Raw genomic sequence first — 57,341 nt, forward strand, 5'->3', positions numbered from 1 at the left:
GTACGGCCGCCTTCACGGATTGCGAAACGCAGACCGTCGTCCATCGCGATCGGGTGGATCAGGGTAACAACCATTTTGATGTTGTCGCCCGGCATTACCATCTCTACGCCTTCCGGCAGTTCGATGGTGCCAGTCACGTCAGTTGTACGGAAGTAGAACTGCGGACGGTAGCCTTTGAAGAACGGAGTATGACGGCCGCCTTCGTCTTTGGACAGGATATAAACTTCAGATTCGAACTTGGTGTGCGGCTTGATGGAACCCGGCTTAGCCAGTACCTGACCACGTTCGATTTCTTCACGTTTGATACCACGCAGCAGAACACCTACGTTCTCACCAGCACGGCCTTCGTCCAGCAGTTTGCGGAACATTTCAACGCCAGTACAGGTAGACTTCGCAGTCTCTTTGATACCAACGATTTCAACTTCTTCGCCCACTTTGATGATACCGCGCTCTACACGACCGGTAACAACGGTACCACGACCGGAGATGGAGAATACGTCTTCGATCGGCAGCAGGAACGGCTTGTCAATCGCACGCTCTGGTTCCGGGATGTAAGAATCCAGGTAGCCAGCCAGTTCGATGATTTTCGCTTCCCACTCTGCGTCGCCTTCCAGCGCTTTCAGAGCAGAACCACGAACGATCGGCGTGTCGTCGCCCGGGAAATCGTACTGAGACAGCAGTTCACGCACTTCCATCTCAACCAGTTCCAGCAGCTCTTCGTCATCAACCATGTCGCATTTGTTCAGGAACACGATGATGTACGGAACGCCTACCTGACGACCCAGCAGGATGTGCTCACGGGTCTGCGGCATCGGGCCGTCAGTCGCAGCAACAACCAGGATCGCGCCGTCCATCTGCGCAGCACCGGTGATCATGTTTTTAACATAGTCGGCGTGGCCCGGGCAGTCTACGTGCGCGTAGTGGCGAGTCGGGGTGTCGTATTCAACGTGAGAAGTGTTGATGGTGATACCACGAGCTTTTTCTTCCGGCGCGTTATCGATCTGGTCGAATGCACGAGCAGCACCGCCGTAGGTTTTAGCCAGTACGGTAGTGATTGCAGCAGTCAGAGTAGTTTTACCATGGTCAACGTGGCCGATGGTGCCGACGTTAACGTGCGGTTTTGTACGTTCAAATTTTTCTTTAGACACGGCTATATTCCTTACTATAGTGCTCTCCCCTTCAGGAGAGAGCACGGGACTTAGGTTTTAATCCTGTGGATTATTTACCACGGGCTTCAATAACGGCCTGAGCAACGTTGCTCGGTGCATCATCATACTTCAGGAATTCCATAGTGTATGATGCGCGACCTTTGGTCAGAGAACGCAGCTGAGTTGCATATCCGAACATTTCAGACAGCGGTACTTCAGCGTGGATCTTAACGCCAGTAACTTCGGATTCCTGACCGCGCAGCATACCGCGACGACGGCTCAAGTCACCAATTACGTCACCGGTGTTCTCTTCCGGCGTTTCTACCTCAACCTTCATGATCGGCTCAAGCAGAACAGGTTTCGCTTTCTTAAAGCCTTCTTTAAAGGCAATAGACGCAGCCAGTTTAAACGCCAGTTCAGAGGAGTCAACGTCATGGTAAGAACCGAAGTGCAGACGGATACCGATGTCAACAACCGGATAGCCAGCCAGCGGGCCTGCTTTCAGCTGCTCCTGGATACCTTTATCAACGGCCGGGATGTATTCGCCAGGGATTACACCACCCTTGATGTCGTTGATGAATTCGTAGCCTTTCGGGTTGGAACCCGGCTCCAGCGGGTACATGTCGATAACAACATGACCGTACTGACCGCGACCACCAGACTGCTTGGCGTGTTTACCTTCGATATCGGTAACTTTCGAGCGAATCGCTTCGCGGTAAGCAACCTGAGGTTTACCGACGTTCGCTTCAACGTTGAATTCACGCTTCATACGGTCAACGATGATGTCGAGGTGCAGCTCACCCATACCGGCGATAATGGTCTGGTTAGATTCTTCGTCAGTCCATACGCGGAAAGACGGGTCTTCTTTAGCCAGACGGCCCAGAGCCAGACCCATTTTTTCCTGGTCAGCTTTGGTTTTCGGTTCTACTGCGATGGAAATTACCGGCTCAGGGAATTCCATACGTTCCAGAATGATCGGCGCGTCCGGGTCACACAGGGTGTCACCCGTAGTTACGTCTTTCAGACCGATAGCAGCAGCGATGTCGCCCGCGCGAACTTCTTTGATCTCTTCACGTTTGTTAGCGTGCATCTGAACGATACGACCGAAACGCTCACGTGCAGATTTCACGGAGTTCAGTACGGTATCACCAGAGTTAACCACACCAGAGTACACACGGAAGAAGGTCAGGTTACCCACGAACGGGTCGGTAGCAATTTTGAATGCCAGTGCAGAGAAAGGCTCATCATCGCTAGCATGACGCTCAGCCGGAGTATCTTTACCGTCGTCCAGGATACCGTTGATCGCAGGTACGTCAACCGGGGATGGCAGGTAATCAATTACCGCATCCAGCATCGCCTGAACACCTTTGTTCTTAAATGCAGAACCACAGGTTACCAGGATGATTTCGTTGCTCAGAACACGCTGACGCAGAGCTTTTTTGATCTCTTCTTCAGTCAGTTCTTCGCCACCCAGGTATTTTTCCATCAGCTCTTCAGAAGCTTCCGCAGCGGACTCGATCAGGTTCTGGTGCCATTCTTCAGCCAGTTCCTGCATGTCAGCCGGGATATCTTCGTAAGTGAAGGTAACGCCTGCATCTGCTTCGTTCCAGTTGATGGCTTTCATTTTCACCAGGTCAACAACACCGGTGAACGCTTCTTCAGCGCCAATCGCCAGTTGCAGCGGAACAGGGTTCGCGCCCAGACGGCTTTTGATCTGACCAACAACTTTCAGGAAGTTCGCACCCATACGGTCCATTTTGTTAACGAACGCAATGCGCGGAACTTTATATTTGTTTGCCTGACGCCATACGGTTTCAGACTGCGGCTGAACACCACCAACTGCGCAGTAAACCATTACTGCACCATCAAGAACACGCATGGAACGTTCTACTTCGATAGTGAAGTCAACGTGCCCCGGGGTGTCGATGATGTTTACGCGATGCGGTTCATACTGCTTAGCCATACCAGACCAGAATGCAGTAGTCGCTGCGGAGGTGATGGTAATACCACGCTCCTGCTCCTGCTCCATCCAGTCCATGGTAGCTGCGCCGTCATGAACTTCACCGATTTTATGGTTTACACCGGTGTAGAACAGAATACGTTCGGTAGTAGTGGTTTTACCGGCGTCGATGTGCGCACTGATACCGATGTTACGGTAGCGTGCGATGGGTGTTGTACGAGCCATTTGATTCCTCGTTTTATCTTCTAGGCGTTCAATTTAAGTAGCCCAAAGCGGGCTGCTTGCTGGAAGCGCCCGCCTGGTGACTAAAATTCCGAAGGGATTACCAACGGTAGTGTGCGAACGCCTTGTTGGCTTCTGCCATACGGTGAACGTCTTCACGTTTCTTAACTGCAGTACCTTTGTTGTCTGCAGCATCAGTGAGTTCGTTCGCCAGGCGCAGAGCCATGGATTTATCACCGCGTTTACGAGCAGCTTCAACGATCCAACGCATTGCCAGAGCATTACGACGAACCGGACGGACTTCAACTGGTACCTGATAAGTAGAACCACCAACGCGGCGAGACTTAACTTCGACAGTCGGGCGCACGTTTTCGAGAGCTACTTCGAAAGCTTCCAGTTCAGATTTACCAGAACGCTGAGCCAGGGTCTCCAGCGCGCTGTATACGATAGTTTCGGCAGTAGATTTTTTACCATCTACCATCAGGATATTTACAAATTTAGCCAGCAGTTCTGATCCGAACTTCGGATCCGGAAGAATTTTACGCTGACCAATGACGCGACGACGTGGCATGGAAATACTCCGTTGTTAATTCAGGATTGTCCAAAACTCTACGAGTTTAGTTTGACATTTAAGTTAAAACGTTTGGCCTTACTTAACGGAGAACCATTAAGCCTTAGGACGCTTCACGCCATACTTGGAGCGAGCTTGCTTACGGTCTTTAACGCCGGAGCAGTCAAGCGCACCACGTACGGTGTGGTAACGAACACCCGGGAGGTCTTTTACACGACCGCCACGGATCAGGATCACGGAGTGCTCCTGCAGGTTGTGACCTTCACCACCGATGTAGGAAGTCACTTCAAAACCGTTAGTCAGACGAACACGGCATACTTTACGCAGCGCGGAGTTCGGTTTTTTAGGGGTGGTAGTATATACACGAGTACATACGCCACGTTTTTGCGGGCATGCTTCCAGCGCAGGCACGTTGCTTTTCGCAACTTTGCGAGCACGTGGTTTGCGTACCAGCTGGTTAACTGTTGCCATTAAATAGCTCCTGGTTTTAGCTTTTGCTTCGTAAACACGTAATAAAACGGCCTCACACAATATGAGGACGCCGAATTTTAGGGCGGTGTCGAAAAGGTGTCAAGAAATATACAACGATCCCACAATCACCAGGCCATCTGGCTGGGATGCTTAACCGCAAGTCTGACGAAGTCAGTATAGTCAACCCTGACGACACTGTCTGAAATTTGACCGCTCAAACCGCGAGCATCGATATCTTCTTTCAGTGCGTAAACCGTTATGGGGGCGTTACGCAAACTTTCAAGGAAACGGCTACCTTCGATGGCCGCCGTAACGCCATCCTGTAGCAATAAAAGCGCATCGCCTTCTTTGCACACGCGAAGAAGCGCGGAAACGTCACTGAGCCATGCGGAACGATGTAATGTATGCAGGATAGTCACGTCAGAACCTCAGGATAACATCATAATTGTCCAGTTCACCGCGCAACGCTTCAGGTTCAAGCGGCGTCGCATCCACAATGAAACTCGCCCCCGTCTCCAGACCGCGCTCACGCAACGAGGCGGCGCACAGCCAGCATTGCTCGATATCGTACAGCCCCAGCAGTTTGAAGGTGGCGATGTAATCCCGCGCCAGCACGACGTCAGGCGTTTGTCCCGAAAGAATCTGAAAAACGCCGTCGCCGATAAAAAAGACGCCAGTCTCTTCCGTCAGCGCCGACGTCGCCAGTAACGCATCCAGTCCTTCGCGGCCCGACGCGCTGCCGTGCGGCGTGGTGGAAAATACAAAAGCAATACGTTTCATCAAAACTGCACCACGCGATCGCAGGTCAGGGAGGCTTCCGCCAGTGCGCCAAGCCCGCTCAACGAAAACCCTGGCTGTAAGTTGGCTGATGCCAGCGCCAGCCTTTTTGCTTCGGTCTCATCCACAATTCCGCGACGCAGCGCCGCCGCAACGCAGATATTCAACGCGACGTCATGCTGCGCGCCCAACTGCTGCCATGCGCGCACCAGGTCGAATTCATCGCTGGCCGGAGAGGTCAACTGGTTGGCGTTATACACGCCTTCTTGGTAGAAAAAGACGCTGCTCAGCTCATGCCCTTCGTTAACTAAGGCATGTGCAAACTGCAACGCGCTGCTCGCTTGCTGCGTTCCGTACGCTGGCCCCGTCACCATAATGGCAAAACGCATTACTTATCTTGCCCCTGGAAGTCGCCGCTTTTGAACTGACGAATATAGAGGTAGACCGTATGTTTGGAGATGTTCAGGCGGTCAGCCACCTGGTTAATCGCATCTTTAATATCGAAGATCCCCTTCTCATACAGATTCAGCACAATCTGACGATTCTTCGCGTTATTAGAGACATTGCGATCGGCATTCACCTCTTCAATGGTGAATTCCAGCGTCTGGGTGACCAGATCCTCCACCGAGGAGGCAAAGTTCACGGCGGAACCCACTTCCGGCGTTTCCGGCGGAATAAAGGTATTCATAATCTGCGAGAACGGCACATCAAGGTTCATGTTGATGCACAGCAGACCAATTACGCGATGCTCGCGGTTGCGAATGGCAATCGTCACTGACTTCATCAGGACACCGCTTTTCGCGCGTGTGAAGTAACACTTCGATACGCTGCTATCCGCACCCGTCATATCATGCAGCATGCGCAATGCAAGGTCAGTGATCGGCGAGCCAATTTTGCGCCCCGTGTGTTCACCGTTGGCAATGCGAATGGCTGAGCATTTCAAATCCTGCAAAGAGTGCAATACGATTTCACAATGGGAACCAATGAGCATCGCTAACCCGTCCACCACCGCTTCGTAGGATTTCAGAATATCAAAGTCGGTTTGATCGAAAGGACGTTGATCCAGTAAGTCAAGCTCACTGGTTTCGTTGGTTAAAAGCGACCTGGTCATGAAAAAAAACACTCCTTTTCAGGAGCCTGTCGTTATGTTTTCAGGGCAGGCTCATTATTTACGCGGATGATTAAATTAATACAGCGGGGGTTCCGCTTTCCAGTATTAATTATATCCGGCCTGCAATAAAAAAACCGCCGCCATGACAGGCGGCGGTTCTCAGTTTTTATTTTTTAGCAGCATCTGTCGATTTGGCGTCGGCCGCTGCGTCTGGTTTCGCATCGGCTTTCGGCGCCGGTTTGATGTCCAGCAGCTCTACATCGAATACCAGCGTGGAGTTAGCCGGAATACCCGGAACGCCCGTTTTACCGTAGGCCAGATCCGGTGGGATAACCATCTGGATCTTACCGCCTTTCTTAATGTTCTTCAGGCCTTCAGTCCAGCCCGGAATCACGCCGTCCAGACGGAAAGAGAGCGGTTCGCCACGGGTGTAGGAGTTATCGAACTCTTTACCGTCGATCAGCGTACCTTTGTAGTTAACCACAACGGTGTCGCTGTCTTTTGGCGCTTCGCCAGTACCGGCTTTCTCTACTTTATAAACCAGACCTGTTGAAGAGGTTTTCGCCCCTTTCTCTTTAGCAAATTTCTCGCGGAACGCTTTACCTTTCGCTTCGTTGTCAGCGGCGTCTTTTTCCATCTTCGCCTGAGCGGAGGTCTTCACGCGCGCTTCAAATGCCTGCAAAGTCTGCTCGATTTCCTGGTCAGACAGTTTGCTCTTGTCTGCAAATGCATCCTGGACACCCGCGATCAGCTGATCTTTATCCAGTTTGATCCCCAGTTTTTCTTGTTCCTTCAGGGAGTTTTCCATGTAACGACCCAGCGAAGCGCCCAGCGCATAAGCAGATTTCTGGTCGTCATTCTTGAACGCGGCTTTGCTGTCAGCAGTTACAGCTGGTTTCGCGGCGTCCGCAGCGAAAGTGAGCGGTGCATGCAGAGCAACGGCCATCGTGGTCGCCAGCAGCGTTACTTTAAACAGTGATTTCATCCATATCTCCAGGGCCGGGGCATCTCACCCCAGGGTTAACTTACATGAGAAGCGTACTATAAAACGTTGTAGAACAAATCAACATACGGACACGCCCTATTATCACCCCTTTTCAGACTCTTTTTGTTTAAATTAGTTTCGTAGAGGGCGAATGAGTGCTGTGTAATCCGATAAAGTTCAGTAGAATCCGCCGCGACCCAAGAAGTGCCGGAGACAACAAGAGAGGTGAATCATGCAAGATATAACGATGGAAGCTCGCCTGGCTGAACTGGAGAGCCGTCTGGCGTTTCAGGAGATCACCATTGAAGAACTCAACGTAACGGTGACCGCGCACGAGATGGAGATGGCGAAACTACGCGATCATCTGCGCCTGCTGACGGAGAAGCTTAAAGCCAGCCAACCGTCGAATATCGCCTCGCAGGCCGAAGAGACGCCGCCACCGCATTATTGAGACGTAAAAAAAGCGGGATATTCCCGCTTTTTTGTGCCAGATGACGGCGTAAACGCCTTATCCGGCCTACTGTAGCCCTGATAAGCGCAACGCCATCAGGCATTACAGACGATTAATGGCAACCGCAGCCGCCGTTACCGCCACAACCACCTTTGCCATGCTCATGACCGTGGTCATGATCGTGGCCGTGGCCGCCGCAGCAACCGTCGTGACCGTGGTCGTGGTCGTGACCGTGCGCGCCGTGAACGTGGCCATGAGCCAGTTCTTCTTCGGTCGCTTCGCGGATCGCCACAACTTCCACGTTAAATTTCAGGTTCTGGCCAGCCAGCATGTGGTTACCGTCAACCACAACGTGGTCGTCTTCCACTTCGGTAATTTCTACCGGTACCGGGCCCTGGTCAGTTTCCGCCAGGAAACGCATGCCAACCTGCAACTCGTCAACGCCCATGAAGACGTCTTTAGGCACGCGCTGCACCAGGTTTTCGTCGTACTGACCGTAAGCGTCGTTCGCGCCAACAGCCACATCGAATTTGTCGCCAACGTCGTGACCTTCCAGCGCTGTTTCCAGGCCAGAGATCAGGGAACCGTGACCATGCAGGTAGTCCAGCGGCGCACTCACCGGAGACTCATCAACCAACACACCGTCTTCTGTACGTACCTGATAGGCCAGGCTGACCACCAGGTCTTTTGCTACTTTCATGATATCTCCTGAGCATGGGAAGAATAGTGGCGCAGATTGTAGCGGAATTCTGCACCCGTGTACCCACTAGCTTAAAAAAACCTGCGGCATATCGCTAGTCTGGATGAAAAATCCCGATCACTTGCTCTTCTTTGCGAACGTGCTCGCGGGCCGCTTTATCGGCTTCACGCATCTGATGACCGCACTTAACACACTCAACAATATCGACATTATTTTCGCGCCACATCGCCATTGAATCCTGCGCCTGGCAGGCCGGACACGTCGCCCCTGCAATAAAACGTTTACGAATCGCCATACCTACCCTCTACTCAAACTCATCCCAGCCATCCAGCTGGCGCCGCTCTTGCTGCATCTCTCGCTGGAAAATCTCCTCCAGTTCGCGTCTGGCTTCTCTGGCACGAGAAATTTGCACCATATCGGTATGCATCGGAATAAGCTCCCTTAGCATACGCATATCCAGCCGACGGAAATGCAATTGCGCACGCTGCGCCTGGTGTGGGTGCATCCCTAACGACACCAGCGTCTTACGCCCCAGTTCCAGCGCGCTGGAAAACGTCTCGCGGGAAAACTGCGTGACACCCGCCTGTAATAACTCATGCGCTTCCACACGTCCGCGCGCTCGCGCAAGAATATGCAAATGCGGGAAATGCTGCCGGCATATCTCCACCAGCTTCATGGTGTCTTCCGGCTCATTACAGGTAATGACGATAGACTCCGCCGCTTCCGCTCCCGCCGAACGCAGTAGCTCCACCTGAGTCGCATCGCCGTAATATACTTTGTAGCCGTATTTTCGCATCAGGTTAACGGCGCTGATATCGCGCTCCAGTACGGTGATGCGCATTTTATTCGCCATCAACAAACGGCCAATTACCTGACCAAAACGCCCGAATCCCACGACAATCACCTGCGGTTTATCATCATCCACCCAGGGCTTTTCATCTTCCTCTTCCGGGCCGTTAAGCTGCCTGGAGAGCCATTTATCGACGAGTTTCATCAGCAGCGGCGTGGTCATCATCGACAACGTTACAGTGACCAGCAGCAGCGACATCTGGTCGCCCTGAAACAGCCGCTGGGATGAGGCGGTGGAAAAGAGCACAAACGCGAACTCGCCCCCCTGACTCAGCACGCCCGCAAACTGCATCCGCTCCGAACTTCGAATCCCGTACAGACGCGCCAGCAGATAAAGCACCAGCGTTTTCACCGCCACCAGCACGATGACGCTCACCGCCACCCACAGCAGGTGGGTATAGAGCACGCCAAGGTTTAACGACATCCCCACGGAGATAAAGAACAACCCCAGCAGCAGCCCTTTGAACGGATCGATGGCCGTTTCCAGCTCATGACGGTATTCGCTTTCCGCCAGCAGCACGCCTGCGATAAACGTGCCGAGCGCCATCGACAGCCCCAGCGCATCCATAAATAAAGCAGACCCCAGCACCAGCAACAGCGTGGCGGCGGTAAACACCTCGCGCACGCCGGAATCGGCGATAAAACGGAACACCGGGCGCAGCAAATAGCGACCGCCAATCAGCATCCCGGCAAAGGCCAGCACCTTCATGCCGACTTTAATCCAGTCAAAATGTTCATCTGCCGAGCCAGCCAGCAGCGGCACCAGCGCCAGCGCGGGGATCACCGCCAGATCCTGGAACAGCAGCACCGAAAAACCCAACTGGCCGGATTCGCTGCGGTTCATCCCCTTTTCCCGCATCAGTTGCAGCGCCATCGCGGTCGATGACATCGCCAGACCAATCCCGCCGATCACCGCCGCCTGCCACGAGAAATCGGTAAGCATCAGCAGCCCGGCCAGCACGACAGCGCTCAGCATCACCTGGGCCGCCCCGACGCCAAAGATAGAGCGACGCAGTTGCCAGAGTTTGGATGGGTTGAGTTCCAGGCCGATGATAAACATCAGAAAGACAACGCCCAGCTCAGAAAAGTGGAGGATTTCATCAACGTCGCTGATAAATCCCAGCCCCCAGGGGCCAATCGCAATCCCTGCCAGCAAATATCCCAGTACCGCGCCAATACCCAGCCGCGATGCCAGTGGCACCGCAGCGACCGCCGCGAAGAGGAACATCACCCCCGCCGTCAATAAATCAGAACCTTCCATTAGCGACCTCCCGCCAGAACAGGGTTTGCCAGCCATTCGCCGTAGGCTTTCGCGTGGCTGGCCAGTTCCTGCTCACTTTGTCGCCTGGCCCAGTAGATAATAATCGGACTCATCCAGTGCATCCGGCACATCGCCGCCGTCAGCTCAAACGGCCGCAGCACATCGGTCATCGGATAGCGGTTCAGCGCATCGTAACGATACGCGCTTTCCGGCTCGCCGGTGGTAATCACGCTCCGCCAGTACTTTCCCGCCAGTTGGTTCCCTCCTGGGCCACTGGCGAAACCACGGCTGAGCACGCGGTCTAACCACTCTTTAAGCAGCGCCGGACAGCTATAGGTATACAGCGGATGCTGGAAAACAATCACGTCATGTTCACGCAATAGCGCCTGCTCATGCGCGATATCGATAAAAAAATCAGGGTAGTGCGCGTAGAGATCGTGCACCGTCACATTACTGAGTTGCATGGCCGGTTTAAGCAGCACCCGGTTCGCGACCGAGTCCTGAGATTCTGGATGGGCATACAGCAGCAGTACCTTTGCTGGCTGGGACATCATCCCCCTCCCGGTTATTTTGTGTATCGTTATTGTTTTGGGCTACCATTGCGCTCCGGCGCGGCAGAATGCCCGCATATTACATTATCATAATGATAAATTAACATAGTCTGAACATACGGCGCCTTATGATTGTTTTCTCCTCGTTACAAATTCGTCGCGGCGTGCGCGTCTTGCTGGACAATGCCACCGCCACCATCAACCCGGGACAGAAGGTCGGCCTGGTGGGTAAGAATGGCTGCGGTAAATCTACCCTGCTGGCATTGCTGAAAAATGAAATCAGCGCCGATGCAGGCGGCGTGACCTTTCCCGGTAACTGGCAGCTGGCGTGGGTGAATCAGGAAACACCCGCGCTTGCGCAGCCCGCGCTGGAGTACGTGATTGATGGCGATCGCGAATACCGCCAACTGGAAGCGCAGTTGCACGACGCCAACGAACGTAACGACGGGCACGCCATCGCCACCGTACACGGCAAGCTCGACGCCATCGACGCCTGGACCGTGCGCTCACGCGCCGCCAGCCTGCTCCACGGCCTCGGTTTTAGCAACGAACAGCTTGAACGTCCGGTCAGCGACTTCTCCGGTGGCTGGCGCATGCGCCTTAACCTGGCCCAGGCGCTGATTTGCCGTTCTGACCTGCTGCTGCTCGATGAACCGACCAACCACCTCGATCTTGATGCCGTTATCTGGCTGGAAAAATGGCTGAAGAGCTATCAGGGCACTCTGATTCTGATTTCGCACGACCGCGACTTCCTCGATCCGGTGGTAGACAAAATCATTCATATCGAACAGCAAACCCTGTTCGAATACACCGGCAACTACAGCGCATTTGAAGTGCAGCGCGCGACCCGGCTGGCTCAGCAGCAGGCGATGTACGAGAGCCAGCAGGAGCGCGTGGCGCATCTGCAAAGTTATATTGACCGTTTCCGCGCCAAAGCGACAAAAGCGAAGCAGGCGCAGAGCCGTATCAAAATGCTGGAGCGTATGGAGCTTATCGCCCCCGCGCATGTCGATAACCCGTTCCACTTCAGCTTCCGCGCGCCGGAAAGCCTGCCTAACCCGCTGCTGAAAATGGAGAAAGTGAGCGCCGGGTATGGCGATCGCATCATTCTGGACTCCATTAAGCTGAATCTGGTGCCCGGTTCACGCATCGGGTTGCTGGGGCGCAACGGCGCCGGTAAATCAACGCTCATCAAGCTGCTGGCGGGCGAGCTTGCGCCTGCCAGCGGTGAAATCGGTCTGGCGAAGGGCATTAAACTCGGTTACTTCGCTCAGCATCAGCTGGAGTATTTGCGAGCGGATGAATCGCCGCTGCAACATCTGGCGCGGCTGGCGCCGCAGGAACTGGAGCAGAAACTGCGCGATTACCTCGGCGGGTTTGGCTTCCAGGGCGATAAGGTCAGCGAAGAGACCCGTCGCTTCTCCGGTGGTGAAAAAGCGCGCCTGGTGCTGGCATTGATCGTCTGGCAGCGCCCTAATCTGCTGCTGCTTGATGAACCAACCAACCACCTTGACCTCGATATGCGTCAGGCGCTGACCGAAGCGCTCATCGAATTTGAAGGCGCGCTGGTGGTCGTCTCGCACGACCGTCACCTGCTACGCTCCACCACCGACGATCTCTATCTGGTTCACGACCATAAAGTCGAGCCGTTCGATGGCGATCTGGAAGACTATCAGCAGTGGCTGAGCGACGTGCAGAAACAGGAAAACCAGCCTGATGACGCCCCGAAAGAGAACGCCAACAGCGCCCAGGCGCGTAAGGATCAGAAGCGTCGCGAAGCCGAACTGCGTGCCCAGACCCAGCCGCTGCGTAAAGAGATCGCCCGTCTGGAAAAAGAGATGGAAAAGCTGAACGCGAAACTGGCGCAAGCGGAAGAAAAACTGGGCGACAGCGAACTGTACGACCAGAGCCGCAAAGCGGAACTGACAGAATGCCTGCAACAGCAGGCCAGCGCCAAATCCGGGCTGGAAGAGTGCGAGATGGCCTGGCTGGAAGCGCAGGAACAGCTTGAGCAGATGCTGGCCGACTAACTTCGGGAATATGACGATGAATCCGCTGATAACCAACGATATCACCTTTCGCAAGTTAAGCATCTTCATGACGTTTATGGAGAAAGGCAATATTGCCCGGACGGCGGAGGCGCTGGATATCAGCGGGGTCAGCGTTCATCGCGCACTGCATACGCTGGAAGAGAATGTTCGCTGTCCGCTGTTCGTGCATAAAGGACGTAATCTGCTCCCGCAACCGGCGGCGTGGACGCTGCTGGAGTATTGCCAGGAGGTCAGCCAGTTGATGGCGCGCGGGCTGGAAGAGGCGCGCAAAACGGCAGGGATCGGCCAGGGGCGTCTGCGCGTGGGTACGCTCTACTCTCTGACGCTGGAAACCGTCCCACATCTGATCATGGGGATGAAACTGCGCCGACCGGATCTCGAACTGGATCTGACAATGGGCTCCAACGAAGCGCTGCTGAGAATGCTGGAAGACGGAATGCTGGATGCGATCCTGATCTCCATTTCGGAAAGCGCTATCGATCGCAACAGTCTGGAAGTGCTGCCGCTGTTTCATGACGATATTTATCTCGCCGCACCGGCGACGGCAACGCTTGACACCTCCTCGCCCGCCGATCTACGTGATTACCGGGATCAGAAGTTTGTCTCACTGGCGGAAGGCTTTGCCACCTATGCGGGCTTCCAGGAAGCCTTTCATATTGCCGGGTTTGAACCAGAGATTGTCACCCGTGTGAACGACATCTTTTCGATGCTCAGTCTGGTGCAGGCGGGCGTCGGTTTCACTCTGATGCCGGGACGCATGAAGAAGATGTACGAGAATTCCGTACAGTTGCTGAAGCTGTCGCAGCCGTACCAGATGCAGCAGCTCATCGCCATTGTCTTCGCCCGCAACCGCGAGCGCGACCCTAATCTGCTGGCGCTGGCCGCCGAAGGGCGCATGTACGCGCGTAGCCTTAATCCGGGCGCCTGATCGCCGGATGGCGACGCTGCGCGTCTTATCCGGCCTACGGGGTTGCGTGTTGACCGGGATCGCCGGATGGCGGTGCTGCGCGCCTTATCCGGCCTACGGGGTTGCGTGTTGCCCGGGATTGCCGGATGGCGGCGCTGCGCGCCTTATCCGGCCTACAACGGGTGCGAGCCGTAGGCCCGATAAGCGCAGCGCCATCGGGCAACCGCACTAGCCTCTAAGCCGTTTTGCCAGATGCACCGCGACATCCACCCCGCTGCGCTCCAGCGAAACAGACTCACCTTCCCACTCCGCCTGTCGCGTTAAGCAGGTCAACACACCGCCGGGCGGCATTTCAATCGCCAGCCGCGCCTCGCGCTCGTTGGCGGAGATCGCCGCGTCCTGCCAGCGCACCGTCCGCGCCATGTTCATCGCCAGGTCGTCAGCAATACGTTCCGGCTGCCACAGCACACGCCCGGTGCTACCGCTGAGGTATGCACAGCGCGGACGGGAGAGCGTCACATGACGGAACGCCTCCACCAGCCGCTGCGCTGGTTCCGCCAGCAGAGCGCAGTGCGACGGCACGCTCACCGCCAGACGGTGGGCTTTACTCGCGCCTTTATCCAGCGCCCGCTTCGCAACATCCGCCATCGCCTCATCGCTACCGGCAATCACAATCTGGGTTTCCGCATTCAGGTTAGCGATAAAGGTTCCACTGCCTGCAACCAGCGATTCCACCTGCGGCAAGGTCAGCCCCATAATCGCCGTCAGGCCGTAACCGTGCGGATACGCCTGCTCCATCAAATCACCGCGCAGGGCCACCAGCGTCAGCGCGTCGGTAAACTCCAGCGCTCCGGCGATCACCGCCGCTGGATACGCGCCGATGGACAGGCCGCTGACAATATCCGGCGCAACGCCGCGACGTTCCAGCTCGCGCGCCCACGCCACCCCGGCAATCAGCAAAGCAAGCTGTACCGCCCGGGTGTGTTGCAGCGCGTCCGGGGTATCAAGCGTATCCGCCTCCGCCCCCAGCACCTCGCGCGCCAGCGCTAACTCCGTTCCCGGAAGGTTTTGCAGCATACCTGTATGCTGCGTCCCCTGCCCCGGAAAGGTAAACAGGATTTTCATTTACTCCTCCCTGCGCCACGGGTCGCTGACCAGCCGCGGCCCCTGCGACGTTTTTAACAGCGCTTTGCCATCGCGCAGCCATTCGTTCAGCGCAAACGCGCCGTGCGGCGTTTCCACCTGGGTATCCGCACGGCAAAGCCCACCCGTCAGTTGCTGCCGCCATTTCTCCAGCAGTTCGCGAGAGAGCGGCTGCCGGGCGCGAATCAGCAAATCCAGATCGCTTGCGGCGTGGATCACCGGGAGCCCGGTCGCCAGCGCGTAGCCGGTACTGCCGGTAATCCCCCACGTCCACGGCCATGCCTGTTGCGTCAGTAATAACGCCACCTGAACCGGTGGCTGCGAGATAAAGGGCGAGCGCAGCAGCATCTGTGGGTCAACCAGCGATTCCGGCGTACAGACGCGGGTAATGGCATCTGGTTGAGCCCAGCCCGCCGCGCGCTGGTCGCGCTTTATGCCGCGAACGCCGACGGGAATACGCCCCTGCGCATCAACATCACGCCGTACCACCACCGGCTGGCGGGTATGCCAGACGTCATCCACCCAGGATTCCGTGACACCTTCCAGCGCGTTCCGCGCGTTAAGCCAGATAAGATCGTGGGGGCGTAATGTTGTGTTCATGCTTTAGAGTCCTGAAGTCAACGAGATAAACAACGGCAGCGACAGGATACACAGGACCGAGCTTAACAGCAGCACGGCTTCTGCATCCGGCGACTGCACGCCAAAGCGATTACCGAACACCACGCCGAAGAAACCGGCAGACAGCGCAATCATCAGGATAGCGGTGATCGCCACCGAGCCATGCAGACCGAAAATCAGCACGATCCCCCAGGCAATCGCCGGTTGAATCAGCAGCTTGGCAATGGTGGAGGTAATAACCATCGTGTTGATCTGCAACTTACGCGCAGAAAGAATCACCCCGGTCAGGAACAGCGCCGCCGCAGTGGCGGACAGGCCCAGCGGTTTGATCGCCGCCAGCACCAACTCCGGCATCTTGATACCGATAGCGGAGAGAATAACCCCCAGCAGCGGCCCCATCACGATCGGTTTCTTGATTGAACGCCACATCAGCACCGGCAGCATCGACAGAGTAGAACCCGAGTTGCCGCCTTCCGCACGCGCTTTCTCACGCTCCAGAATCAGCAGGCAGAACGGCGTCATCAGCACGGAACCGCAGGCGATGGAAACCGCGACGGAGAGCGACGTTGACGGCCCTTCGCCCAGCACGCTACCGAGAATCGGCAGGCCAAGCGCGGCGTAGTTTGGCAGAGCGACGGTCAGGGTCAGCACGGCCGCATCCTGCGGTGATTTTTTAAATACCTTCGTTGCCAGAAAATAGATAGCGGCGTAGGTGATCCACATCGCCAGCGTCAGCACCAGAATCAGCGGCGACTGCGCGACAATACCCGTCCAGGGCGTTTGTACCGTGGCGCTAAACAGCGCAGCGGGGAGTGCAAAATCCATGACGAAAATGTTGAGCAGGGAAACATTCTTGTTATCAACCATTTTGGCCTTCCCGGCCCAAAACCCCAGCAACATGATGACAAAAATCGGTGCAAGAGCATGAACAATCACGTAAGTCATAAATCACCTGTAATGAATAAAAGAGTTAGCACGGACGCGATGATTATTATTTTCAGGATGCAGGTCGCCTCACGGACGCAACGGGCGCGCCCGTGGGGTTATGCATCTGGCAGGTCTCTTTTACTTACCAGCTCGCCCGCATGCGTTCGCGTACAAGAGCAGAACTACGACGATTGTCGGCACCCAGACGGTTTTTCAGCGTCGGCTCCTGACGAGCATCGCTGATGGCCTGTTGCAGAGTGGCCGTCACCAACGTCAGATCGTTTGCCGAAGGAGCATCTGGATTACTGATATCCAGCAGACTGGAGAGCAGTCCCAGCGTGGCGTAGTTACTGATGTCGTACGCCATCGGCGGAATGGTGGCCGCCAGTTTTTCCAGCGACTCGACGGTACGCAGGGTGATACGTGCCGCAGACTCTTTGCCCATCGCGTGGATCAGCACGCCTTTGTCGTTGAAGGCAATCAGACGGTTGGCCTGATAACCGTGCGCCAGAAACGCGCCGGACATCGCCTTGCCGACGATAAGGCCAATCACCGGATGCCCTGCCAGACGCGCATTGGCATACGCCGCTGCCGCACCGGCCAGCGCCTGGTGAATACCAAATCCCTCTTCACGGCGACCGTAGGCCTGGCTGGGCACATCAATCACCGCCACGATCGGGCGCTTAACAGCGTTATCAGCATCGGCAGCCACGGTTTCGCTAACCACTTTTGCAAGCGTCCAGCCTTCCAGCAGACCAACCTCGCCTTTTGCGGCGCGTGGGTAATGGTTGTTAGCATCCGGCACTACCGCGATAAAGCGCGCCGTTTCACCGTTCAGCTCACCGTCTGCGGCCTGCACGGAGGGGCACAGCCCTTCGAGCCGTCTGGCGTTCGGTACGAGGGCTTGCAGCCATAACTCGCCACGGCTTATTGCGTTACTCATCATTTCACCTCCCGGGCAAAGAGCGCGTTAATCTGTTCTGAATCGGCCTGTTTGCGGGTGTCGAACTGGCTCAGACGGTTCAGATAATCGTCGTAGTTATCGGTGCGGTGTTTTGCCGGAACGCCTTTCGCCAGCGCATCGTTCATCGCCGCTTTCACCACGTTGACGCCATCGCCAACCAGCGCATCCACCAGCCCGCTTTGATAGCGCACTTCGCCACCGGTCATGCTCCAGATAAACGGGCGGTCACGGGAGTCATACTCTTCAATCCCGGCTTCCTGTTCGATAACCTGCGGGCCGTTCAGGCCCAGACGCGCTTCGCGGGTGACAATCAGATAGCTACACAGCGCAGCGGCGATAGACATCCCGCCGAAGCAGCCGACAGTCCCGGCCACAATGCCGACCACCGGGGTATAACGACGCAGGTCAACAATCGCCGCGTGGATGTCGGCAATCGCCGCCAGGCCGAGGTTGGCTTCCTGCAAACGCACGCCGCCGGTTTCCAGGCTCAACACCGCCTGCGTCGGAATGCCGTTACGGTTATCTTCCGCCGCCAGCTCCAGCGCCGCCGCCATTTTAGCGCCGGACACTTCGCCCATACTGCCGCCCTGGAATGCGCCCTCAATCGCCACAACCACCGCCGGTTTGCCGTTAATAGTGCCTTTCGCCACGACCATGCCGTCATCGGCCTGCGGCACGATGCCCTGCGCGCCCAGCCACGGCGACATCACGCCTTCAAACGGGTCGAGCAGTTCGCGGTAGCTGCCTTCATCCAGCAGCGCATGGGCGCGCTGACGCGCTTTTAATTCGATAAAACTGCGGTCATCACGCATAGCTCACCTCTTCAAATACCTGTTCGATACGAATGCGCGCTACGCCCGGCGTCGCGCCGAAGTCGTGGATGGTCAGTTTGCCTGCCGGCAGGCTGCTGACCGTTTGCAGACGGGTAAACAGCGCTTCCCAGCGGCTACGGCTGTTATCGACGGAAGTGGTGATATCAATGGTTAACGTCTGGCCCTGGTCGGCGGTGAATAACACCTCCATATCCCCGGAGCCGACAACCCCTGCCAGCGCCCTGCCGCGTAATGCGCGGTTGGCTGGCACGGTCAATGTGATTTTTTCCATAACATCCTCTTAATGCTTTGAATAAGACGTTTCGACGCGATCGAGAAACAGGGTGGCGGCGAGCAAGTCCGCCGCGCCGCCCGGCGAGGCGTTCAGCGCCAGCATCTGGCGGTCTAAACGAGCCAGCGCCTGCTCCCCTGCCGGGTGCGCGCTGCCGCCCGCATGGAGAACGGCGCGCGCGCCATGCTGCATGGCATCCAGCCCCTCCATCCCGGCGCGAGAAAGTACGCAGGTGTCGGTCAGCGAGGTCATGATGGCCATCAGCGCATCCAGCCGGGCGTGCATTTCGCTGCTGCCGTTCTGTCGGCTTAGCCGAAGCTGCGGCAACGCATGCTGCATAATGTGTGGAAACGCCTGCTGCGCTTCTTCTCTGGCGCCCGGTACGCGATAACGGTGGGTGGCGCGCAGCCCTTTACTGAAGACTTTCGGCGCGGCGTCATCCGGCAGTTTTGCCAGTTCAGCGGCGGTTGCCGTCACCTGCTGCGCCCTGCCCGCGCCGCCGTGCATCGCCACGGCGCTCACCAACAGCCCCAGCGCCCAAATCGCGCCACGGTGGGTGTTCACGCCGCCCGTTGCCGCCATCATCTGCTGCTCGCCTTCGCGACCGAGTCGCCCTATGGTTTGTCTGAGCGCAATATCAGCCGGACGCCGCCAGCTTTGTTGCGCCAGCGCCTGAAACGTGGAGGTCAGGCTGTGCGCCGAGCGCTCCATCAGCGCAAGCGATAAATCGTGGTGCGCGCCGTTCCCCCGACTGTCCACCAGACCGGGCTTCGGGCTTAATCGTGCTTCGTCGATCAGACACTGCGTGGCGGTTCGCGCCAGCCATTCGGCACCGCCTTCAACCTGAATCCGGGGCAGAAGTTTCATTACCAGCTCCGAAATTTCGCAGGTGGGTTGTAGAGACCCCCGGACCATTCCACCAGGTCGGCAACACTGCCGGCCGCCAGCAGAGAACGGGTGGCGTCGGTACGACGAATGCCCATATCTTCCGGGTAAACCACCTTGCCGCTCTGACGCAGTTCGGCGACGCGCCGGGCGTCTACGCCCAGACCGATGTCGGTAATACCAGCCACCGCCGCAACCATCGCGCGACGCTCTTCCAGACTTTCCGCCCGGTAGAGATAAGCGATACCTTCTTCGGTCAGAACGTGGGTCACGTCGTCGCCGTAGATCATCACCGGCGCCAGCGGCATACCGGAGGCTTTCGCCACGTCAACCGCATCCAGTTTTTCCACGAAGGTCGGTTTCACGCCCGCCTGGAAGGTTTCCACCATCTGCACCACCAGCTTTTTACCGCGCTGCATGGGGTCAGGTTCGGTGATCATGTTCAGCCAGGCCGGGGTAGCGTGACGGCGACCGTGCGGGTCGTGGCCCATGTTTGGCGCGCCGCCGAAGCCGGACAGACGACCGCGAGTCACCGTTGAGGAGTTAGCCAGGCCATCAACCTGCAACGTGGAGCCGATAAACATATCGACCGCGTACTGACCCGCCAGCTGACAGAAGGCGCGGTTAGAACGCATGGAGCCGTCGGCGCCGGTAAAGAACACGTCAGGACGGGCGCGGATGTACTCCTCCATCCCCAGCTCGCCGCCGAAGCAGTGCACGCTTTCCACCCAGCCGCTTTCAATCGCCGGGATCAGCGTCGGATGCGGGTTCAGCGTCCAGTGTTTACAGATTTTGCCGCGCAGACCGAGTTGCTCGCCCCAGGTCGGCAGCAGCAGTTCAATAGCGGCGGTGTTGAAGCCGATACCGTGGTTCAGCGACTGCACCTGGTGCTCTGCGTAGATGCCTTTAATGGCCATCATCGCCATCAGGATATGTTCCTGTTTGATCAAGCGTGGGTCGCGAGTGAACAGCGGTTCGATAAAGAACGGTTTGTCGGCAACCACCACGTAGTCGATCCACGAGCCCGGAATATCGACGCGCGGCAAGTCGCACTCGTCGTCCACCAGTTCATTCACCTGTGCGATAACGATGCCATCGTGGAATGCGGCGGCTTCCACTAGCGCCGGGGTATCTTCGGTACTCGGCCCGGTGTAGAGGTTGCCTTTGCGGTCAGCTTTGTAACCGGCAATCAGCGCCACGTTTGGCGCCAGGTCGACGTAAAGACGGGAATAAAGTTCGATGTAGGTGTGGATGGCGCCAATTTCCAGCAGGCCATCTTCCAGCAGTTGCGAGATGCGCAGACTTTGGGTGCCGGAAAAAGAGAAGTCCAGCTTGCGGGCGATACCCTTTTCGAAGATATCGAGATGCTCGCTGCGCCCAACGCTTGGCATGATCATATGCAGGTCATGCACTATCTGCGGGTTGACCTCCGCCAGCATGCGGGACAGGAAATCTGCCTGCTTCTGGTTATTCCCTTCTAATACCACGCGGTCACCCGGCGCGATCAGTTTTTCCAGCATTGCGGTCAGGTCTGCGGTTGGCAGCACCTTGCCCTGTACCGGAACGGAAGCCAGACGCCGCTGCTTCTCGGTGCGGCGCGTGTTCCAGACTCGTGCTGGCGTTTGCCCAGATAACATTATTAACCTCCTGATTCAGCTAATCATTTTGATTGCTTAACACTGGAAAGAGTGTGCGCCCTGGTGAGAAAGTCATCAATTAAGCGTAGAGAGGAATCATTAGCCTGAGAGTAATAATTTGAGTAATGAATTGTGATTAAGATCAGCGTCAGGAAGGTGTAAATCCGCTCTCCTTGCCTCATTTTCATAAACACCAGGGGAAAGTGACGGTATAGTAGGCGGCAGATTTAAAAAAACATCGCATAATTTATGACTCAAATAACCTCCCCCGACCTTGATATCACCGGTCACGATAGTGCGGAGTTCGTGCCAATGCGCGGTATCCGCAACCGCCACCTGCAAACCATGCTGCCGCGACTCATCCGCCGCAAGGTGAAGTTCGATGCGCACTGGCAGCGTCTGGAATTACCGGACGGCGATTTTATCGATCTGGCCTGGAGTGAAGATCCGCAGCACGCGAAGCACAAACCGCGTCTGGTGGTTTTTCACGGCCTGGAAGGCAGCCTGAACAGCCCGTACGCTCACGGGCTGATTGAAGCGGCGCAAAAGCGCGGCTGGCTGGGCGTGGTCATGCACTTTCGCGGCTGTAGCGGTGAACCGAACCGGCTGAACCGCATTTATCACTCCGGCGAAACGGAAGACGGCACCTGGTTTTTACACTGGCTACAACGCGAGTTTGGCGCCGTCCCCACCGCCGCCGTCGGCTATTCGCTCGGCGGAAATATGCTGGCGTGTCTGCTGGCGAAAGAAGGCCGCGAGATCCCAATTGACGCGGCGGTCATCGTTTCCGCCCCCTTCGTGCTGGAAGCGTGCAGCTATCATATGGAAAAAGGGTTTTCCCGCGTTTATCAGCGCTATCTGCTCAATCTGCTGAAGGCCAACGCCGCGCGCAAGCTGGCGGCATACCCCGGCACACTGCCGATTAATCTGGCGCAGCTCAAATCCGTGCGTCGGCTCCGTGAATTTGACGATCTGATCACCGCGAAAATTCACGGCTTTGCCGACGCGATAGACTATTATCGTCAATGTAGCGCCATGCCGATGCTCAACCAGATCGCCAAACCGACGCTCATCATCCACGCGAAAGACGATCCGTTTATGGATCATCATGTGATCCCGAAACCGGAAAATCTGCCGCCGCTGGTGGAGTATCAGCTCACCGAGCATGGCGGGCATGTTGGATTTATCGGCGGGACGCTGCGTCGCCCGGAAATGTGGCTGGAGTCGCGGATTCCCGACTGGCTGACAACGTATCTGGAGGCGTCATCATGATGATTCCCTGGCAAGAGCTGTCTTCTGAGACGCTGGACAATTTGATCGAAAGCTTTGTGTTGCGTGAAGGCACCGATTATGGTGAACATGAACGTTCGCTTGAGCAAAAGGTCGCCGACGTCAAACGACAGCTACAGTGCGGAGAAGCTGTTCTGGTGTGGTCTGAACTGCACGAGACGGTCAACATTATGCCGCGTGGACAGTTTCGCGAATAATCCGCCGCTGACGGCCGACTATACTAAAACTTTTGTTGATTCATGGAGTTGTTATGTCTGCCAAACATCCGGTGATTGCGGTAACAGGATCCAGCGGCGCGGGGACCACGACCACCAGCCTCGCGTTTCGAAAAATTTTCGCGCAGTTAAATCTGCGCGCAGCCGAGGTGGAAGGCGACAGTTTTCATCGTTACACACGCCCCGAAATGGACATGGCGATCCGCAAAGCGCGCGACGCCGGGCGGCATATCAGCTATTTCGGCCCTGAGGCCAACGACTTCAGCCTGCTGGAACAAACTTTTATTGAATACGGACAGACGGGCAAAGGCCAGGCGCGTAAGTATCTTCATACCTACGATGAGGCCGTGCCGTGGAATCAGGTGCCGGGGACGTTTACCCCGTGGCAACCGCTGCCGGAACCCACCGATGTGCTGTTTTATGAAGGGCTGCACGGCGGCGTGGTAACGCCGCAGCATGATGTCGCGCGTCATGTCGATCTGCTGGTCGGCGTAGTGCCGATCGTCAACCTGGAGTGGATTCAAAAGCTGATTCGCGATACCAGCGAGCGCGGCCACTCCCGCGAGGCGGTGATGGATTCCGTTGTCCGCTCAATGGATGACTACATTAATTTCATTACGCCGCAGTTTTCCCGCACCCACATTAACTTCCAGCGCGTGCCCACCGTCGACACCTCCAATCCCTTCGCCGCGAAAGGCATTCCTTCGCTGGACGAAAGTTTTGTGGTCATTCATTTCAGAAATCTGGAAGGGATTGATTTCCCGTGGCTGCTGGCGATGTTGCAGGGGTCGTTTATTTCCCATATCAATACGCTCGTGGTGCCGGGCGGCAAAATGGGGCTGGCGATGGAGCTGATCATGTTGCCGCTGGTTCAGCGACTGATGGAAGGGAAGAAGATCGAATAATCTGTTCGATGTTTGCCGGATGGCGGCTAACGCCTTATCCGGCCTACAGAGTGCGTTTGATATATGCCGGATGGCGGCTGGCGCCTTATCCGGCCTACAAGATGCGTTTGATATATGCCGGATGGCGCTTCGCTTATCCGGCCTACAGGGTGCGAATTCGTAGGCCTGATAAGCGTAGCGCCATCAGGCAACCGGCATCACGCCGCAATCACTTCATATGAATGGGTAATATTCACCGCTTTTTCCAGCATCAGCGCCACTGAGCAATACTTCTCAGCCGAAAGATCGACCGCCCGCGCAACCGCCGCGTCTTTCAGGTCATTGCCGGTCACAATGAAATGCAGATTAATATGCGTAAACAGGCGCGGCGCTTCTTCACGACGTTCGGACGTCAGCTTCACTTCGCAATTCGTCACATCCTGACGCCCTTTCTGCAAAATAGAAACCACGTCGATTGCGCTACAACCGCCTGCGGCCATCAGCACCATTTCCATCGGGCTTGGCGCTTTATCACCGGAGTTGCCATCCATTAAAACCTGGTGGCCGGAGGCAGACTCTCCCAGAAAGGTTAACCCTTCAACCCACTTTACACGCGCTTGCATATTCGGAACTCCAATGTGTCAATTTTCCTGACAGATTACGCGCACATAACAAATCTCGCAACGGAAGGCGACCTGCGTCATGCTGAAGCGAGACACCAGGAGACACACGGCGAAAGCTATGCTAAAACAGTCGGGATGCTACAGTAATACATTGACGTACTGCATGTATGCAGAGGACATCACATTCAGGCTGCAGTACATTTTCGACAGCCCCCTTCCCAGGAATTCGGGAAACCTATTTTTGCAAACCCAGAGGCAGTGTCGTGTTCTGGCTCTGGAGACAGCTTATAACAGAGGATAACCGCGCATGGTGCTTGGCAAACCGCAAACAGACCCGACTCTCGAATGGTTCTTGTCTCATTGCCACATTCATAAGTACCCATCGAAGAGCACGCTGATTCACCAGGGTGAAAAAGCGGAAACGTTGTACTACATCGTTAAAGGCTCAGTGGCAGTGTTGATCAAAGATGAAGAAGGGAAAGAAATGATCCTTTCTTATCTGAATCAGGGCGATTTTATTGGCGAACTGGGCCTGTTTGAAGAAGGTCAGGAACGCAGTGCCTGGGTACGTGCCAAAACGGCCTGTGAAGTCGCTGAAATTTCTTACAAGAAATTCCGTCAGTTGATCCAGGTAAACCCGGATATTCTGATGCGCCTGTCTTCCCAGATGGCTCGCCGTCTGCAAGTGACATCTGAGAAAGTCGGTAACCTCGCCTTCCTCGACGTAACGGGCCGTATCGCTCAGACCCTGCTGAACCTGGCGAAACAACCTGACGCAATGACTCACCCGGATGGCATGCAGATCAAAATCACCCGTCAGGAGATCGGCCAGATCGTTGGCTGCTCCCGTGAAACCGTGGGGCGTATTCTGAAAATGCTCGAAGATCAGAATCTGATCTCCGCTCACGGTAAGACCATCGTCGTCTACGGCACACGTTAATCCCGTCGGAATGGCGCATTACCCGGTAATGCGCCATTTTTGTTTGCACCGATGTGGCGAAGACTGATTTACCATCCTGAGATCAACTACGCACTACGGCAAACGCTGGTGCTGTGCCTGCCTGTGGCTATCGGCCTGATCATCGGCCAGTTGCACCTGGGACTGCTGTTCTCGCTCGTTCCCGCCTGCTGCAACATTGCCGGTCTTGATACCCCGCATAAACGCTTTTTCAAACGCTTAATCATCGGCGGATCGCTGTTTGCCGGATGCAGCCTGATTACGCAACTGCTGCTGGCGCGCGACATCCCCCTGCCGCTGATCCTCACCGGGCTGACGCTGCTGCTCGGCGTCACGGCGGAAATCAGCCCGCTGCATGCAAGGCTGCTGCCCGCTTCACTGATTGCCGCCATTTTCACGCTAAGCCTGGCGGGGAACATGCCGGTCTGGGAGCCGCTGCTCATCTACGCGCTCGGCACGCTATGGTATGGGCTGTTTAACTGGTTCTGGTTCTGGCTGTGGCGCGAACAGCCGCTGCGCGAGTCGCTCAGCCTGCTGTATCGCGAGCTGGCCGACTACTGCGAGGCCAAATACAGCCTGCTCACGCAGCATATCGATCCAGAAAAAGCGCTGCCGCCTCTGCTGGTGCGCCAGCAGAAAGCGGTAGATCTCATTACCCAGTGTTACCAGCAGATGCACATGCTGTCGGCCCAGCACAATAATGACTACAAGCGCCTGCTGCGCGCCTTCCAGGAAGCGCTGGACTTACAGGAGCATATCTCCGTCAGTTTGCATCAGCCGGAGGAGGTTCAGAAGCTGGTGGAGCGCAGTCACGCGGAGCAGGTTATTCGCTGGAATGCGCAAACCGTCGCTGCCCGCCTGCGCATCATCGCGGATGACATTCTGTATCACCGTCTGCCCAGCCGTTTTTCGATGGAGAAGCAGACTGGCGCGCTGGAAAAAATCGCTAATCAGCACCCGGAAAACCCTGTCGGGCAGTTTTGCTACTGGCACTTTAGCCGTATTGCCCGCGTATTACGCACTCAGCGTCCACTGTACGCACGCGACCTGATGGCCGATAAACAGCGTCGCCTGCCGCTGCTGCCCGCGCTGAAAAGCTATTTATCGTTTAAATCGCCCGCGCTGCGCAACGCCGGGCGAATCAGCGTTATGTTAAGCATCGCCAGCCTGATGGGCAGCGCCTTACATCTGCCCAAGCCGTACTGGATTCTGATGACCATCCTGTTCGTCACGCAAAACGGCTACGGCGCGACGCGCGTGCGCATTCTGCACCGTTCAGCGGGTACGCTGGCCGGTCTGGTGGTGGCGGGCGTCACGTTGCACTTTCGCATTCCTGAAGGCTACACGCTGGCATTAATGCTGATCATTACGCTGGTGAGCTATCTGACCATTCGCAAAAACTACGGCTGGGCGACGGTTGGCTTTACGGTGACGGCGGTCTATACCCTGCAACTGCTGACGCTCAACGGCGAACAGTTCATCGTGCCGCGATTTATTGATACGGTCATTGGTTGCCTGATTGCTTTTGGCGGAATGGTCTGGCTCTGGCCACAGTGGCAAAGCGGCCTTTTGCGTAAGAATGCCCACGACGCGCTGGAGGCGGACCAGGAGGCCATTCGGCTGATCCTCAGCAACGACCCGCAGCCAACGCCGCTGGCGTATCAGCGAATGCGGGTGAACCAGGCGCACAATACGCTGTTTAACTCGCTGAATCAGGCGATGCAGGAACCGGGGTTTAACACGCACTATCTGGAAGATATGAAACTGTGGGTAACGCACAGCCAGTTTATCGTTGAGCACGTCAACGCCATGACCACGCTGGCGCGCGAGCATACGATGCTGACGCCGGATCTGGCGCAGCGCTATCTGGAATCCTGCGAAATTGCGCTCCAGCGCTGTCAGCAGCGGCTGGAGTATGACGCGCCGGGCGGTTCCGGGGATGTGAATATTCTGGAGTCATCGGAGATGCTCTCCCACGGGCCGCTCAGCACGCTGGAACAGCATCTGCAACGCGTGCTGGGGCACCTGAATACCATGCACACCATTTCGTCAGTGGCATGGCGCCAGCGCCCGCATCACGGCATCTGGCTTAGTCGCCGGTTACGGGATATGAAGGGTTGACGTTGTTTGCTGTTTGTTGTTTGTTGTTTGCCGGATGGCGCTACGCTTATCCGGCCTACAAATCGCATTTTCTCCGTAGGCCGGATAAGGCGCTTGCGCCGCCATCCGGCAATCAGCCAGCCACTTTCGCCACCGCCTGCGCAAAACGCTGCATCCCTTCGTCAATATCCGCCTCTTCCACCACCAGCGACGGAGCAAAGCGCATGACATCCGGCCCGGCATTCAGCACCATAACGCCTTCATGCGCGCCAGCGTAAAGGAAATCCCGCGCCCGGCCTTTGTACTGCGGCTTCAGTTCCGCGCCAATCAACAGCCCCATGCCGCGAATATCGCTGAAAATGTCATACTGCTCGTCAATCTTCTGCAAATGCTGAACAAACCGCTCGCGTTTAGTCTGAACGCCGCTCAGCACGTCAGACGTATTGATGATATCGAACGCGGCCCCGGCAACGGCGCAGGCCAACGGGTTGCCGCCGTAGGTGGAACCGTGCGACCCAACGTGGAACGCGGACGCAATCTCCTGCGTGGTCAGCATAGCGCTGACCGGGAAGCCGCCGCCCAGCGCTTTCGCACTGGTAAGAATATCCGGCGTCACGCCGTAGTGCATATAGGCGAACAGATCGCCGGTGCGCCCCATACCACACTGAACTTCATCAAACACCAGCAGCGCCTGATGCCGATCGCACAGCTCGCGCAGGCCTTGCAGAAACGCTGGCGTTGCGGCGGTGACGCCGCCTTCTCCCTGGATCGGCTCCACCACCACCGCGCAGGTATGGTCATCCATCACCGCTTTCACTGCGTGCAGGTCGTTGAAAGGAACATGGATGATATCCGCCGGTTTAGGGCCAAATCCGTCGGAATACTTCGGCTGACCACCAACGGAAACGGTAAACAGCGAGCGGCCATGAAAAGCGTTATGGAAGGCGATGATTTTGGTTTTAAACGGGCTATGACGCACGCAGGCATAGTGGCGCGCCAGTTTGAAGGCGGTTTCGTTGGCTTCGGTGCCGGAGTTCATAAACAGCACGCGCTCGGCAAAGGTCGCGTCGATCAGTTTACGCCCCAGACGCAGTGCAGGTTCGTTAGTAAAAACGTTGCTGGTGTGCCACAGCGTTTCACCCTGCGTTTTCAGCGCGTCCACCAGCGCCGGATGGCAATGCCCTAAGGCGGTAACTGCAATCCCACCCGCGAAATCAACGTACTCTTTACCCTGCTGATCCCAGACCCGGCTGCCCTTGCCTTTTACCGGAATAAACTCTGCCGGTGCATAAATCGGCAGGATAACTTCATCGAAAGTCGCGCGCGTAATTGCAGTTTGTTCAGTTGCCATCTTATGCCCATCCAGCTAAATGAAATTTCAGTCATAAAATATGCATAAAAAATCACTAGATAGCAACCACAAATCAGCGCGACAGGAAATTAGCCAGCAGTTGATGTCCCTGCTCGCTCAGAATACTTTCCGGGTGGAACTGCACCCCTTCCAGATCCCACTCCCGGTGGCGAATCCCCATAATTTCCTGCGTGTCGCTCCAGGCCGTAACGTCAAAGCAGGCGGGAAGCGTCGCAGGATCGATCACCAGCGAGTGATAGCGCGTGACGGTAAGCGGGTTCGATAGCCCCTGAAAAACGCCCTGGCCGCTATGGGTGACGGGGGAGGTTTTACCGTGCATCACTTTAGCCGCCCGCACGATCGTCGCACCAAAGGCCTGCGCCATCGCCTGGTGTCCAAGACAGACGCCGAGCATGGGAAGGCGCCCGGCATAATGGCGGATTACCGCCAGGGAGATGCCCGCGTCATCCGGCGTACAGGGCCCCGGCGAGATCACGATTTTTTGCGGATTCAGCGCGTCAATTTGCGCCAGCGTCAACGCGTCATTCCGCCTGACCAGGACATCAGCGCCCAGTTCGCAGAAATACTGATAAAGGTTCCAGGTAAACGAATCATAGTTGTCGATCAGCAGAATCATGGCGGCTCCGGTACGTAAGAACCGCGCTATTCTACTCAGTTTCCTGGGCTTCGCTTACCCCTTTACGAAATATTGCCTGTAATCCCGACAGGTCGCCCATCGCGCCGCTCTGGTTCGCCTGGCTCCATTCGGCCACCTGAATGCCGCTCCAGCTCAGGATATAACCGGCGTGGAGCGCCAGTTGCTCAAAGAAGATGCGCTGCGCCAGTCCGCTGCCGATGCGAAAAGGATGCAGCACGTTAATTTCACAGTAGTAGTGCGCCAGACGATCGGCGAATTTCTCTTTCGTTAGCCCGACCAGATACCCCTCTTCTTCCAGATCCTGCATCAGGGCGTTGCCCTCTTTTTCGATGTAGGCAAAATGGCAAAAACGGGTATCTCCCTGATATATATCGACCTCGCGCAGTTGTCCGGCCCAGTCAAAAACATCCTGATACAGCTGACGATGAATGGCGCGCAGGTGAGGCAGTCCGCGCACCAGGGGGCCAGGTTCAATCGTCGCGGCACGCAGTGCGGTCAGTTCATACGCCGCCTGCTCCAGACGCTGAACCTGCCGAATGCCTAAGCGGTTACGCATGATATTCAGGCCGGGATACAGATAGGGGTCGCGTCCATCACCAAACTTATCGCTCATAGTGCCTCCTTAATTCTGCCAGGCGCACCAGTGCTTCTTCGGCGGTCAGGGTAACTAACGGGATGTCCACCCCTTCCAGACGTCGACTCTCCTGGAAATTGATATTTCGTCGTTGTTCCCAGAGGCGAGACTTTTGTTTATCGGTGAGTTTTTTCACGAGACCTCCCTGAATGTGCCTGCACTTGCCACAAGTATAAGCAGCAAATTCAGGTTACGCAGAGGTCAGGAATCGCGCGGGCATTGCTGGCCCGCGCAGAATGCCATTACGGCAGGACTTTGGCGGAAAGGATAACTATCGGTTTTGAAGGAACATTTTGGTAAGGGCCGACATCGTGCGTCTGCACCTGAGAGATTTTGTCAGCGACATCCATCCCTTTCACAACTTTACCAAATACGGCGTAGCCAAAATCGCGCTGGCCGTGATCCAGGAAGGCGTTGTCGGCAACGTTGATAAAGAACTGGCTGGTTGCGCTGTCTTTATCTGCGGTACGCGCCATCGCAATGGTGCCACGGGTGTTGCGCAGCCCGTTGTCCGCTTCGTTCTTGATCGGCGGGTTAGGTTTCTTTTGCTGCATCTGCTCGTTAAAACCGCCGCCCTGCACCATAAAGCCGGGGATCACACGGTGGAACGTGGTGTTGTTATAGAAACCGCTGTTGACATAATCGACAAAGTTTTGCACTGAAACTGGCGCTTTCTGGCTATTCAGTTCCAGTTCAATATTTCCGGCGGAGGTCGTCAGCAGAACATGTGGGTCACCTTTCGCTGCCAACGCTACAGGAGAGAGAGCAGAAAGAGCGAGAACAGCTGCAACAGCCGCCAGAGTCGATTTGAGCATGAGATTTCCTTAACGAGAGCAGTAACAAAAGCAAGTAGATTGATTCTAAAGAGCCTTCAAGGAGCAGGCCAGCCCTTTACCTAATTTTACGTATCTGAAACAAATGTAACCTTACGATTTTGTTGTGCTTTTCGGCATATTAATGTGATCAATGTCACGTTAAAAAATGTAACGCTTACAGTAATTGCTAATAAACATTTAAATACATCACTAAAACGCCTAAAATCTGCCCGCTCACGGCGCTGTCAACGCGCTTTACACCTCTATACACAGGCCAGTCATGACTAACAGCAATCGCATCAAGCTCACATGGATTAGCTTTCTCTCCTACGCCCTGACAGGCGCGTTGGTAATTGTCACCGGGATGGTGATGGGAAACATTGCAGAGTATTTCAACCTGCCCGTTTCCAGTATGAGTAACACATTCACCTTTCTTAACGCCGGTATCCTGATCTCTATTTTCCTGAATGCCTGGCTGATGGAAATTATCCCGCTGAAAACGCAGCTGCGTTTTGGCTTTGTGTTGATGGTGCTGGCCGTGGCCGGGCTGATGCTCAGCCATAGCCTGGCGCTTTTCTCTGCGGCAATGTTTGTACTGGGTCTGGTGAGCGGTATCACCATGTCGATCGGTACTTTCCTGATCACCCAGATGTATGAAGGCCGTCAGCGTGGTTCTCGCCTGCTGTTCACCGACTCCTTCTTCAGTATGGCCGGGATGATCTTCCCGATGGTCGCCGCTTACCTGCTGGCGCGCAGCATTGAGTGGTACTGGGTATACGCCTGCATCGGTCTGGTCTACGTGGCGATTTTCATCCTGACCTTCGGCTGCGAATTTCCGGCGCTGGGTAAACACGCGCCGAAAACGGAAACGCCGGTGGTAAAAGAGAAATGGGGCATTGGCGTTCTGTTCCTGTCCATAGCCGCGCTGTGCTACATCCTCGGTCAGTTGGGTTTCATCTCCTGGGTGCCGGAATACGCCAAAGGTCTGGGCATGAGCCTGAACGACGCCGGTACGCTGGTCAGCGATTTCTGGATGTCGTACATGTTCGGCATGTGGGCCTTCAGCTTCATTCTGCGCTTCTTTGATCTGCAACGTATCCTGACGGTACTGGCGGGTCTGGCGGCGGTGCTGATGTACCTGTTCATTAAGGCCCAGCCGGAGCATATGGCGTGGTTTATTCTGACGCTCGGCTTCTTCTCCAGCGCCATTTACACCTCAATCATTACGCTGGGTTCGCAGCAAACCAAAGTGCCGTCGCCGAAGCTGGTTAACTTTGTGCTGACCTGCGGCACCATTGGCACCATGCTGACCTTCGTGGTGACAGGCCCGATCGTGGCGCACAGCGGCCCGCAGGCCGCGTTGCTCACCGCAAACGGTCTGTATGCCGTGGTGTTTGTGATGTGCTTTATCCTCGGGTTTGTTACCCGTCATCGCCAGCATAACGTGCCAGCAGCGCACTGATGATGATTTGCCCGGTGGCGCAAGCTTACCGGGCCTACATGTAACTTGTAGGCCGGATAAGACGCATAGCGTCGCCATCCGGCTTTTTAGCCCGGCTTTTTAATCCTGCTTTTTCGCGCAATTTCCCCCTCCTCCTGACGGCGTAGACCTCGCATTCTTTAGAGGTAGACCTTCTTACGCTAATAACCCCTTATTTTGTACGTTATTTGCACAACAACGAAATGTCTGACAATTCCGTGACTTATAAAAATGCTGACAAATCAGCAATATACCTCTTAAGGAGTATATAAGGCCGAATTTGATTTACATCAATAAGCGGGGTTGCTGAATCGTTAAGGTAGGCAGTAATAGAAAAGAAATCGAGGCAAAAATGAGCAAAGTCAGACTCGCTATTATCGGTAATGGTATGGTCGGCCATCGCTTTATTGAGGACCTTCTTGATAAATCCGACGCTGCCAATTTTGACATTACCGTGTTCTGTGAAGAACCCCGCAAAGCATACGACCGTGTCCACCTGTCTTCCTACTTCTCCCACCACACCGCTGAAGAGCTGTCTCTGGTGCGTGAAGGCTTTTATGAGAAGCACGGCGTTAACGTTCTGGTCGGCGAACGCGCCATTACGATCAACCGTCAGGAGAAGGTCATCCACTCCAGCGCGGGTCGTACGGTCTATTACGATAAACTGATCATGGCGACCGGCTCCTACCCGTGGATCCCGCCAATTAAAGGTTCCGAAACCCAGGACTGCTTTGTTTACCGTACCATTGAAGATCTCAACGCCATTGAAGCCTGCGCCCGTCGCAGCAAACGCGGCGCGGTGGTCGGCGGCGGCCTGCTGGGTCTGGAAGCCGCTGGCGCGCTGAAAAACTTAGGCGTCGAAACCCACGTTATCGAATTTGCCCCCATGCTGATGGCAGAACAGCTGGATCAGATGGGCGGCGAGCAGCTACGCCGTAAAATCGAAAGCATGGGCGTGCGCGTACACACCAGCAAAAACACCAAAGAGATCGTTCAGGAAGGCACCGAAGCGCGTAAAACCATGCGTTTTGCCGACGGTAGCGAGCTGGAAGTCGATTTCATCGTTTTCTCTACCGGTATCCGCCCGCGTGACAAACTGGCCACCCAGTGCGGCCTGGACGTCGCTCAGCGCGGCGGTATCGTGATTAACGACGCCTGCCAGACGTCTGACCCGGATATCTACGCGATTGGCGAATGCGCCAGCTGGAACAACCGCGTGTACGGTCTGGTCGCGCCTGGCTACAAAATGGCGCAGGTTGCCGTTGACCACATCCTCGAAACCGAAAACGTGTTTGAAGGCGCAGACCTTAGCGCCAAGCTGAAGCTGCTGGGCGTGGACGTCGGCGGCATTGGCGATGCGCATGGCCGCACGCCGGGCGCGCGTAGCTACGTTTACCTCGACGAAAGCAAAGAGGTCTACAAACGCCTCATCGTCAGCGAAGACAACAAAACCCTGCTCGGCGCGGTGCTGGTGGGCGATACCAGCGATTACGGCAACCTGCTGCAACTGGTGCTGAACGCGATTGAACTGCCGGAAAACCCGGACTCGCTGATCCTGCCGGCACATTCTGGCAGCGGTAAGCCTTCCATTGGCGTTGATAAACTGCCGGACAGCGCGCAAATCTGTTCCTGCTTTGACGTCACCAAAGGGATGCTGGTCGCCGCCATCAACAAAGGCTGCCACACCGTTGCGGCGCTGAAAGCGGAAACCAAAGCCGGTACTGGCTGCGGCGGCTGTATTCCGCTGGTTACTCAGGTTCTGAACGCCGAACTGGCGAAACAGGGTATTGAAGTGAACAACAACCTGTGTGAGCACTTTGCGTACTCGCGTCAGGAACTGTTCCACCTCATCCGCGTGGAAGGCATTAAAACCTTTGAAGAACTGCTGGCGAAACACGGTAAAGGCTACGGCTGCGAAGTGTGTAAACCGACCGTCGGTTCTCTGCTGGCCTCCTGCTGGAACGAATACATTCTGAAGCCGCAGCACACCCCGCTACAGGATACCAACGACAACTTCCTGGCGAACATCCAGAAAGACGGCACCTACTCCGTGATCCCGCGTTCTGCGGGCGGCGAAATCACGCCGGAAGGTCTGGTGGCCGTAGGTCGCATCGCGCGTGAGTTTAACCTGTACACCAAAATTACCGGTTCTCAGCGTATTGGTCTGTTCGGCGCGCAGAAAGACGATCTGCCGGAAATCTGGCGTCAGCTGATTGAAGCGGGCTTCGAAACCGGTCACGCGTATGCCAAAGCGCTGCGTATGGCGAAAACCTGCGTGGGCAGCACCTGGTGCCGCTATGGCGTGGGCGATAGCGTCGGCTTCGGCGTCGAGCTGGAAAACCGCTACAAAGGCATCCGTACCCCGCACAAAATGAAATTTGGCGTCTCCGGCTGTACCCGTGAATGTGCGGAAGCCCAGGGTAAAGACGTGGGGATTATCGCCACGGAAAAAGGCTGGAACCTGTACGTCTGCGGTAACGGCGGGATGAAACCGCGTCATGCAGACCTGCTGGCGGCGGATATCGACCGCGAAACGCTGGTTAAATACCTCGACCGCTTCATGATGTTCTACATCCGTACCGCCGACAAACTGACCCGTACCGCACCGTGGTTAGATAACCTGGAAGGCGGTATCGATTACCTGAAGTCGGTCATCATCGACGACAAACTGGGCCTGAACGCGCATCTGGAAGAAGAGATGACCCGCCTGCGTGAAGCGGTGGTGTGCGAGTGGACGGAGACCGTGAATACACCGTCTACGCAGGTTCGTTTCAGACACTTTATCAACAGCGATAAGCGCGACCCGAATGTTCAGGTGGTGCCTGAGCGTGAACAGCATCGTCCGGCAACGCCGTACGAACGCATTCCGGTAACTCTGGTGGAGGAAAACGCATGAGCCAGTGGAAAAACATCTGCAAAATCGATGACATTCTGCCGGAAACCGGCGTCTGCGCGCTGTTAGGCGAAAAGCAGGTCGCCATTTTCCGTCCATATCACAGCGACCAGGTGTTCGCGATCAGCAACATCGACCCGTTTTTTGAGTCCAGCGTGCTGTCACGCGGGTTGATTGCCGAGCATCAGGGCGAACTGTGGGTTGCCAGCCCGCTGAAAAAACAGCGGTTCCGTCTGAGCGACGGTCTGTGCATGGAAGATGAAAGCCATTCCGTCGCGCACTACGAAGCTCGCGTGAAAGACGGCGTGGTGCAACTGCGCGGTTGATGAATTTGGGGAGGCGCAACGCCTCCCTTTTTGACGTCTTTGTAGGCCCGATTTTGTAGGCCTGATAAGCGTAGCGCCATCAGGCAAAACACACCGCCGGATGGCGGCATAAATGCCTTATCCGGCCTACGGTTTTTATTGTTTTTACTTCAAGGACAATCAAATGGTTACAGGCCCGATTTTGTAGGCCTGATAAGCGTAGCGCCATCAGGCAAAAACACCGCCGGATGGCGGCATAAATGCCTTATCCGGCCTACGGTTTTACGATTTCTTTTTTAATTTTATTGTTTTTACTTCAAGGATAATCAAATGTTTACAGACACTATTAACAAGTGTGCGGCTAACGCTGCGCGCATTGCACGCCTGTCGGCAAATAATCCGCTCGGTTTCTGGGTGAGTTCCGCAATGGCCGGCGCCTACGTCGGTCTCGGCATCATTCTTATTTTTACCCTCGGCAATCTGCTTGACCCTTCCGTTCGCCCGCTGGTGATGGGCGCTACCTTCGGCATCGCCTTAACGCTGGTGATCATCGCCGGTTCTGAACTCTTTACCGGCCATACCATGTTCCTGACGCTCGGCGTAAAAGCGGGCACCATCAGCCACGGTCAGATGTGGGCGATTCTGCCGCAAACCTGGCTGGGCAACCTGGTGGGCTCCGTGTTCGTCGCGCTGCTGTATAGCTGGGGCGGCGGCAGTCTGCTGCCGGTCGATACCAGCATCGTTCACACGGTTGCGCTGGCGAAAACCACCGCGCCCGCCACGGTACTGTTCTTTAAAGGCGCGCTGTGCAACTGGCTGGTTTGCCTGGCGATCTGGATGGCGATTCGTACCGAAGGCGCGGCGAAATTCCTCGCTATCTGGTGGTGTCTGCTGGCGTTCATCGCGTCCGGCTACGAGCACTCCGTCGCCAACATGACGCTGTTCGCCCTCTCCTGGTTCGGCCATCACGGCGACGCCTACACGCTGGCGGGAATTGGTCATAACCTGCTGTGGGTGACTCTCGGCAATACTTTGTCCGGTGTCGTATTCATGGGATTAGGTTATTGGTATGCTACGCCAAAAGCGGAGCGTCCGGCTCCGGCAAAAATCAATCAAACTGAAGCTACTGCCAATAATTAAGAGGTAATGTCGTGGACCATTTGCCTATATTTTGTCAATTACGCAATCGTGACTGTCTGCTCGTCGGCGGTGGCGATGTCGCAGAACGCAAAGCGCGGTTACTGCTGGAAGCAGGCGCTCGATTAACGGTCAACGCGCTGGCGTTTATTCCGCAGTTCACCGTGTGGGCAAATGAAGGCATGTTGACGTTAGTTGAAGGGGCATTCGAAGAATCCCTGCTCGACGGATGCTGGCTGGCAATCGCCGCGACCGATGATGACGCCGTGAACCAGCAGGTGAGCGAAGCCGCTGAGTCACGCCGCATTTTCTGCAACGTGGTCGATGCGCCAAAAGCCGCCAGTTTCATCATGCCCTCCATTATCGACCGCTCACCGCTGATGGTGGCGGTCTCCTCCGGCGGCACCTCGCCCGTTCTCGCACGCTTGCTGCGCGAGAAACTGGAGTCCTTGCTGCCCCAGCACCTCGGCCAGGTCGCGCATTACGCCGGCCAGCTCCGCGCGCGGGTGAAAAAGCAGTTCGCCACAATGGGCGAGCGCCGTCGCTTCTGGGAAAAACTGTTCATCAACGACAGGCTCGCGCAGTCGCTGGCGAATGCCGATGCGAAAGCGGTGTCGGAGATCACCGAGCAGATGCTTAGCGAACCGCTGGATCACCGTGGTGAAGTGGTGCTGGTGGGCGCGGGCCCTGGCGACGCCGGGCTGCTGACGCTGAAAGGGTTACAACAGATCCAACAGGCGGATGTGGTGGTGTATGACCGTCTGGTCTCCGACGACATTATGAATCTGGTACGCCGCGACGCTGACCGCGTGTTCGTTGGCAAACGCGCGGGCTATCACTGCGTTCCGCAGGAAGAGATTAACCAGATCCTGCTGCGAGAAGCGCAGAAAGGCAGACGCGTGGTGCGTCTGAAAGGCGGCGATCCGTTTATCTTCGGTCGCGGCGGCGAAGAGCTGGAAACGCTGTGCCACGCCGGCATTCCGTTCTCGGTTGTTCCCGGTATTACCGCGGCCTCCGGGTGCTCGGCTTATTCCGGCGTTCCGCTGACTCACCGCGACTACGCGCAAAGCGTGCGTCTGGTCACCGGGCACCTGAAAACGGGCGGCGAGCTGGACTGGGAAAACCTGGCGGCGGAGAAACAAACGCTGGTGTTCTATATGGGGCTGAATCAGGCGGCGACCATTCAGGAGAAGCTGATCGCGTTTGGTATGCAGGCCGATATGCCTGTGGCGCTGGTCGAAAACGGTACGGCCGTCAAGCAGCGCGTGGTCAGCGGCGTTCTTGCGCAATTAGGCGAGCTGGCGAAGCAGGTCGAAAGCCCGGCGCTGATTATTGTCGGTCGGGTGGTCGCGTTACGCGATAAGCTAAACTGGTTCTCAAACCATTAATAAATATAGATGCCCTATATCAGGGCATCTTTTTTTTAACACTTTAACGATCATTCATTCTTACATTACACTTTAAATAAGCTAAATCCATTCATTACGTAAATATAAAAAAGAATAACGCCATAAAATACCGCACAAAATATCCATTATCTCTTTTTTATTCGCCAAATAAATTCACCGCACAAATATCGACAGAATAAAGGCTGGATTGACGCCCCCTGGGTAGTCAGTGGCAAAATAGCGCCATTCATTAATTTTGCAAATAAAGGTTGTCTGTCAGGGCCGCCTTATATTTCTTATTTTATTTACAGGATGGCAACTATGTTTATGCAAAGGAAAAAACTCCTTGCAGTGGGTATTGCGATTGCACTGCAAACATATTACTGCCCGGCAATTGCGGCAGAGAATACAGAAGATGAGAAAGAATGTCCGGTAAATATTTCGTCGTTATCTCAGGCGGAACGCAATAAGTTACCGGCGAAATGTCTGACGGCAGAAGCCGGGCAGGATAACCATTGGGCATGGGTCGCCAGCGGCGTAGCGGCTCTGGCGGCGGGCATCGCCATTGGCAATCACAGCGACGGCGACTCTCACCACCATTCAACAACGCCAGTCCCGCCAGACGACGGGGGCGACGTTACCCCAACGCCGCCGGATGACGGCGGAGATGTCACCCCCACGCCTCCCGATGATGGCGGCGACGTCACACCGCCTGATGATGGCGGTGATACGCCAGTACCGCCTGACGACACGTCCGTGACGACCTTCAGCAATCAGGTGACGCTGGATAAAGGCACAGACACCCTGCACTTCGACGACATCAAACTGGATAACGGCGAGCACCTCGGCGAAGCCACGCTCAGTTATTCCGAACAAGACGCGCAGTGGCAGTTAACCACCCAGGACGGCAAAACGCTGGCGATTTCCGGCTGGAACGTTACCGACAGCAACGCGGCCGTGATTGAAGGCGCTCAGGCCAACGGCTTTTACTGGAAGTACGACAGCCGGGGCTATCTGATCCTCGCGGATAACAATACCCAGGTTGTCACCGGAGACGGCAATACGCACACCACCGATCGCGAACTGGATATCGGCGGGAAAAATCGTACCGGCGTCATTATCTCGGGCGATAACACCCGTAATACGCTGAACGGGGATTCCACCGTAACCAATGGCGCAGTTGGCCTGGTTATTAGCGGCGACGGCACCACTAACGCTATCTCAGGCAAAAGTACGGTAGATGGCGCTACCGGGGCGTTAATTTCCGGCAATGGCACCTCGACCTCGCTCTCCGGCGATATCACCATCAGCGGCGGCGGTACGGGCATCGTTATCGATGGTGATAACACCCTCATTGATAATGCGGGAACCTCCAGCATTAGCGGCGCAGGTTCTACCGGTTCCATCATTAACGGCAATAACATTCGCCTCATCAACAAGGGGGAATTAAACGTTTCTGACGGCGGCACCGGGGCCAAAATCACCGGCGACAATGCTATTGTCGATAACAAAGGCCATTCGACAACCCGCGGTACCGGCTCTACGGGGCTGTATATTGAGGGCGATCATGCGCTGGTGATTAATGAAGGTAATCAGCTCATCGCCGATGGCGCGACGGGCGTGCGCATTGATGGCGACAACGCCCGCGTACTCAATACCGGCAATATGGCTGTCGACGGCGCTGGCTCAACAATCGCCACCATTACGGGCAATAACGCTGACATGACGCAGAATGGCGATCTGTTGGTTATGAATGGCGCGACGGGCCTGACCATCAACGGCGAAGAAAGCGAACTCACAAACAGCGGCAACACCACCGTGCGTAACGACGGCTCTGTCGGCTTCGTTGTGGCTGGTACACAAAACGCCTTCAACAACAAAGGTGATATCAACGCCAGCCTTAACGGTACAGGAACGCTGATCAGCGGTACTGAATCGCAGGTCAGTCTGACGGGCGATATTAACGTTGTCTCAGTGCAGGACAGCAGCGGCGTATTTCGTGGGGCAACCGGTCTTAACGTTTCTGGCGACACGAATACGACAACCATTCTGGGTAATGTGAACATCGAGGGCAGTTACGCGCAAGACGCTCAAATTAAAAGCGATGAGCAGTTACAAGGCATTATCGTCAACGGCAATCAAAATACGGTCAATCTGGATGGCGCGATGAATATCCATCTTGACAGTTCTGATATCAGCTCTGGGTATGCGAGCGTTGTCGGCCTCGATATCAGCGGCAGCGGTAACACCGTGAATGTCGCCGGTGGTATAAACATCGACTTTTCCCAAAACGAAGCGGCTGCTGGCTCTGAAGCTATCGGTATCAACATTGATGGTGACAACACGTTAACGCTAAGCGGTAAATCTACCGTGGATATGACCACTATCTCAGGTGGCCAGGCCACGCTGGCAAACGTTAATAATGGCGGCTCCCTGCTCGTTACCGATGACGCCACAATTGAAGTGAACGCCGACTATCTGTACTCATATTACTCCGTCGGAAATAAAGCCCTGCTGTCAGCTCATGGCCAGGGCTCGACGATTGAAAATCAGGGCGATATTACCACCCACGGAACAGCCAACGTTCTCCTTGCCGATCAGGGAGCGGAAGCGAGCAACAGCGGCAATATTCTCGTCTACGGAAGCAGTGACGATACGGGAGATGACCGTTCTGCCATCACCCGTGCAAATCGCGAAGATGCGGTCGTACACAACAAAGCGGGGGCCGATATCACCCTCTTTTCTAACCAAACGCCAGAGTACATTGACGGCATCAATCTCTACCCGGAAAGATGGTATACCCACACGCTTTACGCCATGCTGGCGTCCCAGGGCGGCAGCGTCGTTAATGATAAAGGAGCGACCGTCCATTTACAGGGCGCGGGAGCATATGGCGTCAGTGCCAGTGTAGGGACGGCGTTAAACGAAGGCGATATTTATCTGGACGGTTTTATCCCGACGCTGGACGATGAAAACAATATCATCAGCACAGGCTACTGGCAGCCGACACACCTCTATTTGACCAGCTCGGCAATGGTTGCCGGTTCCTCAGACATCGGCTACGGTGACGCCACGGCCATCAACACCGGCACCATCACCGTCAACAACGCCGGGTTCGGTATGATGGCGCTCAGCGGCGGCACGGCCGTTAACCAGGGTACTATTACACTGACCGCTGATGAAGGTGTGACCGGCGAGGAAAACCAACTGGTGGGGATGGCCGCATTAAACGGCGGCACCGTCGTGAACGACACCACCGGCACCATCAATATTGATGCCGACTACGGCCAGGCGTTCCTTAGCGACAGCAACAGCTACATCATCAATAACGGCGCCATCAACCTGAACGGCAGCCCGATGGACGAAAACGACCCGCATATGGGTTCCACGCCAACCGATAAAATCTGGATACGGTCGCTGCCCGGCAGCGGCGACAGCGATAGCCAAACGTCAGAAGCGGGCTTTTTCACCACCGAAGCGCTGGCGAATTACGGCAATGAAACGCTGAACGGCGATATCGATGTTAACGGCTGGCTGTACAACGAAGCAGGCGCCACGCTGACCATCAACGGCGATATGGCGATTAATGTCGAAGGCGATCTGGAAAACCACGGGACGATGCATGTCGATACGATCAGTACGTATCACAGCCTGTTCAACCGCGCAGACAGCAGCCTGACCACTGACCTCCTGACGCTTAATGGCGATATCACCCTGTTCAACGAGGGCAGCTTTACCGGCTCAATTGCAGGAACCTCTTACGCCCAGGAAGTCGTCAATACCGGCAATATGACGGTGGCGGAAGATGGCAAATCGCTCATCAACGGCAGCTTTGCGTTTTATAACCAGGAAGGCGCAACGCTCACCAACAGCGGCAGCGCGGTAGAAGGCGGCGAAAACACCATCATCAACATGACGCGAACCGACAGTTCCATCGCTCAGGTGAACAGCGGCACCATTACCGCCACCAACGGTTACAGCGCCATCACCACCGCGAATGCCAGCAACTCCCCGATGTGGATCTGGAACACGGAAACCGGCGTGATTAATGGTATTAACCCGGACGCCCCCCTGATCAACCTCAGCCGTGGCTATAGCTTTGGCAACGAAGGGACCATTAACGTCCAGGGCGACAATGCCGTGGCGATCAGCGGCGGCACCAGCAGTTATATCATCGACCTGGTCAACAGCGGCACCATCAACGTCGGCACCGAACAGGGGCAAATAGACGGAACCAACGGCACCGGACTTATCGGCATCAAAGGCAACGGCAACGCCACCACCATCAACAACACCGCCGATGGCGTGATCAACGTGTACGCGAATGACTCTTACGCGTTTGGCGGCCAGAGCAAAACCATCATCAATAATGGCGAAGTGAATCTGCTGTGCGACACCGGCTGCGGCATCTACGCCCCTGGCACTACGGGTACGCAGGACGATCACAACGGTACGGCGGATATCGTGATCCCGGATGCGATTGTCGCGCCGACGCAGGGTGATATTCCAGCGCCTCCGGCCGATCCGAACGCGCCGCAGATGTTAAGCAACTACATTGTGGGCACCAATGCCGACGGCAGTTCCGGTACGCTGAAAGCGAATAACCTGATGATTGGCGACGACGTGAAGGTGAATACCGGCTTTACCGCAGGTACGGCAGAGACCACCGTCGTGGTCGATAACGCCTTTACCGGCAGTAATATCCAGGGCGCGGACAATATCACCTCCACCAGCGTGGTGTGGAACGCCCAGGGCAGCACCGACGGTGACGGCAACGTTGACATCACCATGACCAAAAACGCCTATGCGGATGTGGCGACGGAGAGTTCCGTCAGCGACGTCGCACAGGCGCTGGACGCCGGGTATACCAACAATGAGCTGTACAACAGCCTGAACGTTGGCACGACCGCAGAGCTGAACAACGCCCTGAAGCAGGTCAGCGGCAGCCAGGCGAACACCGTCTTCCGCGAAGCCCGCGTACTCAGCAATCGCTTTACGATGCTGGCGGACGCCGCGCCGCAGGTGAAAGACGGTCTGGCGTTCAACGTGATGGCGAAAGGCGATCCGCGTGCCGAACTGGGTAACGACACCCAGTACGACATGCTGGCGCTGCGCCAGACGCTGGATCTGACCGCCAGCCAGAACCTGACGCTGGAATACGGTATTGCGCGTCTGGACGGCGACGGTTCGCAGAAAGCGGGCGACAACGGCGTGACCGGCGGCTACAGCCAGTTCTTCGGCCTGAAACACAGCATGACCTTTAATGAGGGTCTGGCCTGGAACAACAGCCTGCGTTATGACGTGCATAACCTCGACAGCAGCCGCTCTGTCGCCTATGGCGACGTCAATAAAGTGGCGGATTCTGACGCCCGTCAGCAGTACATGGAGTTCCGCAGCGAAGGGGCAAAAACCTTTAACCTGATGGACGATGCGCTGAAAATCACGCCGTATGCGGGCGTTAAGCTGCGTCATACACTGGAAGAAGGTTACAAAGAGCGCAGCGCCGGAGACTTCAACCTGTCGATGAACAGCGGCAGCGAAACGGCCGTAGATTCCGTGCTTGGCCTGAAAATGGACTACGCCGGGGAAAACGGCTGGAGCGCAAGCGCCACGCTGGAAGGCGGCCCGAACCTGAGCTACACGAAAAGCCAGCGTAGCGCCACGCTGGCGGGTGCAAGCGACCAGCGCTTTAGCGTTGACGACGGCCAGAAAGGCGGCGGTCTGAACGGTCTGGCAACGATGGGCGTGAAGTACAGCGCCCAGGACAGCAGCCTGCATCTTGACGCTTATCAGTGGAAAGAAGACGGCATCAGCGATAAAGGCTTTATGCTGAACTTTAAGAAAACATTCCGTTAATTAAATAAACGCCACGGCCTGGAGAATATACATCCTCTCCAGGCCGTTTTTTATTATGTTGAGTCTACGCAAAGCATATTACCCGCAGAATAAGAAGTCCTTATCTGGACTACCTCACTCCCTTATTAATTGATATGGTAACGTCCGCAAAATGGATTTTTCCATTTATCTCATACAATTAAAATTGTTTTATTTACAAGGATTTTGTCATGTTTAAAATTGCAAAGATTGCCGTTGTGGCAGGGATGCTGGCTACGCTCACCGCGTGTACGGGTCATATCGAAAACAAAAAGAATGATTGCAGTTACGATTATTTACTTCACCCGGCAATTTCTATTTCAAAAATTATTGGTGGTTGCGGCCCGGCTGCGGATCAATAATCGAAACCGTTGTCGCACGATACAAAAAACCGGGGATTCCCCGGTTTTTTCATGTGTATCATTGTAGGCCTGATAAGCGCAGCGCCATCAGGCTTTCGTGCGCGCATACATGCCGGATGGCGGCGCAATCGCCTTATCCGGCCTACGGTGCTGTGCCATCAGGCACACAGGCTTTCCCGCAAAATACGTAACACCGTTTCCTCGCCGCTGCGGTTGGGATTAATACGAATCGCATAACGCGCCAGACCCGGACGGGCCGCACGAAACGTACCGGAAAGGCGATAAAACAATGGCGGGATTTCATACTTGGACTCCGCGCCCACCGGGTAAGGCAACGCCCCGCGCTTTTGCGCCTCCTCCAGCACCTTTTCGGCAACGGGCTGGTGAAACTCCACAATCAACACTTTCGATTGCGCATTCGCAATCACCGCCTGCTTCACTTCCGGCACGACTCCACTGTTTAACAAGGCGAGTAAACGTTCCGTCACCCCGGCCTGCACAGCGTGCATCACTGGCGCGAAAACCAGGCCACGAAGCACCGCCAGCGCCTGCGCGCCCTGAATCTGGCTGCCGCCGGAATACATCGTCGCACGTATTCTGGCGATGGCTTCCGCCTCCCCCACCACCGCGCCGGTGCCTTCAGGCCCGAAGAGTTTAAAACAGGAAAACGTGGACAGCGTGGCCCCACATTCACAACCAATACGCGCCACTTTCATCACCGCATAATTATCGTCGGTCAGCGTGGGGACGCCGCATCGCGCAAGCTCCGCCAGCACCCCGGCCAGAGAATAGCAATCCTGCGGTTGCTGACGCGTATGTTGCACCAGCGCCGCATGGGGACGATGCTCTGCGATAACCTGCGCTATCGTCGCCAGATCGTTGAAATCCGCTCTGACAAGCACAATCCCCATCTGCTCGACGATCCCCTGCGTTGTGGGATAAACCGGCGCATCATGCACCAGAAGGCGTTGCCCCGGTTTCAGCAGCGCAGCCAGCCCGGCCCGAATCGCGCCGGTTCCCGCGCCCTGCACCAGCACCGCGTCCTCAGCATGAAACGCCTCCGCCAGCACTTTTTCCACTTGCCGGGTGGTTCCCGGCTGGTTAAGCCCCGGACTTAACCCCAGATCGCCACCCTTTAAAAAATCCGCGCCCGGAAAATAACGACACACCGTGTCCACCAGCGCAAACTGCTTCTGCTGCGCCTCGGCGAGCGTCAGGCTTTGCAGGGGGAAGGTTTTCATTTAGACGCCTCCTCAGGCCGGAATAAACAAACCGAACCAGTAGAGAATATTCAACAAGATACCGGTAATCATCACGGCCACGACCGGCGCGGCCATCTTCTGCACCGGGCGCCCCAGCGACTCGTTGAGGAAGTAGATAGCAATCGCAATCGAGAAGCCGGTATAACCCGCCATCTTAATCGCCGCAAAAATAGAGCCGATCAGTAGCGCGGTTTCCATCAGCATATTCATCGCGTTACGGATATTGTCCGACGCATTGCGCACCGACGGGTAGCGCCCAAGCCACTTCCCAATCGAGCGCAACAGCAGCACTTCCGCAGAAATCACGACCGCCCCCAGGATGGCGGCAATCCACGGATTCGGCGCCAGATAGCCCACGGAATACACAAAGGTAAAACCGGCCACCGCATACACGCCCGTCGCCAGCGCCGTTGTGGCGATCATCGGCACAAAGCCAAGCCCACGCATGAACTCCGCCAGCGCCGCCTGATGAAGCAAGGTCTGCGACTCTTCAGGCGTAACGCCAGCGGAATAAGCTTTCTCAAGGGTAAAGATCGACACCTCGCTGCCGGCAAAAATATTCATACTGGCAACCGCCGCAATCAACGCGCCGACGATCGCGATATACGGTAAGTTTTTAATAATACGGGAGGTGCGCTCCTCAAAGACGGATAACCCACTGGTATCCATCTCCTCATCGCCACGGTGGCGCAGGTCATGCGTAATCGCAATCGCCAGCAGCATCACCATGCCGATAAAAATCTCAATCGATTCCGGGTTCAGATGCGGGAAGTAGCGCACCACCAGGACACGCGCCATCAGCACCACAACCGCAGCGATAAGACTGTGTTTCCAGCCGAATTGATAAAAAATCGCCACCAGCGGGAACAGCGCAAAACCGGCGACAACCGGGGAACTCAGCTCGCCAAGGCTCCCCAGCACGTCAACCGGCAAAGCGGTAAGCAGATGGTTCACCGGCAGCAGACAGGTCAGAATCAGCACGCCCCAGGCGGCGCCAAGCCCAAACGCCAACAGGCTATTGATCGCCAGTACGCCAAGAATATCGGTAGGTAAAAACAGCAGCCAGGCGTTAAGCAGCCCCGTTTTGAGGGTAAATGAGATCCCCACCGACGCCACAAAACCGATACTCAAACCAAACGCGATACTCCCCGCCTCCCGGCGGTTCATATAGCCTTCGATCAGCTGCGGTAAGATCGGGCGAATCCCGTCATGGAAAACGGCGGCTGAGCGATGCGCCAGTAGCGACGTCATCCCCGTCAGGCAGGCCACCACCAGAATCTGAATATACAGCTCCATAAGCATGCCTTTTATTTCAAGTGGTTAACCAGCATGGGAATCGCATGCTCAACATGTTCGACAGAGAGGCCAAACGCCACTTTCCCTTCCGCGACCATCTTTGCGATATGCTCGTCTTTCGCTTTAATACCCGGCTTAGCGATGGTGCAGCTTTTGTTGTAGCCAATCACCGCAATCGCTATCGACAACGCCGCGCCAGCGCCGGTATTACACGCGCCGATGTAATAATCCAGTTGCCCGGACTTCACTTTCATCGCCGCTTCCATATCGTTGTGAATGGACACGTCAAAGCAGCCGGGCGCCACGGTCTCGATGGTTTTTTTAATCTGCTCACGCTGTAAGCCAGCAACACCAATCTTTTTCATCTTTCTGTCCTTATTGGAAAAATTGTGAGGGGTTATCACGCAACATCGTGTCCACATCGGCCTGACTGAATCCTGACTGGCGCAGCTGTGGGATAAAGGTGGTTAACAGGTAGTCGTAGCCATTGCCGCCATTGGCTTTTAGATGGGAGCGGCGGGTAATATCCATCGAAAGCATCACGCGGTTGAGCAAACCGCGCTGGCGCAGCGCATTCAGCATGTCGATGCGCTTTTCATCCGGGTAGTAGTTGTTTTTGCCGATGGTGTCGAACTGCACGTACGCGCCGAGATCGATCATCTGCAAAATGCCGTCGAGGTTATCTTTCAAATCGCAATGACCAATCACCACGCGGGAGAGATCGACGCCCTGCGCCTGCAACAAGGCCAGTTGCTCCAGCCCCATAGTACTGAACGAGGTATGGGTGGAAATGGGGCGTCCGGTTTCATTGTGGGCGCGCGCAGCGGCGATAAACACCTTCTCTTCCAGCGGCGTAATCACCCCTTCACTGGAGCCGATTTCCGCAATAATTCCGGCTTTCAGCGTCGTGTTATCAATACCGATGACAATTTCATCGATCATCTCCTGCGCAAGCTGCTCCACGCTGCGGGTCGCGACATGCTCAGGGAAAAATGCGTCCTGGTAGTAACCCGTACAGGCCACCACGTTTATCCCGCTATCCCGCATCAAATCGAGCATGAATTGCGGGTTGCGCCCCATATAGCGGTTAGTCATTTCAATGATGTTGCGCACGCCCAACGCCCGCAGATCTTTCATCTCCTGACAAATGAGATCGTACTGATCTAACCGGCAGTCGAGGTTATTTTTGAACCCGGAGAGATCGATGTGCAGATGCTCATGGGCCCAGGTGTAGCCTGACGTATCAAAATTCATACGGCGTCTCCTGTGAGCTGTAATGACGAAAAGAAAGAGGTGCCGTTTTGTGGCGCGGGCGCGCCAAAGAACTCACAGACCGTCGCGCCCACATCCGACAGCGTGGTGCGAAGGCCTAACTGAACAGGCTTCAGCCCCTGCCGGTAGACCAGAATCGGCACTCTTTCACGGGTATGGTGACTGTGACCTATCGTCGGATCGTTGCCGTGGTCGGCCATCACCAGCAGACAATCATCGGGTGTCATCTCGCTTGTCAGCCGCGCAAGATTACGGTCAACCACCTGCAAACGTTCCGCATAACGTGCGACATCCTGGGCGTGTCCCGCCAGATCGGTTTCCTGGATGTTGGTGCAGATAAACGCGTGCCGGGCGGCACTGAATTCATCGCGCGTGATATCCATGATGCGCTGGCTATCCACCAGGTTTTGCCAGCTACGTCCGTGAGGATTCGCCACGATATCCGCCACTTTGCCGATCAGCACGGTCGGCACGCCAACCTCATGCAGTTTTTGCGGCGCCTGAACCCGTTCATCCACGCCATAGCCCATATGAACAACCTGAAAACCGCTCTCATATGCGCCGGATCGCGGCGCATTGATGCCAATAAAACGCCCCTCTTTCGCTTCTGCGGCGTCCAGAATCCGCTGGCTGTCGTGAAGCGTGCCGCCGAATGCAATGACGCGCCCCACCTGCGCGTGTTCACGCACAATGCGGCCAATCTTCAGCACCTCGTCAAAGGCGATGGCGGAAAGGTTGGCGGTAATGTTGTAAACCTGCCCTAAATCCGCTTCGAGGTTATCGCCTATCGCCACTGATTCATTGACCCACAGAAACGCCAGTTCGCCGCCACGTCGCTCCACCTGCCAGCCCGCCGCCTTCAGCGCCAGCTCAACGCGATCAATCACCTCGCTAAACGGCATACGCAGCGGCGCCTGCGGACGCGTTCCTAAAATCTCCTGATGCCCCATGAAGGTATCCCCTCCTTCATGCTGCAATTCCGCGATCCCCCACACTGCCGACGCCGAGGGAGCCATAACGCCTGGCGCATAGCCCAGCGCGTTAATCAACCCCAGCTTCTCCAGCGTCGGCAGATGTAGCTGCGGGAGCTGACGCAGAATATGTCCGCAGGTATTCGCCCCGACATCCTGCGGGCGAACCTCCGCCACATCCTTCATTGCGCCGACGCCGAAGCTATCAATCACCAGCACCACAAAACGAGCCATTACGCCTCCAGTACGTTTCCGAGACTGTCATAACGGGCGACGATTTCCGCCGCGCCGCGCTGAATGCCAGACACCAGCACCACATCACTGCGCGTCACAAAGATTTGGGTACGAAAACAAAGCACCACGGCGCTGCTCACCGGAAACGTCCCTGCAAGCGGCAGGTAGTAGTCGATACTGCTGTCATCGACGGGTTCCAGCGTCGTCTTCGCGGGAACGTCGTTTTCCGGCGTAAAAACGAGCGCGTTGCGCGCATGTCCCCGGCGGTAATAGCCGCCGCCATAGCAGTAGCTGTTGCCACGAAAATGGTGCGAAATTTCACTCAGCCAGAGCATCGCAATGCGTTCAGGCTGATCGCCTTGCTGGTTCGACGGAATGGTGCCGGTCAGCGCATGGCCCGGTTCGGCATGGGTGACGCCATACCGCGCCAACAGCGGCAAAGACGCGCAGCTGGTTGCAGAGGGCGCATTAAGCTGCTCAATGGCAATCTCCTGTTCTTCCAGTTGCTGCCTCGCCTTGACCAGGGAATGCAGATTGGGCGTCGGCCTGGTCTCGCCTGATGCGTCATCCCACAGCAGGCAGGGGAAATGCGTTAACCCCGTGACATGGAGCCCCGGCAGACGGCGAATTTCATTCACCGCGTCATCAAGGCGCGCCAGCGGGAAGCCGCTCTCCTGCCCCGGATAAAGAAAATCCTGCTCGCCGTAAATCTTCAGCATTACCGCCTGCACGCGCCCGGCCTTCACCGCTGCCGCCGACACTTCACGCGCCTTCTCCAGCGAAAAGAGCGTAATAACGTCCGTCCCTTGCTCCACCGCTTCGTCAATCTGCCGGGAGGGGATCTGCACTAAATGCCCCTGATGCGCCACCGGCAATCCGGCGCGGCGCATGACCCTGGCCTCTTTGTAATCCACCGTGACAATTCCGGCATATCCCAGCGCCAGCAGCTTTTCTGCCAGCCAGGGATTGCGACCAAGCTGTTTTGTCATCAGATACAGCGTGATACCGTATTGATGGGCCGTATCAACCAGGCGCTTCCCGTTTTCCAGCACCTGATCAACATCAATCACCCAGCTGTCCGGGACGATCCTTCCCTGCTGCCAGAGTCGGATCGCGGTGGTAATCAGCGCCGGATTCTGGCGTTTCAATGCGTGTATAAACATCTTTGTGCCTCGGTTTCTAATCCCTGAATTAAATATTCATTTTTTTGAATATTTAAAGTGTGGTACGTTGATGTACGGTGTTCCTCACGACGCTTCGTGCGCCGCCATCCACAGCCCATATAGATTTGCCAACAAATAACCTTCCTCATTGGCATGAAGCGAAACCGTAAACTCCGCCAGCAGCGCCTGGTGCGCCAACAAAATCGCGGGCCAGTGGGGAGATTGCGTCAGTTCCGCCAACAGCTCGTGATCCAGCGCGTCAATCACCTCTCCCCGGCGACTGCGCATTAACGCGCTGGCCATGTGGGTTATCGCCATCGTTCCCTGCTCGGTATGCACCGGCAGCTTCCACTCCTCGTCCAGTCGTCTGACGACCTGCAACATGCCATGGCAAATATCTTCGTCGATAACCCCTGCGTCACACAGCAGGCTGAGTCTGTTTTCCATTTACAATGCCTTTGATTAACTTAGTAACTGGGTTCCTGTTCACCGCTGACCACACGTTGCTGATGGGCGAGCAGCGCCTGTTTGTCCACCACGGCGCGCAGCAGTTGCTGCATCGGGTAATCGTCCGACCGGGTCAGCACCACGGCTTCGGTGGCCTGCAAGAATCGGGGATCGCGGGTGAGCGGCGTCGCTTCTAACCCCAGCAATGCCAGCTCCGCTTCCGCCACCACATTCCAGATCACCGCATCCACATCGCCTTTTACAATGCGCTGAAGACTTTCGTGATAAGAGAGGTCTATCAGCTCCACATCACTTTTGCCGAAACAGGCTTCAGTCATGATTTTCTGATCTGCCGAACGGTTATCCAGCCCCACTCGCTTCACCCGGTCGGATTCGCCTTTACGGCAGATCAACTGATGCTCGCCGACATAGGTGTGTGGCCCCAGTTCCAGCGCGATGCGCAACCCGTTTTGCGCCAGGTAGCTCTCTGCGGCCAGACGCGACACCACGGCCATGTCGTAGACGCCATTCAGCAGGCACTCAACCCGGATGTCCGCCCCACGCATGTGCGCGTAATAAAATGGAATCCCTTCAAACTGCGCTTTCAGCCCGCTCGCCAGCCCTTCATACAGACGGGTGTACGGCAGCGGCATCGCGCAAACAACGTTGCTGATGTCCACATGCGACAGCAACGTTTTGTTATCCATCTCCACCAGGAAGCTGCCGTTGCGCCCACGACGCTCAATACGGATCGCCCCGGAAGACTCCAGCGTTTTTAATGCGGCCTGCGTTAACCCCACTGATGAGTGGCATTCATTAGCCAGTTCATCTATCGTTTTCAAACGGTTACCGCATTTCTCACCTAGCAGGTAGCGGGCCAGGGTCGTCAGCACGACCCCCTCTTTTTTGATAAATGTTCGACGCATCATAAATTTTCAGTAAAGTGAATATTTATATATTCATTAAAATGAAGATATCGCGCAATGACGATGTGCGTAAACGGCGAGACGCCTCACAGTTTTTCGTCACGGGTACGCAGAGAGACAAAAAAACCGGGAAATCCCCGGTTTTTTAATGTGTGGTGTCGCACCACTGTAGGCCCTCGCCGTGTTTACGCCGGGTGGCGGCGTAAACGCCTTATCTGGCCTACGGCGCGGTGCGCATTACGGCTTGGCGACAAAGCCAATCGCTTCGTAGACCGCTTTCAGCGTTTCGGAAGCACGGGCGCTGGCTTTTTCCGCCCCTTCTTTCATCACTTTCTGCAAGAAGGCTTCGTCGCTGCGGAAGCGATGATAACGCTCCTGCAACTCGGTCAGCATACCGGAAACGGCTTCAGCCACTTCACCTTTCAGATGACCATACATCTTGCCTTCGAAATGCTGCTCCAGCTCAGGGATGCTCTGGCCAGTTACGGCGGAGAGGATATCCAGCAGGTTAGACACCCCCGCTTTATTCTGGATGTCGTAGCGCACTACCGGCGGCTCGTCGGAATCCGTCACCGCACGCTTGATTTTTTTCACCACCGATTTCGGGTCTTCCAGCAGGCCGATGACGTTGTTACGGTTATCGTCCGACTTGGACATCTTTTTGGTCGGTTCCAGCAGTGACATCACGCGCGCGCCGGATTTTGGAATAAACGGCTCAGGAACGTTAAAGATATCGCCATACAGCGCGTTAAAACGCTGCGCGATGTCGCGGCTCAATTCCAGATGCTGTTTCTGATCTTCACCCACCGGCACCTGATTCGTTTGATACAGCAAAATGTCTGCCGCCATCAGAACCGGGTAATCAAACAGACCGGCGTTGATGTTCTCGGCATAGCGCGCGGATTTGTCTTTGAACTGGGTCATCCGGCTCAGTTCGCCGAAATAGGTGTAGCAGTTCAGCGCCCAGCCCAGCTGCGCGTGCTCCGGCACATGGGACTGAACAAAGATGGTGCTTTTCTCAGGATCGATACCACACGCCAGGTAGAGCGCCAGCGTATCCAGCGTCGCTTTACGCAACTGCTGTGCATCCTGACGCACGGTGATCGCATGCTGGTCAACGATGCAGTAAATGCAATGATAGTCATCCTGCATGTTCACCCACTGACGCAGCGCACCCATATAGTTGCCAATGGTCAATTCACCTGAGGGCTGTGCGCCACTAAAAACGATGGGCTTAGTCATTTTTCGATTCCTGATTTTCGCTATGCGGAAGCCCGAGAGCGGGCAGAAGGTCATTAATAGTGTCGTAAATCACATCCGGCTGGCTAAGAGCGATTGATTCGCCATAGTTGTAGCCGTACGTGAGGCCGACCGACGGGCAGCCAGCCGCTTTTGCAGCCTGAATGTCGTTACGCGAATCGCCCACAAAGAGCATCTGTTCAGGCGCGACGCCCATCCGCTTTGCCACCAGCAGCAGCGGATCGGGATGCGGCTTTTTGTTCTGCACATCGTCGCCGCCAATAACCACGCTGAAGTATTTGGCGATATCCAGCGCTTCAAGCAGCGGCGCCACAAACGGCGTCGGCTTATTGGTCACCAGTCCAAGCGGCAGCCCTTTGGCATGCAGCGCGCCCAGCGTATCGGCTACGTGCGGGAACAGGAACGTCCCTTCTTCCGCCACATCGCCATAGTAGCGGTCGAACAGCTTACGCAAAATACGCACCTGCTCCTCGGCGGGGATCTCATCATCAACAGGCGGTTTGCCCATTGTTTTACGTAACGTAGCGCGTTCCTGTCGAGCCCAGGCGAGCGCACGCTCCATCAATACATCCGCGCCGTTACCAATCCAGGTAATTACGCGATCTTCGCCAGCGGTAGGCAGTTCCAGCGCGTATAACGCCATATCTACCGCAGCGGCTAATCCCGGCGCGCTGTCGACCAGCGTGCCGTCGAGGTCAAAGGCGACACCCCGAATATCCTGCAATTTATCCATGACTTACCTTTGCCAGTTCACTGCGCATTTCATCAATGACTTTCTTGTAGTCTGGTTGGTCGAAAATCGCGGAGCCTGCCACAAACATGTCTGCGCCCGCCGCGGCGATTTCGCCGATGTTGTTCACCTTGACGCCGCCGTCCACTTCCAGGCGAATGTCATAACCTGACTCATCAATACGACGGCGCACCTCACGCAGCTTCTCCAGCGTGTGCGGAATAAAAGACTGACCGCCAAAACCCGGGTTGACGGACATCAGCAGGATCACATCCAGCTTATCCATCACGTAATCCAGATAACTCAGCGGCGTGGCCGGGTTAAACACCAGACCCGCTTTACAGCCGTTTTCTTTAATCAGCTGCAAGGTACGATCGACATGCTCGGAGGCTTCGGGATGAAACGTAATGATGCTGGCGCCCGCTGCGGCGAAATCCGGCACGATGCGGTCAACCGGCTTCACCATCAAATGCACGTCGATGGGGGCGGTAATACCGTATTTGCGCAGGGATTTCAGCACCATCGGGCCGATGGTCAGGTTCGGCACATAGTGGTTGTCCATGACGTCAAAATGCACGACATCCGCACCAGCAGCCAGCACTTTCGCGGTGTCCTCACCCAGGCGGGCAAAATCAGCCGACAGAATTGAGGGGGCAATCAAATACTGTTTCATCCGCTTCTCCTTGAGAATTATTTTTTCGCAGGCGTTACGACTCCTGGTTGGTACAGAGCCAGCAGTTCGTCCACCTTTTTACGTGTGCCGCCATTGCTGCTTATACTGCGACGCACTTTGACCTGAAAATGTTTCGCCGCTTTGTACCACTCGCGGGTATCGGGCGTGTCATGGTTCGAAATTAACACCGGGATCCGCTTGCTGACCAGCTTTTCTGCCATCTCCGCCAGGCGCGCCTGCTCTTTTGGGCTGAAGCTATTGGTATGATAAGCGGTGAAATTCGCCGTCGCAGAAAGCGGTGCGTAAGGCGGATCGCAATAGACCACAGAATTGCTATCAGCACGATCCATACACTCTTCATACGAAAGGCAATGAAACTCTGCATTCTGCGCTTTTTTGGCAAAATGGTACAACTCCGTTTCCGGGAAGTAGGGCTTTTTGTAACGGCCAAACGGCACGTTAAACTCCCCACGCAAGTTATAGCGGCACAGGCCGTTGTAACCATAGCGGTTCAGGTATAAGAACAGGACCGCGCGACGGAACGGCTCCCGGCTCGTATTGAACTCTTCACGGAGTTGATAGTAAACCTCGGCCTGATTCGTCTCAGGCGTAAACAGCTCGCGGGAAGCCCGCACATACTCTTCAGTACGCGACTTCACGATGTTATAGAGGCTGATAAGGTCACTATTAATATCGGCAAGAATATAACGAGAAAAGTCGGTGTTAAGAAACACCGACCCGGCACCCACAAAGGGTTCAACCAGACATTCACCTTTCGGTAAATGCCGTTTGATGTCATCAAGCAGGGGGTATTTCCCCCCTGCCCACTTCAGAAAAGCGCGATTCTTTTTCATGCTGACTAACTAATTACACCTTCTCCGGCTGTGGAGAAAGCTCCGACAGCATCCTGCGCTTTAACATGACTATTACTTCAGATCGGCCTGCACCTGATGCAACGGTTTTGCCCACGGGTTTTTCGCCTGCACATCGGCTGGCAACGTAGACACCGCACGTTTGGCATCATCTTTAGACGCATACACACCCGTTACCAGAACATACCACGGCTGACCGTTACGCGTCGTCTGATACACCACATAGTTTTTCAGGTTTTCTTTCTTCGCCCAACCGTTCAGGTTGTCGTAGTTAGAAGAACTGCTGAGTTGCAGGGTGTAATGGCTGGAAGGCGCAGACTTCAGCGAACCCACGTTACCTGTGCTTTTCGTACCAGCCGCACTGCCGGCTGCCGCTGTGGTTTGCGCTGGCGCAGTGCTGGCGGTGGCTTTCGGCGCGGTCGTTGCCGCTGGCGCGGAAGTTGCTGGCGCTTTCGTCGTCGCGACCGGCGCGGCAGGTTCGCTACGTTTCGGCTGCGTGGTCGGCTTCGGTTCCGCTGGCGTCGCTTTCGCGGTGGTCTGCGGTTTCTTCGGCTCAATCACAACCTGCTTACGTTCCGGGCGCGTAGTGGTCTGACGCTCGCCCGATTGCGTCGTCGCCGTCTGACGCGGCGCGTTGCCGTTGCGGATTGGCGCAACGGTGGCAGGCTCCGTCGGCAGCGTGGAGTTCGCCACCACATTGTTAACCTGTTCCTGACCCTGCGGCTGGGTCAGCGCATTGTTCAGATCGCCCTGAACTTCCACACGCTGCTGGCCTTCAGTCGCGGCAGGCGCCTGACCCTGCGTTGGCGTTGAGGCGATCGGCGGCAGAGAAACATCCTGCTGCGTGTTTCCGGCGGTCTGTTCAGCGTCTGGCGCAGGCTGCGTGGCGCTCGCCTGATCGGTCGCGTTATTGCCGGAAAGATCGATGTTCTTCTCGGCAGACGCCGTTTGATCGCTGGAAGAGGAGGGTGAAGGGGCTTTCAGCGCGGAACCAATACCGATGATCAACAGCAGCAACACCAGAACGCCGACACCCATCATGATGTACTGACGGGAAGCGGGTTTGCTGGCGGCTTTCTTACGTTTGCGGGGACGACGCTCTACGCGTTCTTCATCCACTGCATCATCGGATTCATAATCGTCTTCGCTGTACTGTTCTTCCTCACGCGCCTTTCGCGCACGCCCTGGACGACGATCGTCCGTATCCAGGTCGACGTCATCGAAATTGATCTGTGGATCATTATCGCGTTCAGAAGATTGACGAGTACGACCAGTACGACGATCGCTGGGATCGGGTTTCAGCTCGTCTTCTGGTTTGAATTCATCCATTTAACACCCCACTCAAAGGTTAATGCTTACGACGTTGCAGTTAACCTGAATTTAAATGACCAATACCGTGCAGTATCAGTCCGACCTTTCTTGTTGTTACGCCTGCTGACAGTCAGCAATAGCGCTGAGAACGATTTCGTGCGGCACTCCGCCGCGTACTTCACTTTTCCCTATCGCCAGCGGGAGCACTAAGCGCATCTCGCCCGCCAGGACTTTCTTATCGCGCAGCATGTGTGGCAAATACGCCTGAGCAGACATCTCACGCGGCCCGTGTACAGGCAGACCTGCGCGCTGGAGCAGCGTAATAATGCGTTGCGTATCCGCAGCGCTAAACTGACCGAGACGCTCTGACGTACGCGCCGCCATCACCATACCAGCGGCGACAGCTTCACCGTGTAACCAATTGCCATAACCCATTTCAGCTTCAATGGCATGACCAAAGGTATGTCCCAGATTCAGTAAAGCACGTAAGCCCGTTTCGCGCTCGTCTGCTGCGACAACTTCGGCTTTCAGCTCACAACAACGGCGGATACAGTACGCCATTGCCGGACCTTCCAGACGTAATAACGCGTCCAGATTGTCCTCAAGCCAGGTGAAAAATTCACCGTCAAGAATGATGCCATATTTGATCACTTCCGCCAGACCC

The 57,341-nt window shown here is 55.8% G+C and carries 56 protein-coding genes (1 of these 56 only partly in view); 15 read left to right on the forward strand and 41 right to left on the reverse strand.

All coding sequences use genetic code 11. The annotated features are described in order from the left end of the window. From tuf to fkpA, 9 genes are all read right to left on the reverse strand, one after another. A partial coding sequence (tuf, locus tag OGX93_RS20220) for an elongation factor Tu (RefSeq protein WP_286450954.1) occupies positions 1-1,148 on the reverse strand: 1,148 nt, incomplete at its 3' end. Between the two features lie 70 nt (positions 1,149-1,218). Further along, on the reverse strand, positions 1,219-3,333 hold the full coding sequence (gene fusA / locus OGX93_RS20225) for an elongation factor G (protein ID WP_012135435.1): 2,115 nt from the start codon (positions 3,331-3,333) through the stop codon (positions 1,219-1,221). A gap of 97 nt (positions 3,334-3,430) precedes the next feature. Beyond that, on the reverse strand, positions 3,431-3,901 hold the full coding sequence (gene rpsG, locus OGX93_RS20230) for a 30S ribosomal protein S7 (RefSeq protein ID WP_002920113.1): 471 nt from the start codon (positions 3,899-3,901) through the stop codon (positions 3,431-3,433). 96 nt (positions 3,902-3,997) lie between these two features. Continuing rightward, a complete protein-coding gene (rpsL, locus tag OGX93_RS20235; protein WP_000246815.1) occupies positions 3,998-4,372 on the reverse strand; it encodes a 30S ribosomal protein S12 in 375 nt (124 codons plus the stop codon). A 125-nt stretch (positions 4,373-4,497) separates the two neighbouring features. Beyond that, positions 4,498-4,785 (reverse strand): sulfurtransferase complex subunit TusB, encoded by a 288-nt coding sequence (tusB, locus tag OGX93_RS20240; RefSeq protein ID WP_024131005.1) that lies wholly within the window; start codon positions 4,783-4,785, stop codon positions 4,498-4,500. Between the two features lie 7 nt (positions 4,786-4,792). Next, a complete protein-coding gene (gene tusC, locus OGX93_RS20245) occupies positions 4,793-5,152 on the reverse strand; it encodes a sulfurtransferase complex subunit TusC (protein WP_012135437.1) in 360 nt (119 codons plus the stop codon). Beyond that, positions 5,152-5,538 carry a sulfurtransferase complex subunit TusD gene (gene tusD / locus OGX93_RS20250; protein WP_047460815.1) on the reverse strand — a complete coding sequence of 129 codons (387 nt, stop codon included), beginning with the start codon at positions 5,536-5,538 and terminating at the stop codon, positions 5,152-5,154. The genes tusC and tusD overlap by 1 nt, the downstream gene beginning before the upstream one ends. Beyond that, positions 5,538-6,260 (reverse strand): helix-turn-helix transcriptional regulator, encoded by a 723-nt coding sequence (locus OGX93_RS20255; RefSeq protein ID WP_012135439.1) that lies wholly within the window; start codon positions 6,258-6,260, stop codon positions 5,538-5,540. The genes tusD and OGX93_RS20255 overlap by 1 nt, the downstream gene beginning before the upstream one ends. A 166-nt stretch (positions 6,261-6,426) precedes the next feature. After that, positions 6,427-7,245, reverse strand: a complete 819-nt coding sequence (gene fkpA, locus OGX93_RS20260; protein WP_286448953.1) for an FKBP-type peptidyl-prolyl cis-trans isomerase — start codon at positions 7,243-7,245, stop codon at positions 6,427-6,429. A 232-nt stretch (positions 7,246-7,477) separates the two neighbouring features. Between fkpA and OGX93_RS20265 the strand changes: the two genes are divergently transcribed. Beyond that, the gene (locus tag OGX93_RS20265) at positions 7,478-7,696 is read left to right on the forward strand and encodes a protein SlyX (RefSeq protein WP_012135441.1); all 219 of its coding nucleotides are present in this window, start codon (positions 7,478-7,480) and stop codon (positions 7,694-7,696) included. 112 nt (positions 7,697-7,808) lie between these two features. Here the strand turns inward: OGX93_RS20265 and slyD are convergent, their stop codons facing one another. From slyD to kefG, 4 genes are all read right to left on the reverse strand, one after another. Continuing rightward, the gene (gene slyD, locus OGX93_RS20270) at positions 7,809-8,396 is read right to left on the reverse strand and encodes a peptidylprolyl isomerase (protein ID WP_012135442.1); all 588 of its coding nucleotides are present in this window, start codon (positions 8,394-8,396) and stop codon (positions 7,809-7,811) included. A 94-nt stretch (positions 8,397-8,490) separates the two neighbouring features. After that, entirely contained in the window at positions 8,491-8,691 is a 201-nt protein-coding gene (locus OGX93_RS20275; RefSeq protein ID WP_047460809.1) for a YheV family putative zinc ribbon protein, read from the reverse strand. A 9-nt stretch (positions 8,692-8,700) separates the two neighbouring features. Continuing rightward, the gene (gene kefB, locus OGX93_RS20280; protein WP_012135445.1) at positions 8,701-10,506 is read right to left on the reverse strand and encodes a glutathione-regulated potassium-efflux system protein KefB; all 1,806 of its coding nucleotides are present in this window, start codon (positions 10,504-10,506) and stop codon (positions 8,701-8,703) included. Continuing rightward, positions 10,506-11,057: a glutathione-regulated potassium-efflux system ancillary protein KefG gene (kefG, locus tag OGX93_RS20285; protein WP_024131006.1), complete on the reverse strand. Its 552-nt coding sequence runs from the start codon at positions 11,055-11,057 to the stop codon at positions 10,506-10,508. Before kefG ends, kefB begins: the two co-directional genes overlap by 1 nt. A gap of 128 nt (positions 11,058-11,185) precedes the next feature. Here kefG and OGX93_RS20290 point away from each other — a divergent pair, with 128 nt between their 5' ends. Together OGX93_RS20290 and OGX93_RS20295 are read left to right on the forward strand one after the other, a co-directional pair. After that, complete coding sequence (locus OGX93_RS20290; RefSeq protein ID WP_012135447.1) at positions 11,186-13,087, forward strand: ABC transporter ATP-binding protein; 1,902 nt, start codon at positions 11,186-11,188, stop codon at positions 13,085-13,087. Between the two features lie 16 nt (positions 13,088-13,103). Beyond that, positions 13,104-14,036 (forward strand): LysR family transcriptional regulator, encoded by a 933-nt coding sequence (locus OGX93_RS20295; protein ID WP_248623044.1) that lies wholly within the window; start codon positions 13,104-13,106, stop codon positions 14,034-14,036. Between the two features lie 207 nt (positions 14,037-14,243). Here OGX93_RS20295 and mdcH read toward each other — a convergent pair whose 3' ends face one another. From mdcH to mdcA, 8 genes are all read right to left on the reverse strand, one after another. Continuing rightward, the gene (gene mdcH, locus OGX93_RS20300) at positions 14,244-15,140 is read right to left on the reverse strand and encodes a malonate decarboxylase subunit epsilon (protein WP_115625978.1); all 897 of its coding nucleotides are present in this window, start codon (positions 15,138-15,140) and stop codon (positions 14,244-14,246) included. Continuing rightward, positions 15,141-15,758 carry a malonate decarboxylase holo-ACP synthase gene (locus OGX93_RS20305; protein WP_286448951.1) on the reverse strand — a complete coding sequence of 206 codons (618 nt, stop codon included), beginning with the start codon at positions 15,756-15,758 and terminating at the stop codon, positions 15,141-15,143. A gap of 3 nt (positions 15,759-15,761) precedes the next feature. Continuing rightward, entirely contained in the window at positions 15,762-16,721 is a 960-nt protein-coding gene (locus tag OGX93_RS20310) for an AEC family transporter (protein WP_047460789.1), read from the reverse strand. Between the two features lie 124 nt (positions 16,722-16,845). After that, positions 16,846-17,646, reverse strand: a complete 801-nt coding sequence (mdcE, locus tag OGX93_RS20315) for a biotin-independent malonate decarboxylase subunit gamma (protein WP_071259392.1) — start codon at positions 17,644-17,646, stop codon at positions 16,846-16,848. Continuing rightward, the gene (locus tag OGX93_RS20320) at positions 17,646-18,479 is read right to left on the reverse strand and encodes a biotin-independent malonate decarboxylase subunit beta (RefSeq protein ID WP_286448949.1); all 834 of its coding nucleotides are present in this window, start codon (positions 18,477-18,479) and stop codon (positions 17,646-17,648) included. The genes mdcE and OGX93_RS20320 overlap by 1 nt, the downstream gene beginning before the upstream one ends. Beyond that, positions 18,472-18,771: a malonate decarboxylase acyl carrier protein gene (gene mdcC / locus OGX93_RS20325; RefSeq protein WP_012135454.1), complete on the reverse strand. Its 300-nt coding sequence runs from the start codon at positions 18,769-18,771 to the stop codon at positions 18,472-18,474. The genes OGX93_RS20320 and mdcC overlap by 8 nt, the downstream gene beginning before the upstream one ends. A 9-nt stretch (positions 18,772-18,780) precedes the next feature. Beyond that, positions 18,781-19,638 (reverse strand): triphosphoribosyl-dephospho-CoA synthase, encoded by an 858-nt coding sequence (locus tag OGX93_RS20330; RefSeq protein ID WP_104868106.1) that lies wholly within the window; start codon positions 19,636-19,638, stop codon positions 18,781-18,783. Next, positions 19,638-21,293, reverse strand: a complete 1,656-nt coding sequence (gene mdcA / locus OGX93_RS20335; RefSeq protein WP_047460778.1) for a malonate decarboxylase subunit alpha — start codon at positions 21,291-21,293, stop codon at positions 19,638-19,640. The genes OGX93_RS20330 and mdcA overlap by 1 nt, the downstream gene beginning before the upstream one ends. 249 nt (positions 21,294-21,542) lie before the next feature. Between mdcA and OGX93_RS20340 the strand changes: the two genes are divergently transcribed. From OGX93_RS20340 to OGX93_RS20350, 3 genes are read left to right on the forward strand one after another with little or no spacing between them, the layout of a single operon-like run. Continuing rightward, positions 21,543-22,565, forward strand: a complete 1,023-nt coding sequence (locus OGX93_RS20340; RefSeq protein WP_012135458.1) for a hydrolase — start codon at positions 21,543-21,545, stop codon at positions 22,563-22,565. Next, on the forward strand, positions 22,562-22,780 hold the full coding sequence (locus tag OGX93_RS20345; RefSeq protein WP_047460774.1) for a YheU family protein: 219 nt from the start codon (positions 22,562-22,564) through the stop codon (positions 22,778-22,780). The genes OGX93_RS20340 and OGX93_RS20345 overlap by 4 nt, the downstream gene beginning before the upstream one ends. Before the next feature lie 53 nt (positions 22,781-22,833). Beyond that, positions 22,834-23,703, forward strand: coding sequence for a phosphoribulokinase (locus tag OGX93_RS20350; protein WP_012135460.1), 870 nt, complete (start codon positions 22,834-22,836; stop codon positions 23,701-23,703). Positions 23,704-23,900: 197 nt separating this feature from the next. On the opposite strand, the gene OGX93_RS20355 is transcribed toward OGX93_RS20350, so the two are convergent. Next, complete coding sequence (locus OGX93_RS20355) at positions 23,901-24,305, reverse strand: OsmC family protein (RefSeq protein WP_012135462.1); 405 nt, start codon at positions 24,303-24,305, stop codon at positions 23,901-23,903. A 307-nt stretch (positions 24,306-24,612) separates the two neighbouring features. Here OGX93_RS20355 and crp point away from each other — a divergent pair, with 307 nt between their 5' ends. Both crp and OGX93_RS20365 read left to right on the forward strand, forming a co-directional pair. Beyond that, positions 24,613-25,245, forward strand: a complete 633-nt coding sequence (gene crp / locus OGX93_RS20360; protein WP_000242758.1) for a cAMP-activated global transcriptional regulator CRP — start codon at positions 24,613-24,615, stop codon at positions 25,243-25,245. Between the two features lie 51 nt (positions 25,246-25,296). Next, complete coding sequence (locus OGX93_RS20365) at positions 25,297-27,384, forward strand: YccS/YhfK family putative transporter (RefSeq protein ID WP_012135464.1); 2,088 nt, start codon at positions 25,297-25,299, stop codon at positions 27,382-27,384. A gap of 112 nt (positions 27,385-27,496) precedes the next feature. Here OGX93_RS20365 and argD read toward each other — a convergent pair whose 3' ends face one another. The 5 genes from argD to ppiA form a co-directional block, all read right to left on the reverse strand. Next, positions 27,497-28,714, reverse strand: coding sequence for a bifunctional acetylornithine/succinyldiaminopimelate transaminase (gene argD / locus OGX93_RS20370; RefSeq protein WP_101744210.1), 1,218 nt, complete (start codon positions 28,712-28,714; stop codon positions 27,497-27,499). Between the two features lie 73 nt (positions 28,715-28,787). Next, entirely contained in the window at positions 28,788-29,351 is a 564-nt protein-coding gene (gene pabA, locus OGX93_RS20375; RefSeq protein WP_115181045.1) for an aminodeoxychorismate synthase component 2, read from the reverse strand. Positions 29,352-29,382: 31 nt separating this feature from the next. Further along, the gene (locus tag OGX93_RS20380; protein ID WP_012135469.1) at positions 29,383-29,985 is read right to left on the reverse strand and encodes a putative adenosine monophosphate-protein transferase Fic; all 603 of its coding nucleotides are present in this window, start codon (positions 29,983-29,985) and stop codon (positions 29,383-29,385) included. Then, entirely contained in the window at positions 29,975-30,142 is a 168-nt protein-coding gene (gene ficA / locus OGX93_RS20385) for a FicA/YhfG family antitoxin (RefSeq protein ID WP_012135470.1), read from the reverse strand. The genes OGX93_RS20380 and ficA overlap by 11 nt, the downstream gene beginning before the upstream one ends. Positions 30,143-30,248: 106 nt before the next feature. Beyond that, positions 30,249-30,821, reverse strand: coding sequence for a peptidylprolyl isomerase A (gene ppiA / locus OGX93_RS20390; protein WP_012135471.1), 573 nt, complete (start codon positions 30,819-30,821; stop codon positions 30,249-30,251). A gap of 280 nt (positions 30,822-31,101) precedes the next feature. Between ppiA and tsgA the strand changes: the two genes are divergently transcribed. The 7 genes from tsgA (at position 31,102) to OGX93_RS20425 (ending at position 44,260) form a co-directional block, all read left to right on the forward strand. Beyond that, positions 31,102-32,283, forward strand: coding sequence for an MFS transporter TsgA (gene tsgA, locus OGX93_RS20395; RefSeq protein WP_012135472.1), 1,182 nt, complete (start codon positions 31,102-31,104; stop codon positions 32,281-32,283). 370 nt (positions 32,284-32,653) lie between these two features. Continuing rightward, the gene (gene nirB, locus OGX93_RS20400) at positions 32,654-35,197 is read left to right on the forward strand and encodes an NADPH-nitrite reductase large subunit (RefSeq protein WP_115608762.1); all 2,544 of its coding nucleotides are present in this window, start codon (positions 32,654-32,656) and stop codon (positions 35,195-35,197) included. Beyond that, a complete protein-coding gene (gene nirD, locus OGX93_RS20405) occupies positions 35,194-35,520 on the forward strand; it encodes a nitrite reductase small subunit NirD (RefSeq protein WP_012135476.1) in 327 nt (108 codons plus the stop codon). The genes nirB and nirD overlap by 4 nt, the downstream gene beginning before the upstream one ends. A gap of 309 nt (positions 35,521-35,829) precedes the next feature. Next, positions 35,830-36,639, forward strand: coding sequence for a nitrite transporter NirC (gene nirC, locus OGX93_RS20410; protein ID WP_012135477.1), 810 nt, complete (start codon positions 35,830-35,832; stop codon positions 36,637-36,639). A gap of 11 nt (positions 36,640-36,650) precedes the next feature. Then, on the forward strand, positions 36,651-38,024 hold the full coding sequence (cysG, locus tag OGX93_RS20415; protein WP_047460747.1) for a siroheme synthase CysG: 1,374 nt from the start codon (positions 36,651-36,653) through the stop codon (positions 38,022-38,024). Positions 38,025-38,351: 327 nt separating this feature from the next. After that, positions 38,352-43,880, forward strand: coding sequence for a pectate lyase-fold domain-containing protein (locus OGX93_RS20420; protein WP_286448958.1), 5,529 nt, complete (start codon positions 38,352-38,354; stop codon positions 43,878-43,880). A 209-nt stretch (positions 43,881-44,089) separates the two neighbouring features. Then, positions 44,090-44,260, forward strand: a complete 171-nt coding sequence (locus OGX93_RS20425) for a YhfL family protein (protein ID WP_012135480.1) — start codon at positions 44,090-44,092, stop codon at positions 44,258-44,260. 158 nt (positions 44,261-44,418) lie between these two features. Here OGX93_RS20425 and OGX93_RS20430 read toward each other — a convergent pair whose 3' ends face one another. The 14 genes from OGX93_RS20430 to aroB all read right to left on the reverse strand — a co-directional run. Continuing rightward, positions 44,419-45,501 (reverse strand): aminotransferase class I/II-fold pyridoxal phosphate-dependent enzyme, encoded by a 1,083-nt coding sequence (locus tag OGX93_RS20430; protein ID WP_200075937.1) that lies wholly within the window; start codon positions 45,499-45,501, stop codon positions 44,419-44,421. 12 nt (positions 45,502-45,513) lie between these two features. Beyond that, positions 45,514-46,818 carry a YhfT family protein gene (locus OGX93_RS20435; protein ID WP_024131010.1) on the reverse strand — a complete coding sequence of 435 codons (1,305 nt, stop codon included), beginning with the start codon at positions 46,816-46,818 and terminating at the stop codon, positions 45,514-45,516. Between the two features lie 11 nt (positions 46,819-46,829). After that, positions 46,830-47,183, reverse strand: a complete 354-nt coding sequence (locus OGX93_RS20440; protein WP_012135484.1) for a DUF2620 domain-containing protein — start codon at positions 47,181-47,183, stop codon at positions 46,830-46,832. A 10-nt stretch (positions 47,184-47,193) separates the two neighbouring features. Continuing rightward, positions 47,194-48,072 (reverse strand): phosphotriesterase-related protein, encoded by an 879-nt coding sequence (locus OGX93_RS20445; RefSeq protein WP_012135485.1) that lies wholly within the window; start codon positions 48,070-48,072, stop codon positions 47,194-47,196. After that, positions 48,069-49,295: a phosphopentomutase gene (locus tag OGX93_RS20450; RefSeq protein WP_286448947.1), complete on the reverse strand. Its 1,227-nt coding sequence runs from the start codon at positions 49,293-49,295 to the stop codon at positions 48,069-48,071. The genes OGX93_RS20445 and OGX93_RS20450 overlap by 4 nt, the downstream gene beginning before the upstream one ends. Then, the gene (locus OGX93_RS20455; protein ID WP_286448945.1) at positions 49,295-50,458 is read right to left on the reverse strand and encodes a YhfX family PLP-dependent enzyme; all 1,164 of its coding nucleotides are present in this window, start codon (positions 50,456-50,458) and stop codon (positions 49,295-49,297) included. Before OGX93_RS20455 ends, OGX93_RS20450 begins: the two co-directional genes overlap by 1 nt. Positions 50,459-50,542: 84 nt before the next feature. Next, positions 50,543-50,905: a PRD domain-containing protein gene (locus OGX93_RS20460; protein ID WP_286448944.1), complete on the reverse strand. Its 363-nt coding sequence runs from the start codon at positions 50,903-50,905 to the stop codon at positions 50,543-50,545. A 20-nt stretch (positions 50,906-50,925) separates the two neighbouring features. Further along, positions 50,926-51,831 (reverse strand): GntR family transcriptional regulator YhfZ, encoded by a 906-nt coding sequence (gene yhfZ, locus OGX93_RS20465; RefSeq protein ID WP_024131011.1) that lies wholly within the window; start codon positions 51,829-51,831, stop codon positions 50,926-50,928. Positions 51,832-52,068: 237 nt separating this feature from the next. Continuing rightward, positions 52,069-53,073 carry a tryptophan--tRNA ligase gene (gene trpS, locus OGX93_RS20470; RefSeq protein WP_012135491.1) on the reverse strand — a complete coding sequence of 335 codons (1,005 nt, stop codon included), beginning with the start codon at positions 53,071-53,073 and terminating at the stop codon, positions 52,069-52,071. After that, the gene (gph, locus tag OGX93_RS20475) at positions 53,066-53,824 is read right to left on the reverse strand and encodes a phosphoglycolate phosphatase (protein WP_012135492.1); all 759 of its coding nucleotides are present in this window, start codon (positions 53,822-53,824) and stop codon (positions 53,066-53,068) included. The genes trpS and gph overlap by 8 nt, the downstream gene beginning before the upstream one ends. After that, entirely contained in the window at positions 53,817-54,494 is a 678-nt protein-coding gene (gene rpe, locus OGX93_RS20480) for a ribulose-phosphate 3-epimerase (protein ID WP_012135493.1), read from the reverse strand. Before rpe ends, gph begins: the two co-directional genes overlap by 8 nt. 17 nt (positions 54,495-54,511) lie before the next feature. Next, the gene (dam, locus tag OGX93_RS20485) at positions 54,512-55,348 is read right to left on the reverse strand and encodes an adenine-specific DNA-methyltransferase (protein WP_012135494.1); all 837 of its coding nucleotides are present in this window, start codon (positions 55,346-55,348) and stop codon (positions 54,512-54,514) included. 72 nt (positions 55,349-55,420) lie between these two features. Continuing rightward, on the reverse strand, positions 55,421-56,695 hold the full coding sequence (damX, locus tag OGX93_RS20490; protein WP_286448943.1) for a cell division protein DamX: 1,275 nt from the start codon (positions 56,693-56,695) through the stop codon (positions 55,421-55,423). Positions 56,696-56,791: 96 nt separating this feature from the next. After that, on the reverse strand, positions 56,792-57,341 hold the 3' portion of the coding sequence (aroB, locus tag OGX93_RS20495) for a 3-dehydroquinate synthase (protein WP_012135497.1). It continues 539 nt past the right edge of the window; 550 of the gene's 1,089 nt are visible here — the last part of the coding sequence; the start codon falls outside the window, past its right edge — the gene reads right to left on this strand; the stop codon is at positions 56,792-56,794.

Origin of the sequence: Citrobacter sp. CK195 (genome assembly GCF_030333365.1) — a bacterium.
GTDB lineage: Bacteria > Pseudomonadota > Gammaproteobacteria > Enterobacterales > Enterobacteriaceae > Citrobacter_B > Citrobacter_B koseri.

What these genes read in the sequence shown, in the direction of transcription:
- crp (WP_000242758.1), top strand. Translation starts at nt 24,613, where the DNA reads ATGGTGCTTGGCAAACCGCAAACAGACCCGACTCTCGAATGGTTCTTG.
- OGX93_RS20330 (WP_104868106.1), bottom strand. Translation starts at nt 19,638, where the DNA reads ATGAAACTTCTGCCCCGGATTCAGGTTGAAGGCGGTGCCGAATGGCTG.
- nirB (WP_115608762.1), top strand. Translation starts at nt 32,654, where the DNA reads ATGAGCAAAGTCAGACTCGCTATTATCGGTAATGGTATGGTCGGCCAT.
- nirD (WP_012135476.1), top strand. Translation starts at nt 35,194, where the DNA reads ATGAGCCAGTGGAAAAACATCTGCAAAATCGATGACATTCTGCCGGAA.
- OGX93_RS20295 (WP_248623044.1), top strand. Translation starts at nt 13,104, where the DNA reads ATGAATCCGCTGATAACCAACGATATCACCTTTCGCAAGTTAAGCATC.
- OGX93_RS20440 (WP_012135484.1), bottom strand. Translation starts at nt 47,183, where the DNA reads ATGAAAAAGATTGGTGTTGCTGGCTTACAGCGTGAGCAGATTAAAAAA.
- mdcA (WP_047460778.1), bottom strand. Translation starts at nt 21,293, where the DNA reads ATGTTATCTGGGCAAACGCCAGCACGAGTCTGGAACACGCGCCGCACC.
- rpe (WP_012135493.1), bottom strand. Translation starts at nt 54,494, where the DNA reads ATGAAACAGTATTTGATTGCCCCCTCAATTCTGTCGGCTGATTTTGCC.
- nirC (WP_012135477.1), top strand. Translation starts at nt 35,830, where the DNA reads ATGTTTACAGACACTATTAACAAGTGTGCGGCTAACGCTGCGCGCATT.
- slyD (WP_012135442.1), bottom strand. Translation starts at nt 8,396, where the DNA reads ATGAAAGTAGCAAAAGACCTGGTGGTCAGCCTGGCCTATCAGGTACGT.
- tsgA (WP_012135472.1), top strand. Translation starts at nt 31,102, where the DNA reads ATGACTAACAGCAATCGCATCAAGCTCACATGGATTAGCTTTCTCTCC.
- rpsG (WP_002920113.1), bottom strand. Translation starts at nt 3,901, where the DNA reads ATGCCACGTCGTCGCGTCATTGGTCAGCGTAAAATTCTTCCGGATCCG.
- kefG (WP_024131006.1), bottom strand. Translation starts at nt 11,057, where the DNA reads ATGTCCCAGCCAGCAAAGGTACTGCTGCTGTATGCCCATCCAGAATCT.
- OGX93_RS20275 (WP_047460809.1), bottom strand. Translation starts at nt 8,691, where the DNA reads ATGGCGATTCGTAAACGTTTTATTGCAGGGGCGACGTGTCCGGCCTGC.
- OGX93_RS20445 (WP_012135485.1), bottom strand. Translation starts at nt 48,072, where the DNA reads ATGAATTTTGATACGTCAGGCTACACCTGGGCCCATGAGCATCTGCAC.
- OGX93_RS20340 (WP_012135458.1), top strand. Translation starts at nt 21,543, where the DNA reads ATGACTCAAATAACCTCCCCCGACCTTGATATCACCGGTCACGATAGT.
- mdcH (WP_115625978.1), bottom strand. Translation starts at nt 15,140, where the DNA reads ATGAAAATCCTGTTTACCTTTCCGGGGCAGGGGACGCAGCATACAGGT.
- dam (WP_012135494.1), bottom strand. Translation starts at nt 55,348, where the DNA reads ATGAAAAAGAATCGCGCTTTTCTGAAGTGGGCAGGGGGGAAATACCCC.
- argD (WP_101744210.1), bottom strand. Translation starts at nt 28,714, where the DNA reads ATGGCAACTGAACAAACTGCAATTACGCGCGCGACTTTCGATGAAGTT.
- gph (WP_012135492.1), bottom strand. Translation starts at nt 53,824, where the DNA reads ATGGATAAATTGCAGGATATTCGGGGTGTCGCCTTTGACCTCGACGGC.
- damX (WP_286448943.1), bottom strand. Translation starts at nt 56,695, where the DNA reads ATGGATGAATTCAAACCAGAAGACGAGCTGAAACCCGATCCCAGCGAT.
- mdcE (WP_071259392.1), bottom strand. Translation starts at nt 17,646, where the DNA reads ATGAGTAACGCAATAAGCCGTGGCGAGTTATGGCTGCAAGCCCTCGTA.
- pabA (WP_115181045.1), bottom strand. Translation starts at nt 29,351, where the DNA reads ATGATTCTGCTGATCGACAACTATGATTCGTTTACCTGGAACCTTTAT.
- OGX93_RS20380 (WP_012135469.1), bottom strand. Translation starts at nt 29,985, where the DNA reads ATGAGCGATAAGTTTGGTGATGGACGCGACCCCTATCTGTATCCCGGC.
- kefB (WP_012135445.1), bottom strand. Translation starts at nt 10,506, where the DNA reads ATGGAAGGTTCTGATTTATTGACGGCGGGGGTGATGTTCCTCTTCGCG.
- OGX93_RS20420 (WP_286448958.1), top strand. Translation starts at nt 38,352, where the DNA reads ATGCAAAGGAAAAAACTCCTTGCAGTGGGTATTGCGATTGCACTGCAA.
- OGX93_RS20430 (WP_200075937.1), bottom strand. Translation starts at nt 45,501, where the DNA reads ATGAAAACCTTCCCCCTGCAAAGCCTGACGCTCGCCGAGGCGCAGCAG.
- mdcC (WP_012135454.1), bottom strand. Translation starts at nt 18,771, where the DNA reads ATGGAAAAAATCACATTGACCGTGCCAGCCAACCGCGCATTACGCGGC.
- OGX93_RS20460 (WP_286448944.1), bottom strand. Translation starts at nt 50,905, where the DNA reads ATGGAAAACAGACTCAGCCTGCTGTGTGACGCAGGGGTTATCGACGAA.
- tusD (WP_047460815.1), bottom strand. Translation starts at nt 5,538, where the DNA reads ATGCGTTTTGCCATTATGGTGACGGGGCCAGCGTACGGAACGCAGCAA.
- trpS (WP_012135491.1), bottom strand. Translation starts at nt 53,073, where the DNA reads ATGACTAAGCCCATCGTTTTTAGTGGCGCACAGCCCTCAGGTGAATTG.
- OGX93_RS20290 (WP_012135447.1), top strand. Translation starts at nt 11,186, where the DNA reads ATGATTGTTTTCTCCTCGTTACAAATTCGTCGCGGCGTGCGCGTCTTG.
- OGX93_RS20365 (WP_012135464.1), top strand. Translation starts at nt 25,297, where the DNA reads ATGTGGCGAAGACTGATTTACCATCCTGAGATCAACTACGCACTACGG.
- tusC (WP_012135437.1), bottom strand. Translation starts at nt 5,152, where the DNA reads ATGAAACGTATTGCTTTTGTATTTTCCACCACGCCGCACGGCAGCGCG.
- ppiA (WP_012135471.1), bottom strand. Translation starts at nt 30,821, where the DNA reads ATGCTCAAATCGACTCTGGCGGCTGTTGCAGCTGTTCTCGCTCTTTCT.
- OGX93_RS20345 (WP_047460774.1), top strand. Translation starts at nt 22,562, where the DNA reads ATGATGATTCCCTGGCAAGAGCTGTCTTCTGAGACGCTGGACAATTTG.
- yhfZ (WP_024131011.1), bottom strand. Translation starts at nt 51,831, where the DNA reads ATGCGTCGAACATTTATCAAAAAAGAGGGGGTCGTGCTGACGACCCTG.
- OGX93_RS20455 (WP_286448945.1), bottom strand. Translation starts at nt 50,458, where the DNA reads ATGTTTATACACGCATTGAAACGCCAGAATCCGGCGCTGATTACCACC.
- fkpA (WP_286448953.1), bottom strand. Translation starts at nt 7,245, where the DNA reads ATGAAATCACTGTTTAAAGTAACGCTGCTGGCGACCACGATGGCCGTT.
- OGX93_RS20310 (WP_047460789.1), bottom strand. Translation starts at nt 16,721, where the DNA reads ATGACTTACGTGATTGTTCATGCTCTTGCACCGATTTTTGTCATCATG.
- OGX93_RS20305 (WP_286448951.1), bottom strand. Translation starts at nt 15,758, where the DNA reads ATGAACACAACATTACGCCCCCACGATCTTATCTGGCTTAACGCGCGG.
- rpsL (WP_000246815.1), bottom strand. Translation starts at nt 4,372, where the DNA reads ATGGCAACAGTTAACCAGCTGGTACGCAAACCACGTGCTCGCAAAGTT.
- OGX93_RS20355 (WP_012135462.1), bottom strand. Translation starts at nt 24,305, where the DNA reads ATGCAAGCGCGTGTAAAGTGGGTTGAAGGGTTAACCTTTCTGGGAGAG.
- OGX93_RS20255 (WP_012135439.1), bottom strand. Translation starts at nt 6,260, where the DNA reads ATGACCAGGTCGCTTTTAACCAACGAAACCAGTGAGCTTGACTTACTG.
- OGX93_RS20450 (WP_286448947.1), bottom strand. Translation starts at nt 49,295, where the DNA reads ATGGCTCGTTTTGTGGTGCTGGTGATTGATAGCTTCGGCGTCGGCGCA.
- OGX93_RS20425 (WP_012135480.1), top strand. Translation starts at nt 44,090, where the DNA reads ATGTTTAAAATTGCAAAGATTGCCGTTGTGGCAGGGATGCTGGCTACG.
- OGX93_RS20265 (WP_012135441.1), top strand. Translation starts at nt 7,478, where the DNA reads ATGCAAGATATAACGATGGAAGCTCGCCTGGCTGAACTGGAGAGCCGT.
- fusA (WP_012135435.1), bottom strand. Translation starts at nt 3,333, where the DNA reads ATGGCTCGTACAACACCCATCGCACGCTACCGTAACATCGGTATCAGT.
- OGX93_RS20435 (WP_024131010.1), bottom strand. Translation starts at nt 46,818, where the DNA reads ATGGAGCTGTATATTCAGATTCTGGTGGTGGCCTGCCTGACGGGGATG.
- OGX93_RS20320 (WP_286448949.1), bottom strand. Translation starts at nt 18,479, where the DNA reads ATGCGTGATGACCGCAGTTTTATCGAATTAAAAGCGCGTCAGCGCGCC.
- OGX93_RS20350 (WP_012135460.1), top strand. Translation starts at nt 22,834, where the DNA reads ATGTCTGCCAAACATCCGGTGATTGCGGTAACAGGATCCAGCGGCGCG.